53 protein-coding genes (2 of these 53 running past the window's edge) are annotated in these 55,840 nt (G+C 72.2%); 32 read left to right on the top strand and 21 right to left on the bottom strand.

Annotated elements, in window-relative coordinates:
* The 5 genes from ACWDRB_RS49485 to ACWDRB_RS49465 form a co-directional block, all read left to right on the top strand.
* A protein-coding gene (locus ACWDRB_RS49485) for a sulfatase family protein (protein WP_449906605.1) crosses the window boundary here: on the top strand, positions 1-893 show its 3' portion. Its footprint begins 499 nt before the window's first position; only the last 893 of its 1,392 coding nucleotides appear in the window; the start codon falls outside the window, past its left edge; its stop codon occupies positions 891-893.
* A gap of 211 nt (positions 894-1,104) precedes the next feature.
* Positions 1,105-2,070: a sugar kinase gene (locus ACWDRB_RS49480; RefSeq protein WP_350735793.1), complete on the top strand. Its 966-nt coding sequence runs from the start codon at positions 1,105-1,107 to the stop codon at positions 2,068-2,070.
* A complete protein-coding gene (locus ACWDRB_RS49475) occupies positions 2,042-2,803 on the top strand; it encodes an IclR family transcriptional regulator (protein ID WP_449906601.1) in 762 nt (253 codons plus the stop codon). The genes ACWDRB_RS49480 and ACWDRB_RS49475 overlap by 29 nt, the downstream gene beginning before the upstream one ends.
* On the top strand, positions 2,790-3,395 hold the full coding sequence (locus tag ACWDRB_RS49470; RefSeq protein ID WP_449906598.1) for a bifunctional 4-hydroxy-2-oxoglutarate aldolase/2-dehydro-3-deoxy-phosphogluconate aldolase: 606 nt from the start codon (positions 2,790-2,792) through the stop codon (positions 3,393-3,395). The genes ACWDRB_RS49475 and ACWDRB_RS49470 overlap by 14 nt, the downstream gene beginning before the upstream one ends.
* Positions 3,396-3,625: 230 nt before the next feature.
* Positions 3,626-4,027 (top strand): (R)-mandelonitrile lyase, encoded by a 402-nt coding sequence (locus ACWDRB_RS49465; RefSeq protein ID WP_449906595.1) that lies wholly within the window; start codon positions 3,626-3,628, stop codon positions 4,025-4,027.
* On the opposite strand, the gene ACWDRB_RS49460 is transcribed toward ACWDRB_RS49465, so the two are convergent.
* Complete coding sequence (locus tag ACWDRB_RS49460; RefSeq protein ID WP_449906592.1) at positions 4,024-4,740, bottom strand: NADPH-dependent F420 reductase; 717 nt, start codon at positions 4,738-4,740, stop codon at positions 4,024-4,026. The genes ACWDRB_RS49465 and ACWDRB_RS49460 overlap by 4 nt on opposite strands.
* A 112-nt stretch (positions 4,741-4,852) precedes the next feature.
* Between ACWDRB_RS49460 and ACWDRB_RS49455 the strand changes: the two genes are divergently transcribed.
* The 5 genes from ACWDRB_RS49455 (at position 4,853) to ACWDRB_RS49435 (ending at position 9,160) form a co-directional block, all read left to right on the top strand.
* Positions 4,853-5,446 (top strand): TetR/AcrR family transcriptional regulator, encoded by a 594-nt coding sequence (locus ACWDRB_RS49455; RefSeq protein WP_449906589.1) that lies wholly within the window; start codon positions 4,853-4,855, stop codon positions 5,444-5,446.
* A 126-nt stretch (positions 5,447-5,572) separates the two neighbouring features.
* On the top strand, positions 5,573-6,364 hold the full coding sequence (locus ACWDRB_RS49450; protein ID WP_449906587.1) for a 2-keto-4-pentenoate hydratase: 792 nt from the start codon (positions 5,573-5,575) through the stop codon (positions 6,362-6,364).
* Positions 6,361-7,251, top strand: a complete 891-nt coding sequence (locus ACWDRB_RS49445; RefSeq protein WP_449906584.1) for an acetaldehyde dehydrogenase (acetylating) — start codon at positions 6,361-6,363, stop codon at positions 7,249-7,251. The genes ACWDRB_RS49450 and ACWDRB_RS49445 overlap by 4 nt, the downstream gene beginning before the upstream one ends.
* On the top strand, positions 7,248-8,267 hold the full coding sequence (gene dmpG / locus ACWDRB_RS49440) for a 4-hydroxy-2-oxovalerate aldolase (protein WP_449906581.1): 1,020 nt from the start codon (positions 7,248-7,250) through the stop codon (positions 8,265-8,267). Before ACWDRB_RS49445 ends, dmpG begins: the two co-directional genes overlap by 4 nt.
* A gap of 128 nt (positions 8,268-8,395) precedes the next feature.
* Entirely contained in the window at positions 8,396-9,160 is a 765-nt protein-coding gene (locus ACWDRB_RS49435; protein WP_449906578.1) for an SDR family NAD(P)-dependent oxidoreductase, read from the top strand.
* 11 nt (positions 9,161-9,171) lie between these two features.
* Here the strand turns inward: ACWDRB_RS49435 and ACWDRB_RS49430 are convergent, their stop codons facing one another.
* Positions 9,172-10,434, bottom strand: coding sequence for a serine/threonine-protein kinase (locus tag ACWDRB_RS49430; RefSeq protein ID WP_449906575.1), 1,263 nt, complete (start codon positions 10,432-10,434; stop codon positions 9,172-9,174).
* Between the two features lie 63 nt (positions 10,435-10,497).
* Entirely contained in the window at positions 10,498-11,118 is a 621-nt protein-coding gene (locus tag ACWDRB_RS49425) for a TetR/AcrR family transcriptional regulator (protein ID WP_363974990.1), read from the bottom strand.
* Positions 11,119-11,211: 93 nt separating this feature from the next.
* Here ACWDRB_RS49425 and ACWDRB_RS49420 point away from each other — a divergent pair, with 93 nt between their 5' ends.
* From ACWDRB_RS49420 to ACWDRB_RS49405, 4 genes are read left to right on the top strand one after another with little or no spacing between them, the layout of a single operon-like run.
* Entirely contained in the window at positions 11,212-11,493 is a 282-nt protein-coding gene (locus ACWDRB_RS49420; RefSeq protein WP_449906572.1) for a hypothetical protein, read from the top strand.
* A 30-nt stretch (positions 11,494-11,523) separates the two neighbouring features.
* Entirely contained in the window at positions 11,524-12,672 is a 1,149-nt protein-coding gene (locus tag ACWDRB_RS49415; protein ID WP_449906569.1) for a zinc-dependent alcohol dehydrogenase, read from the top strand.
* Positions 12,673-12,714: 42 nt separating this feature from the next.
* Complete coding sequence (locus tag ACWDRB_RS49410; protein ID WP_449906566.1) at positions 12,715-12,876, top strand: hypothetical protein; 162 nt, start codon at positions 12,715-12,717, stop codon at positions 12,874-12,876.
* Between the two features lie 24 nt (positions 12,877-12,900).
* Entirely contained in the window at positions 12,901-13,371 is a 471-nt protein-coding gene (locus tag ACWDRB_RS49405; RefSeq protein WP_449906563.1) for a tautomerase family protein, read from the top strand.
* A gap of 8 nt (positions 13,372-13,379) precedes the next feature.
* On the opposite strand, the gene ACWDRB_RS49400 is transcribed toward ACWDRB_RS49405, so the two are convergent.
* Positions 13,380-14,567, bottom strand: a complete 1,188-nt coding sequence (locus ACWDRB_RS49400) for an ROK family protein (RefSeq protein WP_449906560.1) — start codon at positions 14,565-14,567, stop codon at positions 13,380-13,382.
* 107 nt (positions 14,568-14,674) lie between these two features.
* On the opposite strand from ACWDRB_RS49400, the gene ACWDRB_RS49395 reads away from it, so the two are divergent.
* Complete coding sequence (locus tag ACWDRB_RS49395) at positions 14,675-18,211, top strand: alpha-N-acetylglucosaminidase TIM-barrel domain-containing protein (RefSeq protein ID WP_449906557.1); 3,537 nt, start codon at positions 14,675-14,677, stop codon at positions 18,209-18,211.
* A 79-nt stretch (positions 18,212-18,290) separates the two neighbouring features.
* A complete protein-coding gene (locus ACWDRB_RS49390; protein WP_350735747.1) occupies positions 18,291-18,521 on the top strand; it encodes a hypothetical protein in 231 nt (76 codons plus the stop codon).
* Between the two features lie 78 nt (positions 18,522-18,599).
* On the opposite strand, the gene ACWDRB_RS49385 is transcribed toward ACWDRB_RS49390, so the two are convergent.
* The 4 genes from ACWDRB_RS49385 to ACWDRB_RS49370 form a co-directional block, all read right to left on the bottom strand.
* A complete protein-coding gene (locus tag ACWDRB_RS49385) occupies positions 18,600-18,992 on the bottom strand; it encodes a DUF3147 family protein (protein ID WP_449906554.1) in 393 nt (130 codons plus the stop codon).
* Positions 18,989-19,330 carry a DUF3147 family protein gene (locus ACWDRB_RS49380; RefSeq protein ID WP_397370671.1) on the bottom strand — a complete coding sequence of 114 codons (342 nt, stop codon included), beginning with the start codon at positions 19,328-19,330 and terminating at the stop codon, positions 18,989-18,991. Before ACWDRB_RS49380 ends, ACWDRB_RS49385 begins: the two co-directional genes overlap by 4 nt.
* Positions 19,331-19,399: 69 nt before the next feature.
* Positions 19,400-19,843 carry a glycoside hydrolase family 15 protein gene (locus tag ACWDRB_RS49375; RefSeq protein WP_449906550.1) on the bottom strand — a complete coding sequence of 148 codons (444 nt, stop codon included), beginning with the start codon at positions 19,841-19,843 and terminating at the stop codon, positions 19,400-19,402.
* A 79-nt stretch (positions 19,844-19,922) separates the two neighbouring features.
* Positions 19,923-20,090 (bottom strand): hypothetical protein, encoded by a 168-nt coding sequence (locus ACWDRB_RS49370; RefSeq protein ID WP_449906547.1) that lies wholly within the window; start codon positions 20,088-20,090, stop codon positions 19,923-19,925.
* 142 nt (positions 20,091-20,232) lie between these two features.
* On the opposite strand from ACWDRB_RS49370, the gene ACWDRB_RS49365 reads away from it, so the two are divergent.
* The 12 genes from ACWDRB_RS49365 to ACWDRB_RS49310 all read left to right on the top strand — a co-directional run bounded on the left by ACWDRB_RS49365 (position 20,233) and on the right by ACWDRB_RS49310 (position 26,551).
* Complete coding sequence (locus ACWDRB_RS49365; protein WP_449906544.1) at positions 20,233-20,787, top strand: SRPBCC family protein; 555 nt, start codon at positions 20,233-20,235, stop codon at positions 20,785-20,787.
* 109 nt (positions 20,788-20,896) lie between these two features.
* A complete protein-coding gene (locus ACWDRB_RS49360; RefSeq protein WP_449906541.1) occupies positions 20,897-21,217 on the top strand; it encodes a hypothetical protein in 321 nt (106 codons plus the stop codon).
* A 263-nt stretch (positions 21,218-21,480) separates the two neighbouring features.
* Complete coding sequence (locus tag ACWDRB_RS49355; protein ID WP_449906538.1) at positions 21,481-21,954, top strand: hypothetical protein; 474 nt, start codon at positions 21,481-21,483, stop codon at positions 21,952-21,954.
* A 74-nt stretch (positions 21,955-22,028) separates the two neighbouring features.
* Entirely contained in the window at positions 22,029-22,946 is a 918-nt protein-coding gene (locus ACWDRB_RS49350; protein WP_449906535.1) for an SRPBCC family protein, read from the top strand.
* A gap of 18 nt (positions 22,947-22,964) precedes the next feature.
* Positions 22,965-23,372: a gas vesicle protein GvpJ gene (gene gvpJ / locus ACWDRB_RS49345; protein ID WP_449906532.1), complete on the top strand. Its 408-nt coding sequence runs from the start codon at positions 22,965-22,967 to the stop codon at positions 23,370-23,372.
* 2 nt (positions 23,373-23,374) lie between these two features.
* The gene (locus tag ACWDRB_RS49340; protein ID WP_449906529.1) at positions 23,375-24,184 is read left to right on the top strand and encodes a GvpL/GvpF family gas vesicle protein; all 810 of its coding nucleotides are present in this window, start codon (positions 23,375-23,377) and stop codon (positions 24,182-24,184) included.
* Complete coding sequence (locus ACWDRB_RS49335; protein WP_449906526.1) at positions 24,184-24,444, top strand: gas vesicle protein GvpG; 261 nt, start codon at positions 24,184-24,186, stop codon at positions 24,442-24,444. Before ACWDRB_RS49340 ends, ACWDRB_RS49335 begins: the two co-directional genes overlap by 1 nt.
* A gap of 4 nt (positions 24,445-24,448) precedes the next feature.
* Complete coding sequence (gene gvpO, locus ACWDRB_RS49330; protein WP_449906524.1) at positions 24,449-24,820, top strand: gas vesicle protein GvpO; 372 nt, start codon at positions 24,449-24,451, stop codon at positions 24,818-24,820.
* On the top strand, positions 24,817-25,236 hold the full coding sequence (locus ACWDRB_RS49325) for a gas vesicle protein (protein WP_350735718.1): 420 nt from the start codon (positions 24,817-24,819) through the stop codon (positions 25,234-25,236). The genes gvpO and ACWDRB_RS49325 overlap by 4 nt, the downstream gene beginning before the upstream one ends.
* A complete protein-coding gene (locus ACWDRB_RS49320) occupies positions 25,229-26,005 on the top strand; it encodes a GvpL/GvpF family gas vesicle protein (RefSeq protein ID WP_449906522.1) in 777 nt (258 codons plus the stop codon). The genes ACWDRB_RS49325 and ACWDRB_RS49320 overlap by 8 nt, the downstream gene beginning before the upstream one ends.
* Entirely contained in the window at positions 26,002-26,241 is a 240-nt protein-coding gene (locus tag ACWDRB_RS49315; RefSeq protein WP_350735713.1) for a gas vesicle protein, read from the top strand. The genes ACWDRB_RS49320 and ACWDRB_RS49315 overlap by 4 nt, the downstream gene beginning before the upstream one ends.
* On the top strand, positions 26,222-26,551 hold the full coding sequence (locus tag ACWDRB_RS49310) for a gas vesicle protein K (protein WP_449906520.1): 330 nt from the start codon (positions 26,222-26,224) through the stop codon (positions 26,549-26,551). Before ACWDRB_RS49315 ends, ACWDRB_RS49310 begins: the two co-directional genes overlap by 20 nt.
* Before the next feature lie 72 nt (positions 26,552-26,623).
* Here the strand turns inward: ACWDRB_RS49310 and ACWDRB_RS49305 are convergent, their stop codons facing one another.
* The 3 genes from ACWDRB_RS49305 to ACWDRB_RS49295 form a co-directional block, all read right to left on the bottom strand.
* Positions 26,624-27,187: a hemerythrin domain-containing protein gene (locus ACWDRB_RS49305; protein WP_449906517.1), complete on the bottom strand. Its 564-nt coding sequence runs from the start codon at positions 27,185-27,187 to the stop codon at positions 26,624-26,626.
* A gap of 64 nt (positions 27,188-27,251) precedes the next feature.
* Positions 27,252-28,154 (bottom strand): glycoside hydrolase family 16 protein, encoded by a 903-nt coding sequence (locus ACWDRB_RS49300; RefSeq protein ID WP_449906514.1) that lies wholly within the window; start codon positions 28,152-28,154, stop codon positions 27,252-27,254.
* Positions 28,155-28,306: 152 nt separating this feature from the next.
* Positions 28,307-28,702, bottom strand: coding sequence for a hypothetical protein (locus ACWDRB_RS49295; RefSeq protein ID WP_350735705.1), 396 nt, complete (start codon positions 28,700-28,702; stop codon positions 28,307-28,309).
* Positions 28,703-28,868: 166 nt separating this feature from the next.
* Between ACWDRB_RS49295 and ACWDRB_RS49290 the strand changes: the two genes are divergently transcribed.
* Positions 28,869-30,989 (top strand): hypothetical protein, encoded by a 2,121-nt coding sequence (locus ACWDRB_RS49290; protein ID WP_449906511.1) that lies wholly within the window; start codon positions 28,869-28,871, stop codon positions 30,987-30,989.
* A gap of 2 nt (positions 30,990-30,991) precedes the next feature.
* Here the strand turns inward: ACWDRB_RS49290 and ACWDRB_RS49285 are convergent, their stop codons facing one another.
* Positions 30,992-32,320 carry a hypothetical protein gene (locus ACWDRB_RS49285; RefSeq protein ID WP_449906509.1) on the bottom strand — a complete coding sequence of 443 codons (1,329 nt, stop codon included), beginning with the start codon at positions 32,318-32,320 and terminating at the stop codon, positions 30,992-30,994.
* A gap of 17 nt (positions 32,321-32,337) precedes the next feature.
* Entirely contained in the window at positions 32,338-32,631 is a 294-nt protein-coding gene (locus ACWDRB_RS49280; protein WP_449906506.1) for a hypothetical protein, read from the bottom strand.
* A 172-nt stretch (positions 32,632-32,803) separates the two neighbouring features.
* Here ACWDRB_RS49280 and ACWDRB_RS49275 point away from each other — a divergent pair, with 172 nt between their 5' ends.
* Together ACWDRB_RS49275 and ACWDRB_RS49270 are read left to right on the top strand one after the other, a co-directional pair.
* Positions 32,804-34,588 carry a cellulase family glycosylhydrolase gene (locus tag ACWDRB_RS49275; RefSeq protein WP_449906503.1) on the top strand — a complete coding sequence of 595 codons (1,785 nt, stop codon included), beginning with the start codon at positions 32,804-32,806 and terminating at the stop codon, positions 34,586-34,588.
* Between the two features lie 376 nt (positions 34,589-34,964).
* Positions 34,965-36,077: a cellulose binding domain-containing protein gene (locus ACWDRB_RS49270; RefSeq protein ID WP_449906501.1), complete on the top strand. Its 1,113-nt coding sequence runs from the start codon at positions 34,965-34,967 to the stop codon at positions 36,075-36,077.
* On the opposite strand, the gene ACWDRB_RS49265 is transcribed toward ACWDRB_RS49270, so the two are convergent.
* The 7 genes from ACWDRB_RS49265 to ACWDRB_RS49235 form a co-directional block, all read right to left on the bottom strand.
* Complete coding sequence (locus ACWDRB_RS49265) at positions 36,070-36,279, bottom strand: MbtH family protein (protein ID WP_363975083.1); 210 nt, start codon at positions 36,277-36,279, stop codon at positions 36,070-36,072. The two genes, ACWDRB_RS49270 and ACWDRB_RS49265, sit on opposite strands and share 8 nt — an antisense overlap.
* Positions 36,280-36,297: 18 nt before the next feature.
* Positions 36,298-37,986: an ABC transporter transmembrane domain-containing protein gene (locus tag ACWDRB_RS49260; RefSeq protein ID WP_449906498.1), complete on the bottom strand. Its 1,689-nt coding sequence runs from the start codon at positions 37,984-37,986 to the stop codon at positions 36,298-36,300.
* Positions 37,973-48,847, bottom strand: a complete 10,875-nt coding sequence (locus ACWDRB_RS49255; RefSeq protein WP_449906495.1) for an amino acid adenylation domain-containing protein — start codon at positions 48,845-48,847, stop codon at positions 37,973-37,975. The genes ACWDRB_RS49260 and ACWDRB_RS49255 overlap by 14 nt, the downstream gene beginning before the upstream one ends.
* 7 nt (positions 48,848-48,854) lie before the next feature.
* The gene (locus ACWDRB_RS49250) at positions 48,855-50,672 is read right to left on the bottom strand and encodes an ABC transporter ATP-binding protein (protein ID WP_449906493.1); all 1,818 of its coding nucleotides are present in this window, start codon (positions 50,670-50,672) and stop codon (positions 48,855-48,857) included.
* 46 nt (positions 50,673-50,718) lie between these two features.
* Positions 50,719-51,741 (bottom strand): iron-siderophore ABC transporter substrate-binding protein, encoded by a 1,023-nt coding sequence (locus tag ACWDRB_RS49245; protein ID WP_449906490.1) that lies wholly within the window; start codon positions 51,739-51,741, stop codon positions 50,719-50,721.
* Positions 51,742-51,828: 87 nt separating this feature from the next.
* Positions 51,829-52,893, bottom strand: a complete 1,065-nt coding sequence (locus ACWDRB_RS49240) for a FecCD family ABC transporter permease (RefSeq protein ID WP_449906487.1) — start codon at positions 52,891-52,893, stop codon at positions 51,829-51,831.
* Complete coding sequence (locus tag ACWDRB_RS49235; protein WP_449906484.1) at positions 52,890-53,945, bottom strand: FecCD family ABC transporter permease; 1,056 nt, start codon at positions 53,943-53,945, stop codon at positions 52,890-52,892. The genes ACWDRB_RS49240 and ACWDRB_RS49235 overlap by 4 nt, the downstream gene beginning before the upstream one ends.
* A gap of 95 nt (positions 53,946-54,040) precedes the next feature.
* Between ACWDRB_RS49235 and ACWDRB_RS49230 the strand changes: the two genes are divergently transcribed.
* On the top strand, positions 54,041-55,117 hold the full coding sequence (locus ACWDRB_RS49230) for an alpha/beta hydrolase-fold protein (protein WP_449906482.1): 1,077 nt from the start codon (positions 54,041-54,043) through the stop codon (positions 55,115-55,117).
* A gap of 26 nt (positions 55,118-55,143) precedes the next feature.
* Here ACWDRB_RS49230 and ACWDRB_RS49225 read toward each other — a convergent pair whose 3' ends face one another.
* Positions 55,144-55,840, bottom strand: partial view of a lysine N(6)-hydroxylase/L-ornithine N(5)-oxygenase family protein gene (locus tag ACWDRB_RS49225; protein ID WP_449906479.1) — the 3' portion only. Its footprint extends 602 nt past the window's final position; the window shows 697 of its 1,299 coding nt (coding positions 603-1,299); its start codon lies beyond the right edge, outside the window; the stop codon is at positions 55,144-55,146.

The raw sequence follows: 55,840 nt of genomic DNA, 5'->3' as shown, positions 1-55,840 counted from the left end.
ACCGGTTCCCGGCCGAGGCCCGGGCCTCCTACCCGGCCCCGTCGAAGGTCTTCGGGCCCTCGGACGACGTCGGAGGCGTGCCCGGGTTCCTCCCCGACCTGCCGGAGGTGGCGCGGGAGTACCGCGAGTACCTGAGCTCGTCCCGCCGCTGCGACGACGTGGTCGCCGAGGTGCTGCGCGCGCTGGACGAGAGCGGCGCCGCGGGGGACACCCTGGTGGTGTTCCTGTCGGACAACGGGATCGCCGTGCCGTTCGCCAAGGCGAACTGCTACCTGCAGAGCAGCCGGACCCCGCTGATCGTCCGCTGGCCCGGGGTGACCCGCCCGGGCGGGCGCGAGAACACCGCGTTCGTGTCGATGATCGACCTGTTCCCCACGTTCTGCGCGGCGGCGGGCCTGCCCGGACCGGCCGGGCTGGACGGGCGGACCCTGCTCCCGTTGCTGCGCGGGGAGCCCCAGGACGGGCGGGACGCGGTGTTCACCGTGTTCCACGAGACGGCGGCGAAGGGCCGGTACGAGATGCGGTGCCGGCAGGACGACCGCTTCGGCTACATCTGGAACGAGTGGTCCGACGGCACCCGGGAGTACCGGGCCGAGAACATGACGGGACGCACCTGGCCCGCGATGCTCGCCGCCGCCTCCGGCGACGAGCGGCTCGCCGAGCGCGCCCGTTTCTACCGGCACCGGGCGCCCGAGGAGCTCTACGACCTGTACGCCGACCCGCATTCGCTGGCCGACCTGTCCGGCGACCCGGATCGCCGGAAGGACCTCGACGCGGCGCGGCAGGATCTGCTCGCGTGGATGGCCGGGACCGGCGACCCGCTGCTCGACACCTACCGGGCCTACCTCCAGGGGGCCGCCGTTAAGGCGCTCGACCACCCCGGCGCCGCTTGAGGGGTGTCAGGCCCGGCCGGCTCGAGAAGGGGGCCATCCGCTATATTGCAAATGCAGCATAGGCGTTGCGGTATTTGCAATGAAGGAGTGCTCTCATGCGCGTGGTCACGTGGGCGGCGGTGGATCGGATCGCTCAGCAGGACGGCCCGATCACGGAACCCTCGGACGGGCAGGTCCTCGGACGCCGGCGCCTGCGGAGGGTGAGCGGCCGATGAGACCCGCAGACGTGCTCGCGATCGGCGAGACCATGGTCATGGTCACCCCGACGGCGGGCGGCCGGCTCGACGCGGACAGCGCGTTCATCCTGCGCCCCGGCGGCGCGGAGTCGAACGTCGCCGCGCTGCTGGCCCGGCTCGGCCACGCCACGGCCTGGGCGAGCGCCGTCGGCCGCGACCCCCTCGGCGACCTGGTCCTCGACGCGCTGCGCGGCCACGGCGTGGACGTCGATCTGGTCCGCCGCGACGACGAGCGGCCCACCGCCGTGTACTTCAAGGACCCGACCGCCTCCGGCACCCGCGTCTACTACTACCGGCGCGGCTCGGCCGCCTCGGCCATGACCGTGGCCGAGGTCGCGGGCTGGGCCGCCCGGCCGTCCAGGATCACGCACATCTCCGGCATCACCGCGGCGATCTCCCCGCAGTGCCTGGAGCTGACCAGGCACATCGTGTTCGACCGGCCGCTCGGCCCGGCCACGGTCAGCTTCGACGTCAACCACCGGCCGAGCCTGTGGAAGGACGGCGACGCCCCGGCCGTGCTCCTGGAGCTCGCCCAGCGCGCCGACATCGTCTTCGTCGGGCGCGACGAGGCGGCGGCGCTGTGGGGGACCTCCGACGCCGAGAGCGTGCGCCGGCTCATCGACCGGCCCCCGTACCTGATCGTCAAGGACGCCGCGATCGAGGCGGTCGCCTTCACCCCGGAGGGCGTCCATCGAGCGCCGTCGACGCCGGTCGAGGTGCTCGACGCCGTCGGCGCGGGGGACGCCTTCGCGGCCGGCTGGCTGAGCGGGTTCCTCGACGGCCGGGACGAGCTCACCCGCCTGCGGCTGGGACACTACGCGGCTTCCCGTGTCCTGACGTCCCCGGCCGACATGGCCGATCTTCCTCCCGCCGGTGAGATCGTCTCGCTGCTCGGACAAGGAGCGCACCAGCATGTCGCAGACCGTCGCACGGGCCATTGACATCGTCGGGTTCGTCTCCGTACGTCACCGCACGCTCGGCGAGATCGCCGATCACCTCGGCGTGCACAAGTCAACCGCGCTGCGCCTGCTGCAGACGCTGGAGGAGGGCGGTTTCGTACGGCGCGTCCCCGGCGGCGTGTACGGCATGGGCTTCCAGCTCATCGCGCTCGGCCAGCTCGCGCTGGACCAGGTCGAGGCCCGCTCGCTCGCGCACCCGATCCTGCACGGCCTGAGCGAGCGCTACGGCCAGACGGTCCACCTGGGAGAGCTGGCCGGGGACCAGGTCATCTACGTGGACAAGATCGACGGCCGGGGCACCGTGGCCATGGGCTCGCGCATCGGGCTGCCCGCCCAGCCGCACACCGCCGCCGTCGCCAAGGTCATCTTCGCCTACCAGGACGCCACGACCTGGGCGCGGGTCATGGAGCGCATCACGTTCACCCGTTTCACCCCCACGACGATCACCACCGCCGAGGCGCTCGCGGCCGAGCTGGCCCTGACCAGGGAACGAGGCTGGGCCGAGGACGACGGCGAGCACGAGGACTACATCAACTGCGTGGCGCTGCCGGTCTTCGACGCCCGGGGCAAGGTCACGCACGCCATCTCGATCACCGCTCTGCGGGCGGTCGTACCACTGGAACAGCTGCGCGCGTACGTCGACGACCTGCGCGACGCGGCCCACGAGATCTCCAAGAGTCTGGGCTGGGGAGGAGACCGCTATGGACGCCGCTGACTTCTTCGACACACACCTCGGGAGATGCCCGATTCTGGGCATCTTCCGCCACCTCGACCCCGTGGCCACCGTGGCCATGTGCGAGCGCGCCTGGGCGTTCGGGGTCGAGCTCATCGAGGTGCCCGTGCAGACGCCGGACGCGCTGCCGTCCCTGCGCGCGGCGCTGGACGCCGCCCGGGCCAACGGCAAGAGCGTCGGAGCGGGTACGGTCACCACGGCCGAGCAGCTGACCGCCGTCAGTGACCTGGGCGCCGCCTTCACCGTCGCGCCCGGACTCCACCCCGAGGTCGTGGCGGAGACGCTGCGGCTCGGGCTGCCGCACCTGCCGGGCGTGGCCACCTCCACGGAGATCGCCACCGCCCTCGGTCACGGTTTCGCCTGGCTGAAGGCGTTCCCCGCCGCGCAGCTCGGGCCCGACTGGATAAAGGCGCAGCTCGCGCCGTTCCCCGGCGTCCGTTTCGTCGCCACGGGAGGTGTCGACGCGGGCAACGCGGCCGCCTTCCTGGCCGCGGGCTGCAGGGGAGTGGCCGTGGGATCGGCGCTGAGCGATCCGGACGCGCTGGAACAACTGCGCAAGGTCACGAATTCCTGACCTCTCGGCAGAGGGTGTTCTGCGGGTACGTGTCACACCAGGTCCTGTCACACGCGCTTGACCAGGTGTTTCATGGGCGATGAGCCGCTGCCGGGGCGCGTTCCCCGTCGGCGGCCACCCGCTGAGCCGCCGAAAGGACGACCACGCATGGCACAGGACAGGCAGCCGTCAGGCGCGCAGGCCATCGTCGACCCGGACGGCTGTCTGACACCTCGCGGACGGAGACATCCATGAAGATCGTGAAGCGGCCGCCGACCGCCAAGCTGCCCGCCGAGTGGTTCACCGGCGACGCCTGGGCCGACGTGATCTACCGCGGCGAGGACCCCTCCCGCGCGCGGGCGAACATGGTCAGGTTCGCCCCCGGCGCCCGTACCGCCTGGCACTCGCACGGCCTGGGCCAGACGCTCTACATCGTCGAGGGCGTCGCGCTGATCCAGTCGCGCGGCGGCGAGATCATCGAGGCCCATCCCGGCGACATCGTCCACACGCCGCCGGGCGAGGAGCACTGGCACGGCGCCGCCCCGGACCGGTTCATGATCCATCTCGCGATGTGGGAAGGCGACGACGCCGCCTGGCTGGACCACGTCACCGACGCCGAGTACAACGGGCCGCGCGTCAGCACGAAGCGCTAGAGGACGGCCTGGTCGGCCAGCTTCTTGACCTGGTCGGCGGGCACCGGAACTCCGGGGGTGTCCACGAACCAGCGGTACGACTCTTCGAAGTCCAGCCCCTCGGGCCGCTGCGACGGGAAGTACGGCTGGACGTAGACGGGGGTGCCGGGCTGGACGCGCCAGCTGTCGGCGATGCCGCCGATGTCCGCCGCGTCGTAGCCGAGCGCGTCCAGGAGCCCCGCCACCTGCGCCTTGGCGCCTTCGTCGTCACCCGCGATCGGCAGGGCGCTGCGGTCGGGGGCGCCGGCGGGGCGGGCGAGGGTGAGCAGGCGGTGGAAGTCGATGTTGTTGAACGCCTTGACCACGTGGGCGCCGGCCAGGTGCCGCTGCACCAGGGCGGTGGAGGTCAGCGTCCCGCCGCTCAGCTCCGGGATGTCGCCGTCGCGGTCGGGATAGTAGTTCATCGTGTCGATGACGGTCTTGCCGGCCAGGTCCGCGGCCGGGAGCCGGCCGTAGGCGTGCAAGGGGATGGTGGCCACCACCAGGTCGCCGGCGCGGGCGGCTTCGGCGGGCGTGGCCGCGGTCGCGTGCTCGCCGAGCTCGGCGACGAGGTCGGCGAGAGATTCCGGCCCGCGCGAGTTGCTGAGGACGACGTCGATGCCGGCGGCGACGGCGAGGCGGGCCACCGTGCCGCCGATCATGCCGCTGCCGATGAGGCCGAGAGTCTGAGTCACGGTGTCAGGTCTCCAGTGTTGAATCAGTGCGCCGAAGGTGAAACTGAGTGTCAGATTAGCTATGCAGTTCTGTCTCTGCAAGCCAGGTCCGAATAAGAGGTAGGATCGCGGGGTGACCGAAGCAGCACGTACGAGCACGCGAGACATCGCACGGGCCGCCGTACGGGCCGAGCTGGCCCAGGTGGCCTTCGACCTGTTCATGCGCGAGGGCTTCGAGAAGGTCACCATCAACGACCTGGCGGAGGCGGCCGGCGTCTCCCGCAGCACGTTCCTGCGCTACTTCGGCACCAAGGAGGACGCCGTCGTCAGCGCCCTCGACGCCCAGGGCGACAAGGTCGCCGCCGCCCTGCGCGCCCGGCCTGCCGGTGAGGACGACTGGACGGCGCTGCGGCGAGCGCTGGACGCCGTCATCGAGCTCTATCACCAGGACCCCGCCGGCACCCTCGCGACGACCCGCCTCATCAAGGACACCCCCGCGCTGTGTGCGCGCCACCGGGAGAAGCAGCACTGCTGGTGGCCCGAGCTGGCCCGGGCCCTCGCCGAGCGAACGGCCGCCCCTCGATCCACGGAGCTGGTCCTGTCGGTGCGGGTGGCCGCCGCTCTCGACTGCCTGAACATCGCCGTCGACCACTGGACCGCGTCCGACGGCCGGCTCGACCTCGTCGAACTCCTGGACGAAGCCTTCACCGCGCTCGCACCACGATAAGCCGCGACAAGCCGCGACAAGCCGCGCGGCCCGTTGTTCCCCCGGCCCGCCTGGCGGGACGGTTCGCTTGCCCGGCGTCGCCTTCGAGCAGCAAGGTCTGCCCGGGAGAACAACGGAAGGATCACGATGGACCCTCGTTCCACAGGTGACGCCGTGACCGGGCTGCTGGATGCGTACGCCACGCGGACCCCGATCGCGCCGCTCACCACGACATACGCGGACATGTCGGTTTCTGATGCGTACGAGATCCAGCTCGCGCAGGTGGAGGCGTGGCAGGCGGGCGGCGCCCGGATCGTGGGGCACAAGGTCGGCCTGACCTCGGCGGTGATGCGCCGCCAGCTCGGCGTGGACCAGCCCGACTACGGTCACCTGCTCGACGGCATGGCGTACATGGACGGCGCCCCCATCGACGCCGCGCGCTTCCTGCAGCCGCGCATCGAGCCGGAGATCGCCTTCGTCCTCAAGAGACCGCTGGCGGGCCCGGGCGTCACGGCCGCGACGGCGGCGGCCGCGGTGGACTTCGTGCTGCCCGCCCTGGAGATCATCGACTCGCGTATCGCGGACTGGAAGATCACGCTGGCGGACACCATCGCCGACAACGCCTCCAGCGGCGGGTTCGTGCTCGGCACCCGTCCGACGCCGCTCGCGGACGCCGATCTGGCGCTGACCGGCTGCCTGCTGCACCGCAACGGCGAGCTGGTCCAGACGGGCGCCGGCGGCGCCGTACTCGGATCTCCGCTGAACGCGCTGGTGTGGCTGGCGAACGTCCTCGGCGAGCGCAAGGTGGCGCTGGAGGCCGGGCACGTCGTGCTGCCCGGCTCGGTCACCGCGGCCATCCCCGTCGAGCGGGGGGACATCGTGAAGGCAACCTTCGCCGGGCTCGGCTCGGTCACCGCGAACTTCAGGCAGGCGTCGTGAGCAGACTGACGGCGGCCATCGTCGGCCCCGGCAACATCGGCACCGACCTGCTGGTCAAGCTGCTGCGCAGCCAGGCCGTCGAGGTCCACTCCATGGTGGGCGTGGATCCGGGCTCGGACGGCCTGGCCCGGGCCCGTTCGCTCGGCGTCGAGGCCTCGGCGGGCGGCGTGGACTGGCTGCTGGCCCAGGACACCCTGCCCGACCTGGTCTTCGAGGCCACCTCCGCCAAGGCGCACGCGGCCAACGCCCCCCGCTACGCCGAGGCGGGGATCACCGCGATCGACCTCACCCCCGCCGCCGTGGGCCCGTTCGTGTGCCCGCCGGTCAACCTGGACACGCTGTCGGACGCGCCCAATCTCAACATGATCACGTGCGGCGGGCAGGCGACGATCCCGATCGTGCACGCCGTCTCCCGCGTGGTCCCGGTGGCGTACGCCGAGATCGTCGCCTCCATCGCCTCCCGCTCGGCCGGCCCGGGCACGCGGGCCAACATCGACGAGTTCACCCAGACCACCGCGCGCGCCATCGAGACGGTCGGCGGCGCCGCCAAGGGCAAGGCGATCATCATCCTCAACCCCGTCACCCCGCCGATGATCATGCGGGACACGGTGTTCTGCGCGATCCCCGCCGACGCCGACACCGCCGCGATCGGCACGTCGGTCCGGGCGATGGCGGCCGAGGTGGCCGCGTACGTGCCGGGCTACACCCTGCGGGCCGAGCCGCAGTTCGACCCGCCGCGCGACATCTGGAACGGCATGGCCCGCGTCGCCGTCTTCCTTGAGGTCCGCGGCAACGGTGACTACCTGCCGCCGTGGGCCGGCAACCTCGACATCATGACCGCCGCGGCCGCCCGCGTCGGCGAGCGACTCGCGAAGGTGGGCGCATGACCGGCAAGATCAGGATCACCGACTCCACCCTGCGCGACGGCAGCCACGCGATGGCCCACCGCTTCACCGAGGAGCAGGTACGCGGCGTCGTGCACGCCCTGGACGACGCCGGGGTGGAGGTCATCGAGGTCACCCACGGCGACGGGCTGGGCGGCTCGTCGTTCAACTACGGGTTCTCGCTGGAGGACGACATCAAGCTCGTCGCCGCCGCCGTGGACGAGGCGGAGAGCGCGAAGATCGCCGTCCTGCTGCTGCCCGGCCTCGGCACGGTCGAGGACCTGCGCAAGGCCCACGGCGCGGGGGCGTCCGTGGCCCGGATCGCCACCCACTGCACCGAGGCCGACGTGTCGCTGCAGCACTTCGCCGCCGCCCGCGAGCTGGGCATGGAGACGGTGGGCTTCCTCATGCTGTCGCACCGCATCGGCCCGGCCGAGCTGGCCGCGCAGGCCCGGATCATGGTGGACGGCGGCGCGCAGTGCGTCTACGTGGTCGACTCGGCCGGAGCCCTCGTGCTCGGCGAGGCCCAGGCCCGCGTCAGCGCGCTGGTCAGCGAGATCGGCCACCAGGCGGAGGTCGGCTTCCACGGCCACCAGAACCTCTCGCTCGGCGTCGCCAACTCGGTGCTGGCCACCCAGAACGGCGCCCGCCAGATCGACGGCGCCCTGTGCGCGTTGGGGGCCGGGGCGGGCAACTCGCCCACCGAGGTGCTGGTCGCCACCTTCGAAAGGCTCGGCATCCCGACCGGGGTGAACGTGCAGGGCGCGCTGGCCGCCGCCGAGGACGTGGTCAAGCCGTTCCTTAACCGCCTGCCGTTCGCCGACCGCTCGGCGATCACCCAGGGGTACGCGGGGGTGTACTCCAGCTTCCTGCTGCACGCCGAGCGCGCCGCCGAGCGGTACGGCGTACCGGCCCACGAGATCCTGCAGCGGGTCGGCGAGGCCGGCTACGTCGGCGGCCAGGAGGACATGATCATCGACGTCGCCCTCCAGCTCGTCGAGGAGCGCGACCGGTCCTGACGGGTGTGAGGCCCTGCATCGTCTCAGGTCCGGGGCCTCACACGAGCCGCGCCGCCCCGAGATCGGGTCCGGCGGGCGGCGGAGTAATCTGCGAGGTGAATCACGAACGTGGCTGACGGAGGGCTTCCATGGCGGATCGGCTGAACGGCACCGTGGCGCTGATCACGGGAGCGTCGAGCGGCATCGGGGCCGCGACCGGGCTGGCGCTGGCCGCCCAGGGAGCCACCGTGGCGCTGGTGGCCAGGCGGGCCGATCGCCTGGAGGAGCTGGCCGACCAGATCCGCGGCAAGGGCGGGACCGCGCTGACGCTCGTGGCCGACGTCGGCGACGAACGGCAGGCCAAGGAGGTCGTGGAGCGCACCGCGACCGAGCTCGGACGGCTGGACACCCTGGTCAACAATGCCGGGGTGATGCTGCTCGGCCCGGCCGCCGACGCGCCGCTCGAAGAGTGGCAGCGCATGGTGCAGGTCAACGTGCTCGGCGTGCTCTACTGCGCGCACGCCGCGCTGCCCTACCTGGTACGGGCCGCCGCCGACGGCCCCCGCCAGGTGGCCGACATGGTGAACATCAGCTCGGTGGCCGGGCGGGTGGCACGCAGCGGCAGCGGGGTCTACAACCTCACCAAACACGGCGTTGGGGCATTCAGCGAGTCGCTGCGTCAGGAGTTCGCCGGGCGGCACGTCCGGGTGTCGCTGGTCGAGCCGGGAGCGGTGGAGACCGAGCTGACCGGCCACAACCGCCCGCAGATCCAGGAGCAGATCAAGCAGCGGTTCTCCTCGGTGGAGCGCATGCAGGCCGAGGACATCGCCGACGCGATCAGCTACATCGTGACCAGGCCCCGTCGCGTCGCGATCAACGAATTGCTGGTGCGCCCCACCGAGCAGGAGGGCTGAGCGCCCCCTGATCATCCGGCCGGCCAGGTGAACCTGTTCGACACGACTCGTTCCCCGTCCGGCCCTTCGGCGACGATCCACACCTTCTGGCCGGTCGCGTTGCACGGGAACCGGTCGTCCGTGTGCTGCTCGCCGTTCTCGTCGCTGGTGAGCGTCGCTCCAGGGTTGAACGCCCCCCAGTTGTCGGTGTACGGCCGGAAGACGTACTTCGTGTTCGGCTTGAGGCCGGTGGCCCGGAACTCGACGAAGGCGCAGTTCTTCCGGCAACTGCCATAGGTCGTCGAGGGGCCTTTGGACACGATGATCCCCGCCTTTTCGCGGGGCGAGCCGGGTGTCGAGACCGGCGGGGGAGGGGTGGGGCGATCGTCGCGGTCGGCGAGCCAGGCGGTCCCGGTCGCGGCCAGCGCCAGGGCGGCGGCCCCCGCGGTGATCGTCGGCCACCGGCGCCTGGCGACATCGCGGGTCCGCCGCCACAGCGAGGGCGGGTCGGCGATGTCGCGCAGCGCGTCGCGGGCTCCGGCCGCGGCCGGCCGCCGGCCCGGCTCGCTCTGGAGCATCGCCGTCAGCACCGGGCGCAGCGGCCCGATGTCCGCGCTCATCTCGATGACGCCGTGGTGCGCCGCCCATCCCACCGTTCGCCGGTCGTCGTCGGGTACGCCTTCGCCGTGGGCCCAGGGGCGAGGGGGATTCCCGGCGACCAGCGCGTAGACGGTGGCGCCGAGCGAGAACACGTCGGAGGCTGGGTCCGGGCGGCCGCCGATGAGCTCGGGTCCGGCGTAGTCGGGCGTGTAGGAGATCGGGCGCTCGGGCGAGATCGTCTCCACGCCGCCGATCCGCCGCGCGGCGTCGAAGTCGGTCAGTTTCGCCAACCCCTCGGCGTCCATGACGATGTTGGCGGGCTTCACGTCGCAATGGATCAGCCCTTTGCGGTGCAGCGCCGTCAGCGCGTCGGCGATCTGCGCGCCGATGCGGGCCGCCTCCTGGGGTGAGAACCTCCTGCCCGACAGGCTTCCGGCCGGCACCCGCTCCATGACCAGCCAGGTGCCGGCCCGAGGACCGTCGTCCACGGTCAGGACGTCGTGGACGGTGACGATGTGGGGATGGACGAGCTTGGCGAGAGCGCGGGCCTCACCCGAATGGGTGCGCTTGAGCACGACGGGGAGGTCCAGCTCCTCGTCATGGGCGAACAGCACCTCGGCCCTGCCCTCGGCGACGGTCGCCCCCCGCTCCACCCGGAATCGCGCGCCAAGTCCTTCGTCTCCGTTCAGCCGCAATGCGTCCGCCTCCACCGTGACCGCGACGTGCTCGTACCAGGGCGAAGCATCCCAGAACTATCGTCACTCGCGGTAGGTCGTTCGCTCGCCAGAGTGACAAGGGCCGCCGGTCGCGTGCCGGACCAGTGCTTCGAGCTGGGCGGTGACGTCGTCGAGGGGACGGATGTCGCGTTGGGCGCGGCACATCGCCACCGTGCCCTCCGTCGCCGCCACGATCAGGGTGGCCAGCTGGGCGGCCTGGGCCTGGCCGGCGCCGTGGTCGCGCAGTGACGCGGCGAGCATCCGTTCCCACGTGCCGAACACCTCGGCGGCCGCGTCGATCGCCTCGGGAGGGCCGTCAGCGGGGGGCTCTTCGACCGCGACGGCCAGGACGGGGCAGCCGGCGCGGAAGTCGCTGTCGAGGACGGTCTGCCGCCACAAGGTCAGGAACGCGCGCAGACCGGCCGCCGGGCCGGCCCGAAGCTCCCGCTCCAGGACCCGCGTGACCAGGTCGCCGGCGAAGCGGACCGCCTCGGCGGCCAGCTGCTGCTTGCCGCGCGGGAAGTAGTGGTAGGTGGAGCCGAGGGGCGCGCCGGAGTGCGCGGCCAGATCCCGGACCGTGCTCCCGGCCAGGCCGCGCCGCCGGATCAGGTCGGCCGCGCCGAAGATGATCCGCTCCCGTGACCGCGGTTCCCGCTGTGCCATGTAGTACCCCAGGTTGATTATGACGTGCGTTATAGCCTACCGTGAGCAGCGGTTATAACGACCGTCATAACTTCTCCTCCCAGGAGGTGTCTCATGCCGATGATCCAGCTCACCGCCCCGTCCGGGGCGCTGACCGACCAGGGCCGGGCAGAGGTTCAGCGGGAGCTCGCGCGGGCGCTGCTGCGCTGGGAGGGTGCCCCGGACACGGCGTTCTTCCGCGCCCAGGCGTGGAGCTACCTGATCGAGCTGCCCGCGCGGGCGCAGACCACCGCCGAGGACGACCTGCCGCGCTTCCGCGTCGACGTCACCGTCCCGGAGGGGGCGCTGTCGGACCGGCGCAAGAGCGGCCTGGCCAAGGACGCCACGGATGCGTGAGGCCGCGGCGGTCGGTCCGCGAGCGCGGCGATGACCCCCGGCAGCGTGCGCGAACTCGTCTTCCTGCGCAGCGGCCGCCTCGCCTGGCGCGAACGTGCCACCCCTCGACCGGCCGAGCCGGGCGACGCCGTCGTCCGCCCGTTCCTGGCCGGCCGCTGCGACGGCGACACTCTCCCGATCCACCGGCCGGTCTCACGAGCGCTGCAGGCGGGGATGGCGCTCGGCCTGGTGGACCCGATCGTGGCTTCCATCTGCGGGAAGATCCCCTTCCAGGGGCCCTTCCCGATCGGTCACGAGTGCGTCGCCGAAGTCGTCGCCGTCGGGCCCGGGGTGCGGCGGATCCGGATCGGCCAGACCGTCGTCGTCCCCTGGGCGGTCTCCTGCGGCACCTGCCCCCGCTGCCTGGCCGGGCTCACCTCCAAATGCGCCACCACCACCCGAGGCACCCGCGGCACCCTCGCCGCCTATGGCTTCGGCCCCGCCAGCGGCCCGTGGGGCGGCATGGTCACCGACCGGATCCGCGTCCCCCACGCCGACCACATGCTCGTCCCCGTCCCGGACGGCGTTCCGCCGCTCCGCGTCGCCGCGGCCAGCGACAACCTCGCCGACGCCTGGCGGACGGTCGTCCCGCCGCTCGCCCGCCGCGAAGGCGCGAAGGTGCTCATCCTCGGCGGCGGCGCCAAGAGCATCGGTCTGTACGCCGCCGGGCTCGCCGTCGCCCACGGCGCCGCGACCGTCCACTACCTCGACGACGCCCCCGGGCGGCGCCAGATCGCCGAATCCTTCGGCGCCGAGGCCCGTCCACTGTCCGGCCCCGTCCGCGGCACGTACGACATCGTCGTCGAGGCCACCTCACGAGCCCCGGGCCTGCGCCGGGCGCTCGCCGCGACGGCTCCCGGCGGCGTGTGCACCGCGGTGGGCTACTACCTGGCGACCGGCACCCGCGTCCCCCTCATGCGCATGTACGCCACCGACACCACCCTCCGGGTAGGCGTCTCCCACGCCCGCGCCTCTCTCCCCGACCTCCTGGAGTTCGTCCACCGCACCGGCTTCCCCGCCGAACGCGTCATCACCCTGCTCGCGGACTGGGACGACGCCCCCACGGCCTATGCCGCCCGTACCACCAAACTCGTCCTGGCCCGCGACCCGCTCCCGACCGGAAACGGGCCCACACCATGATCAACCTGCACCACGCCCACCACCGACGAGCGGGAAACCGTCGTGGGACGGCTGCGCGCCATGGGCGTCTCGGTCACCGGCATCCGCCGCGAACCCACCGCCCGCTACGCCATGGCCGAGGGCCCCGACCGGCTCCTGCTGGAGATCTTCCAACCCGACCCCGCGACCCTGCCCCCGGAGCTGCGGGCCTATTTCGCCCTTTGAGGACGACCGTCACAGGAGGAAACGATGACAGTGATCACGGTGACCGCGCCGCAGGGACGGCTCAGCGTCGAGCAGCGGCGCGCGCTGGCCCGGACGCTGACCGACGCGGTCCTGGTGCCGGAGGTCGGGCAGCTCGCGCCGGCCGCCAGGGTGGGCTTCCAGGTCCACTTCGTGGAGCGCGCACCCGACATGATGGCGATCGGCGGCACCCTGCTCGCCGACGCCGAGCAGGACGTGATGGTCGTCGACGTGGCGGTCATGGACGCCGACTGGCGGCGCGAGGTGCGCGCCGAGGCCATCGAACGCATCCTGGCGGCGCTGGCCGAGGCGTGCGGCCTGCCGGCCCCGTCCCCGGCGTGGTGGGTGAACTTCCGGGTGATCGAGGACGGCAGCTGGGCCTCGGGCGGGCGCGTCCTGTCGATCCTCGACCTGCTCGACACCGGGGTCTTCACCGAGGAACGCGCCAAGGCGGTGCGCGCGGCGCTGTCGTCCTGACGGCGAGGTCAGCAGCCGGCCAGGGTGTCGCGCCACACCTCGTCCAGAGCCAGCTGGATCGCGCCCGTGAGCACGGTGCCCTCGGCCAGCTCCGACAGCTCCACGCTCGGTGGGGTGAGGGTCAGGTCCGCAAGGTGCCGTGCGATGGCGTCCAGTAGGACCGCGCCGGCGCGGGCGATGCCGCCGCCGATCACGATCGCGTGCGGCGACAGCACGAGGACGGCGGGGGCGATCGCCTCGGCGAAGACGGCGGCGACCCGGTCGACGACCTCCACGGCCATCGGGTCGCCGTCGGCGGCGGCCGCGAAGACGGCGGCCGCGTCCGTCGCGCGGGCGAGCCCGGACTCCGGATGGCCCGCGGCGCGGCGGCGGGCGAGATCGACGATCGCCTCGGCGCCGATCGCGCGCTCCAGCGGCCCGCGGCCGTCCCCGGCCGGGTCGGGGAGGTCGCCGATCGGACGGATGAAGCCGATCTCGCCGGCCTGGCCCGCGCCCCGGTGCAGCCGCCCGTCGATGACGACCCCGGCTCCGAGCCGCTCGCCCCACTGAACCGCGAGCAGGGTGCCCGCGCCGGTGTGCTGCCGGACGGCCGCCAGCGCGGCCAGGTTCGCGTCGTTCTCCACCGTGACCGCGCACCTGAAACGAGCGCGCAGGCGGCCGGCGAGGTCGATCTCCGGCCAGCCCGGCACACTCGGGGCGAACAGCACCCGGCCGGTGGCCACCTCGACGATGCCCGGGGTCGCCGCGGTGACCGCCGCGATCTGCTCGGCGGCCAGGCCGGCCGCCGCCAGAGCCGCACCCGTCGCCTCGTCGACCGCCTCGAGCAGGTGCCGAGCACCACGACGGCCGACCGGCCGGCGGATCAGCGCGAGGCGCTCACCGGCCAGGTCGGCGATCCCCGCCGTCACGGTGTGCGGGCCGACGTCCAGGGCGAGCACGGGCGCCGCCCGGCCGTTCAGCGAGAACCGGGTCGCCGGTCTGCCCACCGTGGCCTGCTGCGGTGCGACCTGCCGCAACCAGCCGGCGGCCAGCAGATCCTCCACCGCCTGGGCGACCGTCGGGCGGGTGAGCTCGGTCAGCCGGGCGAGTTCGGCCACCCGTACGGGCTCCGGCGCGCGCCGCCGGACCGCGTTGAGCACCGCCGCCCGGTTCATCCTCCGCAGGACCGGTGTGCCCGCCGGCCGCTCCTCCGTCATCAACGCCCCTCTTGACCTTCTGTCGTCTCCGGCTGACTATATTTCGCAGAGACTTTACGAAAAGTCTTTACATAATAGGTTCGCCCTCCCGGAGGTGGCCGCCCCCCATGACACCGCAGATCTCCGCCGCCCCGTTACCGCGCCGACGGCGACCGCTCCTGGCGGCGCTCGCCGTCCTGCTCACGATGCTCGCCGCCCCGTTCGCCGCCCAGCCCCCAGCGGCGGCCGGCACCCCCGCGCAGGAGGCGTCCGCCCGGCTCGACGCCCCGGCGGCGCAGGCCCTGGAACGGCTGATCGGGACCTCGCGCGCCAGGCAGGTCACTCTGCGCGCGATCGACAAGGGCACGGGCCGGGACCGGTTCGAGGTGTACGCCGAGAACGGCCGCCTCGTCGTCGCCGGCACGACGCCCGCGGTGCAGCTGACCGGCTTCGGCCACTACCTGCGCCAGGTGGCGCACGCCGACGTCTCGATCAACGGCTCCCAGGTGGACCTGCCCCAGCGCCTCCCGCTGCCCGCGGCCCCCATCGCCAAGGACTCCTCGGTGGACCATCGCTTCGCCCTCAACGACACCAACCAGGGCTATGCGGGGGCGTATCTGAGCTGGCCGGAGTGGCAGCGGCGGATCGACGTCCTCGCGCTGCACGGCATCAACGAAGTGCTCGTCTACGAGGGCCAGGAGGCGGTCTACCAGCGCACCTTCATGGAGTTCGGCTACTCCGACCAGCAGATGCGCGAGTGGATCCCGCAGCCGGGTCACCAGTCCTGGTGGCTGCTGCAGAACATGTGCTGCACCGACAGCCCGATCTCCCAGCAACTCATCGACCGGCGGATCGAACTCGGCCGCAAGATGGCCGACCGCCTGCGTTCCCTGGGCATGGTCCCCGTGCTGCCCGGCTATTTCGGCACCGTGCCGACCGACTTCAAGGTCCGCAACCCGGGCGCCAACACCGTCCCGCAGGGCACCTGGAACCAGCTCGAACGCCCCCACTGGCTCGACCCGACCGATCCGGTCTTCGCGCGCGTCGCCGCCACGTTCTACCGGGTGCAGACCGAGCTGTTCGGGCCCAGCACGATGTACAAGATGGACCTGCTGCACGAGGGCGGCACGGCCGGCACGGTCAACGTCGCGCAGGCGTCGCAGGCGGTGCAGCGGGCACTGAACGACGCCCACCCCGACGCGCTCTGGACGATCCTGGGCTGGCAGAGCAACCCGCTCCCGGCGACGCTCCAGGCCATCGACCGGACCAAGATGTTCATCGTCGACGGCATCAGCGAGGAATCCGGCATCACCGACCGGGACAAGGACTTCCTCGGCACCGGGTACGCGTTCGGCACCATCTGGAACTTCGGCGGCCACTTCAACCTCGGCGCCCGCCTGACGCTGTGGAACCAGAAGTTCCACGCCTGGCGCGGCAAGTCCGGCACGGCCATGAACGGCATCGCGCTGATGCCGGAGGCCATCGACAACAACCCGGCCGCGGTCGCGTTCTTCACCGACCTGCCGTGGCAGGACGGCCCGGTCGACATGCGGCAGTGGTTCGACGACTACGCCACCGCCCGGTACGGCGGCGACGATCCGCACGCCAAGGCGGCCTGGCGGATCCTCCTCGACACCGTCTACAGCTGGCCCGCCGGCGCCGACAGCCGGCACGTCACCGGCCTGTACGACGACGAGCCCGGCCTGGCCAACACCGGCTACCCGCTGCAGTACGACATCGCCGCCTTCGACAAGGCACTCGACGAGCTGCTCCAGGTCGACCGGCGCCTGCGCGGCTCCGGCGCCTACCGCTACGACCTCGTCGACGTCGCCCGGCAGGTGCTGGCCAACCACAGCCGACTGCAGCTCCCCAAGATCCGCGCCGCCTACCGCGCCAAGGATCTCGACCGTTTCGAGCGCCTCACCGGCCAGTGGATGGACCGGATGCGGCTGATGGACCGGCTGCTCGGCACCGACGAGAACTTCCTGCTCGGCACGTGGCAGAAGGAGGCCCGACGGCAGGCCGCCACCCCGGCCGAGGCGGCGACCCTCGACTACAACCTCAAGTCGCTGGTCACGCTCTGGGCCTCCGGCGCCCGCCTGCAGGACTACGCCCGCAGGGAGATGAACGGTCTCGTCGGGCAGTACTACGCCAAGCGGTGGCAGCTGTTCTTCGACAGCCTGAAGACCGCGCTGCGCTCGGGCAAGGACTATCCCGAGCCGATCGACTGGATGGCCGTCGCCCAGGACTGGGCCAAGGCCGGCACCAAGCTCGCCTCCGAGCCGCGCGGCGACGCCTATGCCGAGGCGAGCCGGGTGGCCGCGCTGCCCGACGGCGCGGTGATCGTCGGGGCCGACCGCAAGGGCGTCAAGCCGGGCGGGACCGTGCAGGTCACCGCCGTGTTCACCAACGACAACACGCTGCGGCCCACCGACCGGGTGACGCTCCAGCTCAGCGCCCCGCGCGGATACCAGGTGCGGGCGACCTCGCCGACCCGCGCGGACCACGTCGCACCGCGCGACAAGCTCACCGCGACGTGGACGGTGACCGTTCCCGCCGGCGAGGCCCCGGGCGGTACCCCGGCGCTGGACGTCACCGCCTCCTGGCGCTCCGACGACGCCGAACAGCGGGACACGGCCTCGACCCGCCTGCTGGTCGCCGGAGCCGCGCCCGCGTCGTACCGGACGATGAGCAACACGCAGGCCGAGTTCGCTCCCACCGGCGACGGGATCGCGATCGCGGCGGGCGGCGCGGACCTGTGGCGGGAGACCAACGAGCTGGCCACCGCCTACCGCGCGGACGCGCTGGCCGACGGGCAGCAGCTCGTCAGCACGGTGCTGCGCCAGGACGGCGCGTCGGACTGGACCCGGTCCGGGCTGGTGGTGAGCGACGACCTGGCCACCCCCGGCTCCACCGGCTACGCGAACATCGCCGTCACTCCAGGCCACGGCTGCGTGTTCAGCTGGGATTCCGACGGCAACGGGCAGCTCGACTCGTACGCGGAGGTGGGCGGGTTCGCGCCGCCCGTACACGTGCGCGTCGGCAGGTCCGGCGACCGGCTCACCGGCTCCTGCAGCGGCGACGGCAGGAACTGGGCGGTGATCGGGGCGGCCCGCGTCCCGGGCGCCGGCGCCACGCTCGACGCCGGGCTGTTCACCAGCGCGGCCAACCGGGACACCGGTCAGCAGGCCATCGCCGTGCTGACCGATCCCGCGCCGGCCCCGTCGACCGCCCGCGACGGCGCGCAGGACACCCTGCAGAGCCTCCGCAAGCCGGTCACGGCGCTGAGGTGGGAGCCGAACCGGGGCCCCGAGCACGCGAACGACGGCAGCCGGGCCAACTCGCCGTACTTCGCCGGCCAGATGACCTGGGACACGACCTGGTGGCAGGTCGATCTCGGGACGGTCGACGACGTCTCGCGCGTCAACGTGCGCAACTACGTCGGGGGCGGGCGCTACTACGAGTACCGGCTGGAGGGCAGCCTCGACGGCGTCACCTGGTACACCCTCGGCGGACGCCGCGGCCCCCGGGCCGCGACCGACGCCGGGGACACGATGACCACCGAGGCGAAGGCCCGGTACGTACGGGTGATCGGCACGCACAACACCGCCAACCTGTCGTTCCACCTCACCGAGGTCAGCGTGTACGGGACGCCGGCGCAATGATATTGACAGGGCACGTGATCCGGAGAGAATAAAGTTCGGTCGCGTTGCTTGAAGTTCACGTGCTCCTGGAGGGACCTTCGTGAGAGTTAAGCAGGGGATTGTCGCGGCGACGATGATCGCCGCCATGCTCGCCGTCGGCTCGACGCCGGCTCATGCCATTCCGCCACCTCCGCCGGGAGGCGACAACCTCACGGTCCTCAGTTACTACGCCGGGGACACGCTCGTCGGACAGCGCTGGTTCGGGTGCAGTCAGTCGGGCCAGTGGGGGTCGCTGGAGGGCCAGCTGAAAGTCACCTGGACACCCTGCTGAACACCCGCTGAACACCCGCTGAACATGGAGCGGCCTGGCCGGCGTACGGCCAGGCCGCTCCCACGTCCGGCTGACGGCTCATCGGCCGCGGCGGGCGCCGAACGCCAGGTACAGCAGACCCGCGACGACCGCCCAGGCCACGGTGGCCACCGCCAGGACAAGCGGCGCGGGCAGCCAGGTCGCCAGCGCCCACACGCACGCGGCGAAGGCGATCATGCCCGTCGCGCCCAGCACCGCGCCGCGGGCGTCCTGGGCGGCCGGGTCGCGCCGATGCTCCTCCTCCTCGATGAGGGTCAGCGTGGCCGCGAGGATGGCGGGGAAGGCCAGGAACACTCCCCCCGCCACAGGTCCCCAGCGCAGCCCGACCAGGCCGGCGGCCACGGAGACGATCGCCCCGAAGGCGAAGCGCACCACCATCCCGCCTACCGGCGTGTCCCGCAGCTTGGCCGGCTGCAGCCGGATCGCGTTCATGTGATCAGCGCCCAGCCCGCGCCGGCGACGGCCGCCCACACCACGAGCGCCGTCAGCGAGCCCGCGAAGGCGCCCAGACGGCGTACGAGCGGCACGGCCGCCGCGCAGTAGGCCACCAGCGCGACAGATCCGGCGATCATGCCGAGCGCGGACTCGTCGAGCTGGTGTTCGCCCTCGTGCAGCACGGTGATGGTCATCCCGGCCAGGGCCACGGCGGGGGCGGCGGCGAAGATGCCGGCGAACCGCTTGGGCGTCAGCATCTCGCCGATCACCGCGAAGACCATCACGAGCAGGCCGCCGAGCAACCCGCGTCCTACGATCCACCACACCTCGCTCATCAGCGGCCCCTCTCGCCGTTCCGCTGCCCGCCGGCCGATCCGGTAACCCCCGATGAGGTAAAGGCCGTCTCACTCGTTCGGGCGGGCGGCGCATTCGAGGAGCAGCGCGTGGACGAAGGCCTGCGGGAGGTTGCCGCGCATCTGCCGCTGCGTCACGTCGTACTCCTCGGCCAGCAGGCCCGCCGGGCCGCACGCGGCGCGGTTGCGCTCGAACCAGCGCAGCGCGGTCGGCAGGTCGCCCTGCTGGTAGGCGGCGAGCGCGACGAGGAATCCGCAGAGCAGGAACGCGCCTTCGGTCTCCCCGAGCGGCCGGTCGTCGTGCCGGAACCGGTAGGCGTACCCGTCTTCGGTGAGGGCGGCCAGGTACGCGTTCAGCGTGCGCTTGCTGCGCGGGTCCTCGGCGGGGACGGCGCCGCGGATCGCGGGCAGCAGCAGCGCGCCGTCGATGCGGGGGTCGTCGGGCGCCCGCTGCCAGCGCCCCGAGGGTGACGCCGACGCGATCGGCGTGGTCAAGAAGGGGCTCAAGACCAAGGCCCAGGAACTGTTCACCCGCGGCAAGGGCTGAGCCGCCCGGCCGGCGCGCGTTCTGCGGTCAGAACCAATATCGTCGGCCGCCGACCGGACGGCCGATGGAGCCCAGGACGAGCAGGATCACGCCGATGACGAGCAGGATGGCGCCGATCGTGTAGAGCAGCGAGATGCCGAGCAGCCATCCCAGGAGCAGCAGGATGATGCCGATGATGATCATAATTTCACCCATCCCGATACGTTGATTTTGTCGAAAACTCGGCTACCCGAGGTGTACGCGGTAAACGTTCACGGTGCCGAGGGGCGCATGGCCGAACGGTGACCGTCGAACGGTTGACGTTAACCGTGATCCAGGGCGGGCAGGGGGCGGGGCCATGAGCACGATCGAGTACTCCCTAGACGTCAAGGTCCCGATCCGCGTCGCCTACAACCAGTGGACGCAGTTCGAGACGTTCCCCGAATTCATGGAAGGGGTGGAGTCGGTCAAGCAGCACACCGACACCCGCGCCACCTGGCTGGCCGAGATCGCCGGGGTGAAGCGCGAGTTCGAGACGGAGATCACCGAGCAGCACCCCGACGAGCGCGTCGCCTGGCACACGCTCGACAAGCCCCACCACGCCGGCGTCGTCACCTTCCACCGCCTCGACGACACCACCACCCGCGTCACCCTCCAGATGGAGTACGACCCCGAGGGCTTCGTCGAGACCGCCGGAGACTGGCTCCAGATCGTCCGCATGCGCGTACAGGGCGACCTGCGCCGCTTCAAGGACTACATCGAGACCCGCGGCAGCGAGACCGGCGCCTGGCGCGGCAGCGTGCCGCCCCAGCACGCCGGCGACGCGGTCCCCCGGCCCGATGCGCCGCTGCCGGGGACCGGCACGCCGTCGCCGCGCCCCGGCTATCCGCCGCCCACGCGGCCCGGCCTGTAACCCACGCGGCCGCGCGTCCCGCCCGGGAGGCGCGGCCTGTTCGTTTCGTGGCTTTCAGCTGGGTAGATGGCGAACACGCCAACCGCGAACATCGGGCAAAGGGGGAAACATGCCTCGCGGATCAAGCCGGAAACGGGAACGACAGTACGAGCACATCAAGAACAGCGCCAAGAAGCGGGGCGAAAGCACCATGCGGGCCAAGGAGATCGCCGCCCGGACCGTGAACAAGGAACGCGCCAGGGCCGGTGAGTCTCGGACCGCCAGCCGTACCTCGACTCAGGACATCTCCTCGAGCCGGCGCGGAGGGCTGCGCTCGCATTCCGGAGCGGGCGGCCGTACGCGGGATCAGCTCTACGAGGAGGCCAGGCGCCGCAACATCAAGGGCCGCTCCAAGATGAGCAAGGCACAGTTGGAGAAGGCTCTCGGTTAGCCGGACGCCCTGCCGGGGAGTTGCGGCCCCCCGCAGTGTTCCGGCAGGGCGTCAACCGTGCCGCTCCAGGCGCCGAAGCCGGTCGGCACCCGTCCCTCCACCCTGATCGTGATCGCGTGATGCGTCCGCGTATGGCCATGTTCACGTAGGGCAATCGTTGCTCGCTGAACGAAGGTATGTCCATTTGTGGGGTTTATGTGTTTCCGTATCCCCTTCACGGACAGGGTGGGACCGATCGGGCAGCCGAGTGAGGGGGGCTGGTCATGAAGCACAGGTGCCGAGTGGCGCTGGCTCTGGCCGCAGGTTACTACCTTGGCCGGCGTCGCAAACTGCGCTGGGCGGCCGCCTTGGCGGCGGCCGGGGTGGCCGGCGCGTTGCGGCAGAGCAATGGCGGGGGCAGTCTCCTGGGGCAGGGGCTGAAGATTCTCGGCTCGTCTCCGGAGATCGAACAGCTCACCGGCAGGCTGCGCGGAGAACTGCTTGAGGTCGGCAAGGCGGCCGCCGTCGCCGCGACGAGCAGGCAGATCGACTCCCTGACCGAGAAGCTGCACGGGCGAGCCGAGTCGATCCGGCAGGCGGGACGCCCGCGTGCCGCGGAGGAAGAGCCGGAAGGCGAGGAAGAGTACGGCGAGGATTCGTACGACGAGGAGCCTCCGGAGGAGGAGAAGCCCCGCGTACGGCGGCCGAGAGCCGGGCGGGTCCCGTCCGTCCCGCCTGTGAGCAGAGGGCGGAGGTGAGATCCATGGCGCAGGAGAGCAAGGCCGGGCCGGTCCAGAAGGTCGCCCAGGAGGTGCTGCCGAAGGCTCTCCTCATGGAGGGCGCGCAGAAGCTGGTCCAGGCTCTGGTGGAGCGGGCGCTGTCGTCTCTCACCGATCGGCTCGAAGGCATGACCGGCAGGCTCAGCGAATACGTGGAGGGCGGCGGAACCGGGCTGTTGAGAGCCGTCACCGGATCGGAGGGCGGTCCCGGGAAAATCATCGGGAAATCGCTGCTGGCCGGGGCGGGAGAAGCCGTCAAGGAGACGATTCGAGGACTGGGGAAGAAGGGGAAAAAGGGCGGGAAAGAGCGCGTCGTCAATATCGTCGAATGGATGGACGTGGGTGCCCCGATCCGGGTCGTCTACAACACGTGGACCCAGTTCGAGAATTTCCCGGGCTACATGAAAAAAGTGGAGCACGTCGACCAGGAATCCGATCAGAAGGTCAACTGGAAGGCGCAGGTCCTCTGGTCTCACCGGGCCTGGGAGTCGCACATCGTCGAGCAGGTGCCCGACCGGCGGATCATCTGGCGGTCGAAGGGGCCCAAGGGCTACGTCGACGGCGCGGTGACCTTCCACGCCATCACCCCCGATCTCACCCGCATCCTGATCGTCCTGGAGTATCACCCGCAGGGCGTGGTCGAGCACGTCGGCAACATCTGGCGGGCGCAGGGCAGGCGGGCGCGCCTGGAGTTCAAGCTCTTCCAGCGGCACGTGATGACGCAGACCCTGCTGCATCCGGAAGAGGCGGAGGACGGCGGCTGGCGTGGCGTGATCCACGACGGAAAGGTGGTCAAGACGCACGAGGAGGAGCCGGAAGAGGAGGAAGCGGAAAAGGAAGAGAGAACCCGTCGCTGCGCCGAGACCGGCAGGGGCCAGGGCGCCCGGCGTCCGGTGCGACGGCGTCCCGCGGAAGAGGAGGAAGAGCCCCGGCGGCCGGTTCGCCGCAGGGTGGCGACCCGACGCGGGTGACGCTCGAGGAGCGAGGAAATGACTGTACAACCCGCGGCGGGCGGAATGGCGGAACGTCCGACCCCGACGGGTCTGGCGGACGTGATCGACACGATCCTCGACAAGGGACTGGTGATCGACGCCTACGTCCGGGTCTCACTGATCGGCATCGAGATTCTGACCGTCGACGCGCGCATCGTGATCGCCAGCGTCGACACGTACCTGCGCTTCGCCGAGGCCGTGAACCGGCTGGATCTCGCCGAACAGAGCCAGGGGCTGCCGGAGGTCATGCAGGAGATGAAGGGCGGCCAGATCGGCGACAGGACCAAGGACATCACGCAAGGGGTGCTGGAGGCCGCAGGGGACAAGCTGCACGAGCTGGTCGGCGACCTCACCGAGGACTCCGAACGCCGGCCCGCCCGGCGTAGCCGGAGGGAGGAAGGCTGACCATGGCCGAGTCTGTCGGCACCGTTCCCTCCTCGGCCGAGGAGGAGCGCACACCCCTGGATCGGGACCTCAGCACTTACGTCTACGGGATCGTTCCTGAGGACGTCCAGGTCTCCGACGAGGCGCGCGGCGTGGGCGCCGCCCCCGTGCGCCTCGTACGGCACGGCAAGATCGGCGCCCTGGTGAGCGAGGTGGCGGTCACCGGCCCGCTGGGCACGCCCGACGACCTCGTGGCGCACCAGCAGCTGCTGGACGCCACCGCGGCCGAGGTCCCCGTGCTTCCCCTCCGGTTCGGCGCGGTGCTGACGAACCGGGAAGCGGTGGTGGACGAGCTGCTGGTCCCGCATCACGACGAGTTCCTCGCCGCCCTCGACGAGTTGGAGGGACGGGCCGAGTTCGTCGTCAAGGGACGCTACGACGAGCGGGCGGTGCTCATGGAGGTGCTGAACGAGAACGTCGAGGCGGCCCAGCTGCGCGACGAGTTCCGGGGCAAGCCCGAGGCCGCGACCAGGGAGGCGCGCATCCGGCTGGGTGAGGTCGTCAACCAGGCGGTCAGCGCCAAACGGGAGGCCGACACCGAGGCCGTCCTCGACCGGCTCGCCCCGCTCAGCGTCTTCACCGTCGTACGCGAGCCGTCCCACGAGCGGGACGCCGTCCACCTGGCGCTCCTGGTCGAGAGCGACCGCCGGGGCGCGCTGGAGGAGGCCGTGGAGGAGTACTCCCGGCTGTGGGCGGGACGGATCGAGCTGCAGTTGCACGGCCCGCTGGCGCCGTACGACTTCGTGGTGAGCGCCGGGGAGGGCGGCGGCTGATGGGCCTGCTCAGCCTCGTCTTCGGCTGGCCGCTGGCGCCGCTGCGCGGCGTGATCCGGCTCGGTGAGCTGATCCAGGAAGAGGTCGAGCGCGAGCTGCGCGATCCGACGGTGGTCAGGCACCGGCTGGAGGAGATCGAGGAGTCCCGGGCCGCCGGCCTGATCTCCGAGGAGGAGGCCCTGGAGACGCAGGAGGTCCTGCAGGGGATGATGGGCGGCCCCGGTCCGGTCGAGCCGGCGCGGCGGGACGAGGGGAGGTGATCCTGTGCCTGAGAGGCGAAGGTCTCGCGAGGAGGGGGTTCCGCCGCTGGCGCGTTCGAGAGACCCCGCCCGCGACACCGCCGAACGGCCGAAGCGCCGCCCTCGTGGCCTGTCCGCCGTGACCGCGGGCGGGTTCGGGTTGCAGCACATCGCGGACCTGACCGGCAGGGAGACGGAGGGCGTGACCCGGGTGAAACCCGAGGACGACGGGTGGCTGGTCAACGTCGAGGTCGTCGAGGACCGCCGCGTCCCTTCCTCCGGCGACATCCTCGCACTCTACGAGGCCGAGCTGGACACGGAGGGCGATCTGCTCTCCTACCGGAGGCTGCGGCGTTACCGGCGTGGCAGCGGCGACTACGTGGAGGAGTCGCGATGACCGAGCAGTACCGGCCGGGGGTCGTGGGACGCCAGTCCTACCCGTCCTCGGTGTCCTCGGGTCGCGAACCGGCCAACCTGGGCGACATCCTCGAACGGGTCCTCGACCGGGGCGTGGTGATCGCCGGGGACATCCGCGTGAACCTGCTGGACATCGAGCTGCTCACGATCAAGCTGCGGCTGATCATCGCCTCGGTCGACACCGCCAGGGAGATGGGCATCGACTGGTGGGAGCACGATCCCTGGCTCACCGGCAAGGACAAGGCCCTCGTCGAGGAGAACCGCCGGCTGCGCGACCGGATCGCGGCCCTGGAGGAGGGCCGGCCGCGGCGCCGTGCCATCGAGCCGATCGAGGGCGAGATCGAGGTCGAGGAGGTCGAGGAGCGGCCGGTCAGAAGGGGACAGCGCGGTGGATGACGCCGGTACGTATCTCTACGCCGTGGCGAGCGACGTGGCCGTCCCCTGCCCGGAGGGCCTGAAGGGGGTGGCCGGCCGGGACGTGCGGGCCATCGCCGAGTCCGGCCTGGTCGCGTACGTGAGCACCGTCCCGCTGGACCAGTTCGGCGAGGAGCCGCTGCGGCGATCCATGGAGGACCTCGACTGGCTGGGCGCGACCGCCCACGCCCACCACCGCGTGGTGGAGGCGGTGGCGCGGCTGGGGCCGGTCGCGCCGGTGCGCCTCGTCACGGTCTACAGCGGCGAGGAGCAGGTCCGCCGCCTGCTGGAGGAACGGCACGACGACTTCGCCGACACGCTCACCCGCGTCGCGGGCCGGCAGGAATGGGGGGTGAAGGCGTACGTGGTGAAGACCGCGACCGCCCCGGTGGCGCCCGAGACGAGCGACCAGGAGCCGGCCAGTCCCGGCACCGCCTACCTCAAGCGGCGCCAGGCGAGCCTGCGCACCCGCGAGGAGTCGTGGCGGGACGCGGGGGCGCGGGCCGAGCGCATCCACGACGTCCTCAGGTGCGTCGCGGTCGCGAGCCGGCGGCATCGGGCGCAGGACCCGCAGCTTTCCGGCAGGGACGAGTGGATGGTCCTCAACGGCGCCTACCTGGTCGACGAGGAGCGCGCCGAGGAGTTCGCGCGGACCCTGGACGACCTGCGCGGGCAGGGGATCGAGCTGGAGCTCACCGGCCCCTGGGCGCCCTACTCGTTCACGGTTCTGGAGGAGGGAGGCCCGCGATGACCCACGACGCGCCACCGCGCGGCGCCGTCCTGGCCGCGGAGGAGCGCCTGCCGGCGGAGCGGGTGGCGCTGGTCGACCTGCTGGACCGGCTGCTGGCCGGCGGCGTTGTGGTGAGCGGAGATCTCGTCCTGTCCATCGCGGACATCGACCTGGTACGCATCTCCGTCCGCGCGCTGATCATGTCGGTGCGCGAATCCGACACTTTCGGGGGCGTCGATGGCGAGCTCTGGAGATGAGCCGGCCACCCGGGTTCGGGAGGCGCGATCCAGCCGCCTGCGCATCGAAGCCGACCGGGAAGCGGTCGAACGTGACCTGTCGTGCCTCGTCCTCACCCTGGTCGAGCTCGTGCGCCAGCTGGTGGAGCGGCAGTGCGTGCGGCGGATGGAGCAGGGCGACCTGTCGGACGAGCAGGTCGAGGTGCTGGGCGTGACGTTGATGCGGCTCGAGGAGGCCATGACGGAGCTGTGCGAGCGCTTCGACCTGTCTCCGGCCGACCTGAACCTCGACCTCGGGCCGCTCGGCACACTCCTCCCCGAGGACCGCTGACCCGGCTCAGGGGACGCTCTCCCGCCGGCGAGATACCGTCCCCAGGCCGACGGGCCTGGGGACGGATTCACTTCAGGAGCGGCCCCGGCCGGTGAGGGCGTCGCGGATGCGATCCACCAGCCCCGTCCCCGCCGCCGGCAGCTTGTTGGCCGGAGGGGTGTCGGGCGCCGACGGATGCGGCCGGGTGGGAGCCGTCTTCTTGGCCCGCTGCACCTTGGCCCCGAGTTCCCTCAGCTCCTCGGGCGCGCAGGCCTCGCGCAACCGCGGGAACAGATCGTTCTCCTCTTCGCGGACGTGGGCGCGGATCTGGCTCATCAGCAGGTCCGTGGTGGGCCAGAACTCGGCGTCGCCCGGCTCCAGCCCTTCGAGCCGCTTCATGGTCTCCTCGGCGTCGGCGTGCTCGGAGATCTCCTGATCGGCCAGCTTGGCGCCGCCTGAGACGTGCTCGCGGACGGCCGGGTACAGGTATTGCTCCTCGGCGACCGAGTGCCGTACCAGTTCGATGACCACCTGCTCGGTCAGAGTCTTGGGCTCCTCGCCGATCGCACCCCTCATGTGGTCGAGCTCGGAGAACATCCGCTCGACCTCACGGTGGTCGGTGACCAGGACCTCGATCACATCTTGCTGCGTGTTCATGCGAGCCTCCTCTCGCGGCCCACATTCCCGCTGACAGCGGCCGAAACCTGTGACGGCCCGGCTGTCACCAGGCGCGCGTCCGCCCGAACCACACGTTGCGGGCGCGGAAGAAGGTGTCGCCGTCGGGACCGGGCCGCTGGTCGGCCCAGCCGGCGTCGCCCTCCTCGATGTTGGAGGCGTAGGAGCCCATCTGCAGGTTGATGATGAGCGTCTGCGCGACACCGGCCCAGCCGTAGCCGGTGTGGGTGTCCACGTAATTTCCGTCGAAGTAGTAGTCGAGCTTGACGTCGTCGCCGCTCTTGTACATCCAGACCCGATATTTGTGAAACCCGTCGGGGTTGTCGACGGGCATCTCGGAACGCTGGTAGGTCGCTCCGCCGGCTGTCTTGTAGTACGTGTTGAAGAAGTTGACGGCCTTGCCCTGCTCGTTGACGCCGACGTATTCCAGGATGTCGGTCTCCGGCGGCCATTCCGGCCAGGTGCCGGTGGTCCAGAAAGCCGGCCAGATGCCCGGCCCGGTCTGCGTCCGGAACTCGCCCTCGATGTCGTACTCGGGGAACTGGTCGTTGACGATGATCTGCTGCTTGGCGTGGATGGCCCCGGAGCGGTACCACAGGGGGGCGTGCGGGGGCTGCGGGCTCGTCCCGGGCGAGGTGGACAGCCTGGTCGCCGTCAAGGTCAGTACGCCTTGGCTGAGGGAGACCTGGGCGGCCTCCATGCGCGCGGCGCCATTGTGGGTGTCGGGGTCGCTGTCCCAGGGATAAAGGTAATTCCACGCCGCGTTGAAGGCCGTTTGACTGTTGAAGGAGGTTTTCTCGACGAGATTCTCCCAGGTGGCCGCGCTACGGCCGGCGCGGGTAGCGGCTGCCTGGGCGTCGGCGGGGATGAGTGAAAGCCCCAGGCCCATGCCGCCGGCTGCCGCCGCCGAGGTCAAGAATGTACGCCGATTGATTTCCTGATCGGACATTTCTTCCTTACGCGGGGATGAGAAGTGCGGGAATGCCGGATCGGCCCTTAATCGGGTTAATGATCATGGTCGGGCGGACTCAGTATGCCCCATGGGCCGCCACGTCCGCCACCGCCCCGCGGGCCTGAGGCCTCGCCTCTGCCCCTACGTCCTCACCGCCGGTCGGGCGGACCTGGCGTGCCGATGTTGATGGAGCCGGAGATGTCACCGGCCTGGATGACCGTGCCGGTGATGCGCGCGTCGCCGCCGATGGTGTTGCTGACGTCGTGCTTGTACTGAAGGAGCCGGGCCGTCTCACCGGCCCAGTCAGCCAGCGATCGCTGGAACTCGGCGTCCGCGTGCGCGTGGTCCACCAGGACCCGCGTCGTCTCCTCCGGTGACCTCGTGTCAGCCTGCTCCAAGGCGGCCGTGACGGCGGCATCCGTGCCGAACCGCCGCCGCACGAGGGCCGTCAGCGAGCCCCACGCGCTCTTGCCGGCCTCGCCCGCGGCGCCTCCGACGATGGCGGAGACCACCGCCGTCAGGGTGGCGATGACACTCGGATCCATCGCTCCTCTTTCGCGTGTGAGAGGTGTCCTTCGAGCGTAGATCCACACCGGGGCCGAGCGCGCACGGCACGGGCACTCATGCCGATCGGTTATGGCTTCCCTGTGCGTATCCGAGAGTCCCGGCCGACGGGGAACACTCCTGAATCGTGACCGGCGAAGAGCGTTCATGGGCGAGGCGGGCGTGGTGAGCGCCGAAGGGGGCGGAATTGTCCGCAATGAGCTCTCCGGGCAGGTGACCGGTGCGGTGGTGCAGGCCGCGGACGTCGGTGTCATCAACATCGCCGCAGCGCCCGCCATGCCCGCCGCTCCCGTCCGGGTCCCCCGGCAGGTGCCCGCGGAGCCGCCCGGCTTCGTCAACAGGACGCTCGAGCTGTCGTTGCTCGACCGGCACCTCGCCGACGGGCCCGCCGTGGCGGTCGTCTGCGGGCTGAAGGGAGTCGGCACGAGCGCCGTCGGGCGGCGCTGGGCCCACCAGGCGCGGGAGCGCTTCGGCGACGGCCAGCTCTACGTGGATCTCGGAGCGTTGCGGCACGGCGGGGCGACCGGGGTGAGCGACGCCCTCGCCGCCTTCCTGCGGGCGCTCGGCGTCCACGAGAGCTGGATCCCGGAGGGGCTGCCGGAGCGGGCGGCGATGTTCCGCTCGATGACGGCGGGGTCGCGGCTGCTCGTGCTGGTGGACGGCGCGGAGCACGCCGCGGAGGTGACGCCGCTGTGCCCGGCCTCGCCCGGCAGCGCCGTGGTGGTGACCAGCCACCGTCAGCTGCGCGGGCTGCTCGCCGAGGGCGCGGTGCCCGTCACGGTCGGCCCGCTGGATGCCGAGCAGGGGCTGCGGCTGCTGACCGGGATGCTCGGGGAGGAACGAGTCGGCGGGCAGCGTACGCACGCCGTCGAGCTGGTGCGGCTGTGCGGCGGGCTGCCGATCGCCCTGCGGATGGCCGGCGCGCAGCTGCTGCGGCACCCGGCGTGGTCGGTCGAGCGGCTGATCCGCGACCTGGCCGAGGCCGGACGGCGTCTCGACCGGGCGGCCACGGAGGGCGGGGTGTCCATGGACGCGTTCTTCGAGGCTGTCTATGAGGGATTGCCGGAAGGCGCCGCCCGGCTCTACCGGCTGCTCGGCGTGCTGCCCGGCAGCGCGTTCAGCCCGGGGCTGGCCGCCGCCGTGCTGGACGACGAGCCGGATCAGGCGCTGGACCTGCTGCTCGACGCGCATCTGGTGGAGGAGTTCGCGCAGGACCGTTACCGGATGCACGACCTCGTCCGCCTGCACGCGGCCCGTCGTGCGCGCAGCGCGGAGCCGCCCGAGGCGCGGGAGTCGGCGCTGCGGCGGGCGGCGGAGTGGTATCTGGCCGGGGCGGCCGCCGCCGACGCCGCGATGGGCAGGCGGTTGCGGCTGGCCGACCATAGCGAGCGCGCGGGGTGGTCGTTCGCCTCGCGCGGTGAAGCCCTCGACTGGCTCGACGCCGAACGCGCCGACCTGCTGGCGGTGCTGCGCGCCGCCGCCGCGCGCGAGTGGGACGAGATCGTCTGGCAGCTGGCCGAAGCGCTCTGGCCGCTGCACCACGATCGCGGCTATCACGCCGACTGCGCCGAGGCCAACGCTCTGGGGGTGGAAGCCGCGCTCCGCCTGGAGGCTCCCGCCGTGGAGGCCAGGATGCGCAACCAGTTGGCGCGTGCCCAGCTGATGCTCGGTGAGCTCGACCAGGCTCGGGATCAGCTCGTACGGGCCCGGCGAGCGGCCCGCGCGTCCGGCGACCCGAGGATGGAGGCGGTGATCCTGGAGTCGCTGGGCCGGGCCGCCCTCGTCCAGGCGGAGCCCGACGCCGCCGCCGAGAGCTTCGCCGCGGCCTCGGTCATCCACGAGCGGGCGGGCAACGGCCGAGGGGTCGGCATGCAGCAGTACCACCTCGGGCTCGCTCACCTGGACGCCGGCCGGCACGGGGAAGCGGCGGCCGCCCTCGGCCGCGCCCTGCCCCTCATGGTCGCCGCCGGAGACGCGCTCAGCCAGGGGCGGATCCACCTGGAGCTGGCCAGGGCCCAACGCGGGCTCGGACGCCGTGCCGACGCGATCCGGTCGGCGCGGACCGCCGCGGAGATCACGCGCGAGTGCCGGGTGCCGGTGAAGGAGACCCAGGCGTGGGAGCTCCTGGCGGAGCTGGCCGAGGACGGCGGCGACCGCGAGGAGGCGGCGGACTGCCTGCGGCGGGCCCTGACGGTCTGCCTGGCCTCGGGCAACCTGCCCAGGGCCGAGACGTTGCGCGCCCGCCTGGCCGCCGTGGACCGACCCTGATCTCAGGCGTCACAGTTGACGACCACCTGCCGGTCGCCCACCCGGACGGTGATCCCGGAGCGGAGATCCTCCTGGCTCCGGCCCCGCACGAGCCAGCCGTACACCGCGGACGGCAGGCAGCGGAGGTCAGGATCGCCGCCGCTGGCCGGCGTGGTGCCGACCCGTAGCCGTTCTCCGTCCCTCAACGTCAGGTCGACCGACCGGTCGCCGACGATCTCGGCCGCCATGAAGCAGCCGGGGTAGCGTCGCAGCGTCTCCTGAGCCCAGCCCGGCCGCGTTTCCCGGCCGACCACGATCGCGGCGTTCTCCAGCAGCCGCGGGTTCACCTCCTCGGCGTCCACGACCAGATGCGGGTCACGCACCTGGTCGCCGGGTCGGCGCTCCAGGACGGCGGGATATCGGCGGACGGTCACGCAGTCGCCGCCGACCACCGCCTCCACCTCGAAGGAGAGCACCTCGCCGCGCTCGGGCAGCGGCTCGGCGAGTGGCCGGGCGGTCGCGGGCGCGGCGGGCTCGGGCAGCTCCATCATCCGGTACGCCAGGCGCCGCAGCAGGCCGTCCGCCTGGCCGGGCATGCCGAGGGTACGTCTAGTCACGTCGTCGTGCGGACCGTGGGCCGCCATGACCTGCTCGATCTGCGGCAGGACGGCTCCGGCCGGGTCCAGCCGGGGCAGGGTCCCGGACAGCAGGGCCGTGGGGGAGCCGGGGTCGAGCTCCTCGGCCTCGCGTCCGGAGGAGGCCAGGAGCGCCGGGCGGCCCAGGGCGGCGCCGTAGAAGGTGACGGAGCCGTGATCGCCCACGATGACGTCCGACGCCACGAGCGCGGCCTGCCAGCCCTGCTGCGGCGGGAGCACCAGCAGGCCGCCGTCGCGGGCGTCGGCCAGCCACAGGCGTAGCTGCAGGCCGCCGTGGCCGAACCAGGCGTTGGGGTGTGCCGCCAGCACGACCTGGTATTCGTCGACGGGGAGCTCGGCCACCAGCCGGGCCGCGAGGTCGCCGTTCGCGCCGAGCAGGGAATGCGCGCCCCACGTCGAGCTGACCAGCACCAGCTTGCGGTGCGGGCCCACCCCCAGAGCCCGCCGGTAGCGGTCACGCCGGGCGAGATTGGCCCGGATCCGGTCGAACACCAGGTCACCGACCACCACGGCCCGCGCGACCGCCTCCGGGCAGTCCCGCTCCAGCCGTGACAGTTGCTCGTGATGCGACAGGGCGATGGCCGCCGGCACGATCCTGCCCTCGTGGACGAGCTGGCGCCGCGCCAGCCCCGAGACCCCGCTCTCGGGGCCGTCCGCCGGGCTGAGGAGCCGGTTGTACCCGGCACCGTGCGGCACCACCCACAGCGGGGGCTTCAGCCCGGGGCGGCGAGGTGGAACGGCGTCTCCACGGCCTGCGACCAGGGCACGGTCCGCGCCTGGACGCCGCGCAGGTAGTCACCGCGCCGTCGTCGAAGGCCGAGCCGGCCGCGACCGTGAACACCACCCGCACGCGAGGGTCGGACCGGAACAACCGGCAGGATCTCCAGCAGCCGGCCGGCCGAGGTCACCGTACGCGCCACCGGGAGGACGGTGCGGCAAGAGCCGACCGTGCGCCACCGGGCAGCCTCGTCCCCGACCGGCACGCGCAGCCAACGCTCGCCGCTCATGAGATCACACTGTATCCCCACCGGTCAGGATGAAAGTTTCAGCAGCGTTCGCCGCCTTATTCAAGGTCGGCGCGGCTGCCCTGTCCCCGGCACCGGGCGCGTTCTTGCGCAGCGGACTCGTCGGGAAGAACGTTTGGGAGCGCTCCCATTCATAAAGTCACGGAGAACCCCCATGTCCATTCACCGGAACTCGTGGCGCAGAGCCTTGTCGGCCGCGGCCGCCGTGCTGCTCGCCGGATTCGGTCTCGCCGCCGCGCAGACCGCTGCCGAGGCCGCCGCGTCGTGTTCGGCCACCTACTCCAAGGTCTGGGACAACGGCAGCGCCTTCGGCGCCAACATCAACGTCACCAACACCGGTGACCCGTTGACCAAGTGGTCGTTGAGCTTCGACTTCCCCGACAACCAGGTGATCACCCAGATGTGGGAGGGCGTGCCGACCCCGGCCACACCCACCCCGGCGGGTGCGGCCGTCACCGTCAACCCGACCACCTACAACGCCGCCAAGCCCACCGGGGCGACGTGGACCGTCGGCTTCAACGGCACGTACACCGGCGCCAACAACCCGCCGCCCAGCGTCTCGTGCGTCGGCAACGGCAACGGAGGCCCGCAGCAGCAGGCTCTGGTGGTCTCCTCGACCAGCGTGAGCGTGCCCGAGGGCGGGACCGCGAGCTACACGGTCCGCCTGCAGTCCCAGCCGACCGGCAACGTGACGGTCACCAGCACCGCGGGCACCGGCGACAGCGACATCACCGTGAGCGCCGGCGCCTCCCTGACCTTCACCACGGCCAACTGGAGCACCCCGCAGACCGTGACGCTCCGCGCGGCACAGGACACCGACCGGCTCAACGGCACCCGGCCCATCAGCGTCGCCTCCTCCGGCCTGACCACGGTCACGGTCAACGCCACCGAGGCCGATGACGACGACGGCACCAACCTCCCGGCGCCGATCCTGCGCGTCTCCGGGAACAAGCTGGTCGCCGGCAACGGCAACACCTACCGGCTGCTCGGCGTCAACCGGGCCAGCGGCGAGTTCGCCTGCGTGCAGGGCAAGGGCATGTGGGACAGCGGCCCGGTGGACAAGGCCTCGATCGACGCCATGAAGGCGTGGAACATCCACGCGGTCCGGATCCCGCTGAACGAGGAGTGCTGGATCGGCACCAACGGTTCGCCCAGCGGCGCCGCGTACCAGCAGAACGTCAAGGACTACGTGAACCTGCTGGTGAACAACGGCGTCACGCCGATCGTGGAGATGCACTGGAACTACGGCCAGTACACCGGTCAGGGCGCCGGCTGCTCCGACACCGCGGCGACCTGCCAGAAGCCGATGCCCGACGCGCAGTACGCGCCCACGTTCTGGACCGGCGTGGCCAACGCGTTCAAGGGCAACAACGCGGTCGTCTTCGACCTGTTCAACGAGCCCTACCCGGACGCCGCGGCGAACTGGAACGCGACCGCCGGCTGGACCTGCTGGCGCGACGGCGGCACCTGCACCGGCATCAGCTACCAGGTGGCCGGCATGCAGTCGCTGGTCAACGCCGTACGCGCCACCGGCGCCACCAACGTGATCATGCTCGGCGGCCTGGCCTGGTCCAACGACCTGAGCCAGTGGCTGACCTACAAGCCGACCGACCCGGCCGGCAACCTCATGGCCGCCTGGCACACGTACAACTTCAACACCTGCTCCAACGTCTCCTGCTGGAACAGCCAGGTCGGCGCCGTGGCCGCGCAGGTGCCCGTGCACGCCGGCGAGATCGGGCAGAACTCCTGCGCCCACGACTACATCGACCAGGTGATGGCCTGGGCCGACGCGCACGGCGTCGGATACACCGCCTGGACCTGGAACCCGTGGGGCTGCAGCCAGGGCAACGTCCTCATCACCGACTACAACGGCACCCCGACCAGCACGTACGGCGAGGGCTTCAAGGCACACCTGCTCACCCAGAACCCCTACTCTTGAACTCCTCTCCACCGTTAACAGTGGAGATTCTTCCCGTCACCCTCAAGTGCGGGGGTTCGCGCTTCACCGACCTGGGCAACCCCGAGTCTCCACGCGCTGTCACCGCCGTTCCGGCGGCCTAGCTGTACCGACAAGGACACGATCTCCCGATGGGCTTGGCTATCGCCTTCCCGTTCGATCACTCGAACCATACCCACAGTGGCCGAGAGGGTGCAAGAAGTTACGGTCAAAGGCACGCTCGCGACCCAGGGGGCACTCACGCGTAGGCCTTCACCTCCCGCCTCAAGGCGGGAGCACTGGCCCGCATCCCGGTAGAAACCCCCGGCCCGGCCCGCTGCCAGGCGGGCTGGGCCGCCCGCACACGGGGAGTCACTCGATGCTTCGCCGATCCCACCTGTACGCCCTGCTCGCCGCGCTCCTGCTGGCGATCATCCTCGGGGCCGCCCTGCCCGCCACGTCGGCGGCGGCGCCCGTGCGCATCATGCCGCTCGGCGACTCCATCACCGCCGGACCCGGCTGCTGGCGCGCCATGCTCTGGCACCGCCTGCAGACGACCGGGTACACCGGCATCGACTTCGTCGGCAGCGACCCCGACGGCGGCTGCAACTACGGCTACACCTACGACGGCGACCACGAGGGCCACGGCGGCTACTCCGCCACCGGCATCGCCGACCAGAACCAGTTGCCGCCGTGGCTGGCCGCGGTCAGGCCCGACATCGTCCTCATGCACCTGGGCACCAACGACATGTGGGGCGGCTTCATCCCGACCAGCACCGTTCTGGCCGCGTACACGAAGCTGGTCGGTCAGATGCGCGCGAGCAACCCCACCATGAAGATCATTGTGGCGCAGATCATCCCCATGAACCCGTCCGGCTGCCCCACCTGCGCGTCCGGCGTGACGGCGCTCGACAACGCGATCCCGGGCTGGGCCGCCGGCCTCACGACCGCGCAGTCGCCCATCGTCGTCGTGGACCAGTGGACCGGCTTCAACACGGCCACGGACACCGGCGACGGGGTGCACCCCAACGACGCCGGCTTCCAGAAGATGGCCGACCGCTGGTACCCGGCCCTCGCGCGGGTGCTCGACGGCGTGATCCCGCCGACCACGCCCACCCCGACCCCGACCCCAACGCCGACCCCAACGCCGACCCCAACGCCGACCCCGACCCCGACGCCCGGTGACGGCCGGTGCACCGCCGCCTACCGGGTGATCTCCCAGTGGGGCGGCGCCTTCCAGGCCGAGGTCACCGTGAAGAACACCTCCACGCGCGCGGCCTCCGCCTGGACGACGACCCTCACCTTCGCCGACGGGCAGCAGGTCCGCGAATCGTGGAACGCCGCAATCACGCAGAACGGCGCCACCGTCACGGCGCGGAACGCCGCCTACAACGGCAGCCTGCCGGTCGGCGCGTCCACCGCGTTCGGCTTCAACGCGACCTGGAACAACGCGACCAACACGCCGCCCCAGGTCAGCTGCGTGCTCAGCTGAGCCTCTCGGCCAGCGAACGCGGGCGCAGGTCGGTCCAGTGCCGCTCGATGTAGTCCAGGCAGGCGGCGCGGCTGCTCTCGGGGAGGACGACGGTCCAGCCGGCGGGGACCTCGGCGAAGGAGGGCCACAGGGAGTGCTGGTTCTCGGCGTTGACCAGGACCAGGAAGCGGCCGTCGGCGTCGTCGAACGGGTTGGTGGTCATGTTTGATCCCTTCTGGGTTCACCGGGCCACGGCCAGGCGGTAGTTCTCGTCGGTGGTGAGCAGGTTGCGATGGGTGTCCTCCGCCGTGATGACGCCGTCGTCCAGGACGAGGACCCGGTCGGCGGCGTCGAGGAGGGCCGGGCTGCTGGTGATCACGACGGTGGTGCGGCCCCGGCGCAGCTCCGCGACGTTGCGCGCGATGAGCTGCTCGGTGACCGCGTCGACGGCCGTCGTCGGGTCGTGCAGGACGAGGATGTCGGCGTCGGCGGCCAGTGCGCGGGCCAGCGACAGCCGTTGGCGCTGCCCGCCGGAGAGGTTGGCGCCGCGGTCGCGGACGCCGTAGTCGAGCCCTTCGGGGTGGAGGGCCACGACGTCGACCAGCATGGACGCCTCGACGGCTTCGGGGACCATGCGGCCGGTGCCCGCCGGGTCGATGTTCGTGCGGAGGGTGCCCGCGAAGATCTCCCCGTCGTACGGGTTCACCAGCATGCGCTCGCGGACCGCCTCGATCGCCAGGTCCGCCGCCTCCCGCCCGCTGACCCGCACCACGCCCTCGTACGCGCCGGGCGGGACGTTCACGGCCAGGATCGACACGAGATCGGCCGCCGCGCGCGCCTGGTAGGCGGCGATCGCCACGAACTCCCCGGCCGACACGTGGAACTTCAGCTCGCGCAGCGCCCCGTACCGGACGCCGTCGACCTCCAGGTCCCCGCCCGCGGACGGGCGCTCCGGCCCCGGGGTCATCACCGCGGGCGCGGCCAGCACCAGCGCCATCCGCTCGGCCGACGCGCGCGCGATCATCACGTACTTCGGCATCTCCGAGAACAGCTTGAGCGGTTCCATGATGAACTGCGCCAGCCCCACGGCCATGACGAGCTGCCCGATGGTGATCCGGCCGTCGAACGCCAGCCACCCCGCCGCCAGGGTCACCGCGGTGGCGAGGATGGCGTTGAGGGTCTGCGCGGCGCCGGCGTACGCGCCGTTCACCTTGGCGACGGTGACGGCCTGGCTCTTCGCCTCCGTGCTGACCTTCCGGTAGGACAGGAACGCCGCGTGGGTGCCGCCGAAGCCGTGCAGCGGCCGCAGCCCGGTGATCAGGTCGGCGACCTTCGCGCCCGCCCGCGCCACCCTGGCCTGCTGCTCGCGGGTACTGGCGCCGATCCGCCTGGACAGCACGCTCAGGATCGACAGGATGGCGACGGTTCCCACGATCACGAGCAGGCCGAGCCACACGTTGGCCGTGCCCAGGGCGACCGCCGTGATCAGCACCGCGACCAGTGAGCTGACCAGCAGCGGCACCACCTCGATGATGTCGGCGGTCTGGTCGGCGTCCTCGGTGGCGATGGTCAGGACCTCGCCGGACTTGAGGTCGACGTCCCTGGCCACGGGCTGGAGCCCGCAGGCCGCGACCCGCACCCGCCAGCGGTGCGCCTCGGTCGTGTTGGCCTTCTGCAGGATGCGCATCCCGAACCGCCACGACAGCGACACGGTCGTGATGATCACGGCCAGCGCGGCGATCGACACCGCGAGCGAGCCGAGGCCGCGCTCGCGCATCGTGTGCTCGACGATCAGGCCGAGCGCGATGGGGAAGGCGGTCTCGCCGGCCTGGTACATGCCCATGAGGACGGTGCCCCAGGCCATGGCGCCCGCGTTGCGTCGCAGTGCGGTCCGCAGGATGCCGGACCCCGTACGGTCAGGAGTTGTCATCGAGGTGCCGGGCAATCGCTTCGGGGGTCCGCAGGGCGAACAGGTCACGAATGGTGATCACGGGGCCGTACTCGCGGCGGAGCAGCCCGATCAGCCGCACCGCCAGCATGGAGTGCCCGCCGAGGGACATGAAGTCGCTCACCGCGCTCACCTCGTCGTCGTCCAGGTCCAGCGCCTCGGCGAAGAACTCGCACACCACGCTCTCGGTCCCGGTCGCCGGGCCGCGCTCGCCCGCCGTGGTCAGCGCGCCCAGCGGCCTGGCCTCCGGCAGCGCCTTGGCGTCGGCCTTCCCGTTCACGGTCAGCGGGATGGCGTCGACCTGGGCGTAGTGCGTGGGGCGCAGGAAGTCCGGCAGCCCGGCGCCCACCTCGGCGGCGACGGTCGCGAGGTCGGAATCGCTTAGCACGAGGTAGGCGGCCAGCCGGTACGCGCCGTCGACCTGCGGGTCCGGCTGGGCGACCGCGGCGGCGAACCGCACCGCCGGGTGCGCCTCGAACGCGGCCTCGACCTCGCCCGGCTCGACCCTGTGCCCGCGGATCTTGACCTGCTGGTCGGTGCGGCCCAGGTACATCAGGTTCCCGTCGGGCCGCCGGACCACGAGGTCCCCGGTGCGGTACATGCGCTCGCCGGGCTCGCCGTACGGGCAGGCGACGAACCGGTGCGCGGTCTGGGCGGGCTGCCCGAGGTAGCCGCGCGCGATGCCGACGCCCGACACGTACAGCTCGCCGGGCACGCCGTCCGGCACGGGCCGCAGCCACGGATCCAGCACGTACACGTCGGTGTTGTCGATCGCCACGCCGACCACCGGGTCCTGGCACTCGAAGGTGCCGACGCCGAGGGTGTTGATGGTGTACTCGGTGGGTCCGTACAGGTTGTAGCCGACCGTCCCCTCGGTTTCGGCGAGCCGGCGCCACAGCGCCGGGGTGACCGCCTCGCCGCCCAGCAGCACCAGCGCGGGCCGCCGTACGGGGTCGTCGAGCAGCCCTTCGGCCACCAGTTGCTGCGCGTAGGTGGGGGTCACGTTGATGACGTCGATCCCGTGCTCGAGGCAGTACTCGACCAGGCGGGGCGCGTCGCGCCGCAGCTCCTCGTCGCAGATGTGCACCTCGTGGCCGTCGGCGAGCCACAGCAGCTCCTCCCACGACATGTCGAACGCGAACGACACGGTGTGCGCGATCCGGAAGACCCGGTGCCCGTGCCGCGCCAGCACCGGCTCGAAGATCCGGCGCTGGTGGTTGATCAGCATGTTGGTCAGCCCGGCGTACCCGGTCACCACGCCCTTGGGCTTCCCGGTCGATCCGGAGGTGTAGATGGTGTACGCCGGGTGCCGCAGGCGGTCCGGGTCGCCCGGCGCGAACGTCGTGAACGGCTCGGCCTCGGGCAGAGGGCGGTCCAGCTCGATCAGGTCGCCGGTCAGCCGGGGAGCGACCGCGCTCACGGTGAGGATCACGTCCGGGCGGGCGTCCGCGACGATCGCGGCGATCCGCTCGTCCGGGTGGTCCAGCTCCAGCGGCACGTACGCGGCGCCGACGCGCAGCACGGCGAACAGCGCCACGATCGAGTCGAGGGAGCGCGGGATCGCCAGGCCCACGGTCGTCTCGGGGCCGATGCCGCGCCGGGCGAGCACCCCCGCCACCGCGCGGCTGCGGTCCCTGAGCTGGGCGAAGGTCATGGTCCGGCCGTGGGCGACGAGCGCGACCCGCTGCGGGCCGCCGTCCGCCGCCTGGTCGAACCGGTCGACCACGGTGTCCGTGCCGACGTCCGTGCGTACGGCCGGCTCGGGCTCCGGCCCCAGCCCCCGCAGCGCGCCCACCGGCCCGGTCGAGCGGGCCAGCCCCTCGAGCACGCGCACGTAGTCGTCCAGGAGACGGCGGGCGCGCTCCCCGTCGTCGTCGCGGTGCTCCAGCTTGATCGTGAGCCGGTCGCCCGGCGTGACGACCCAGGTGAACGGGTAGTGGGTGGAGTCCTCGGCGCGCACCTCGGTGATGCCGTGCCGGGCGTTCATCGTGGCGAGCGCGTCCAGGTCCAGGAAGTTCTGGAGCACGAACAGGTTGTCGAACAGGGTGTCGTGCCCGCTGGCCCGCTGGATCTCGCCGAGTCCCAGGTGCTCGTGCTCCATCGCCGCGACCCTGGCCGCCTGCACGGCGGACAGATACTCCCGTACCGTGTCGTCCGGCCGGGCCCGCGTCCACATGGGGACGGTGTTGAGCAGCACGCCGACGATGTCGGACAGGCCTTCACCCTCCCGGCCGGAGACGGTCACGCCGAACACGGCGTCGCTCCGGCCCGTGTGCGTGCCAAGCAGCAGGCCGAACGCGCCGGTCAGCACCGAGTTCAGCGTGACGCCGTGGGTCCTGGCCGCCTCCCGCAGCAGGTCCGACTGCCCGGGGGAGAGCGTGCGTACGAGGGCGCTCGGCAGTTCGTCCGGCAGCGACGGCGACGGCCCGGCGAGCAGCGTCGGGCCGGGGAGACCGGTCAGGTGCCCGGCCCAGAAGCGTTCCGACGCGGCGAGGTCCCTGGCGGCGAGCGCCCGGGCGTGGCTCTCGAAGCTCGGCGTGGCCGGGACCGGGTCCAGTGGCTGTCCCGCGAGGACGGCCTGATAGGCGTCGAACAGGTCCCGCAGCACGATCTCGCGGGACCAGCCGTCCCACAGCAGCAGGTGGTAGCTCAGCAGCAGGCCGTCGCGGCCGCCGGGCAGGCGCACCACGGTCAGCCGGATCAGCGGCGGCTCACCCGGGTCGAAGCCCGTGTCGCGGTCCCGGGCGCGCAGGGCCTCGACCGCTGAGTCCGTTTCAGTGTCCGTCGACAGCGCGACCGTGCGGACGTCGACCCGCCGACCGGCCGCGAGGACCTGGACCGGGTCGCCGGCGGCGTCGGTGGTGAAGCCGGCGCCCACGACCGGGTGCCGCGCGATCACGTACGCCATCGCCTCGGCCAGGGCGCCGGTGTCCAGCCGCCGGTCGAAGGTGAAGTAGTTCTGGGCGACATAGTGCCCGGCCGGGCCCGCCAGCTGGGCCTGGAAGAACAGGCCTCTCTGGAGCGGGGTGACCGGCGCCGTCCACTCGGCGGTCGCGGCGGCGTCCGCGATCCGCTCCACGGCGCGCCGCCAGTGCTCCGTGAGCTCGTCGGGGACGCCTTCGGCGAGGGTGAAGACCGCGCGCAGGCTACCGGTGGCGGCGTCGATCCACGCGTTCACCTCGACGGCGTACGGGCTGCCCTGGTCGCCGCCGGTGATGTGCAGCGCCTGGGACTCGCTGCCCCGGCCGAGATAGTTGAACAGCACCTGCGGGCGCGCGTTCAGCAGCGGAGCCGTCTGCGGGTTGAGGTATCTGAGCTGACCGTAGGCGACGTGCCCGCGCTCGTCCGGCTGCCGTTCGGCGAGCTCGCGCGCCGCCGCGACGGGGTCGGTGTGCGCGGTGAGCCGTACGGGGGCGATGGAGGTGAACCAGCCGACCGTACGGGTGTAGTCGTGGTGTTCGAGCACCGGGACCCGGCCGTGGCGCTCCAGCTCGATCGCGAGGTCGGTGGGCGAGGGCTGGACGTGCGTCAGCGCGGTCCGCAGCGCGCCGCACAGCAGCTCGGTGACACCGACGCCGAGCGTGGCGGGCGCGGAACGCGTCACGCGGGCGGTCACCTCGGGCGCGACCTCCACCACGGTCTCGCGCAGCCGCTCGACCACGGGCAGCAGCGGGGGCGCTTCGAGCGTGGTGACCCAGTGCCCGAGGTCGTCGATCGCCTGGGCGGACCCCGCCGCCAGCGCGCCGGCGTACTCGGCGTAGGACGTGGTCGGCGCTGCCAGGGCCGCCCCGCGCAGGGCCGCGGCCAGGTCGTCCAGCAGGACCAGCCAGGACACCGCGTCGACGGCGAGGTGGTGCACGGTGACCACGAGAGTCCGGCTCGCCGCCAGCCAGGAGAACGCGATCATCTCCCCGGCCTCGGGATCGAGCCGTCCGGCGGCCTCGTTCGCGACGGCCGTGGCGTCGGTCGCGTCCGTGCGGGCGACGGAGACCTGCCGGGCGGGTTCGGTGCGCAGCGCCCACACCCCGTGCTCGACGCGCAGCCGCAGCCGGAGGGCCGGGTGCGCGGCCACGACGGCCTCGGCGGCGCGTCCGACGTCCGCGAACCCGGTCCCCTCGGGCGCCACCAGCGTCCTGGCCTGGGCGAACCGGGTGAGAGAGCCGCCCAGCCCTCGCTGTCGCAGGATGATCGGCGTCGGCGTCAGCGGACCGTCCTCATGAGAGGCGGGCACCGGCTCCGTGGCCCGGGGCGCTCCCAGGTGTCCGGCGAGCGCGCGCGGCGTCCTGAGCAGGAACACGTCCCGTGGGGTGATCGGCAGGCCGAGCGCCCTGGCCCGGTTGACCACGGTGATGATGACGATGCTGTCGCCGCCGGCCCTGAAGAAGTCGGTGTCGGCGTCCACCTCGCAGCCGGGCAGCGCGTCGGCGAAGATGCCCACCAGCGCCGCGAGCTCGGAATCGCCCGCGGGCACCGGAGCGTCGTCCCGCCCGGCGCGCTCGCTCAGGGCCTTGCGGTCCAGCTTGCCGTTGACGGTCAGCGGCAGCGCCTCGACGCGAAGCACCCGGCGCGGCACCATGTGCGCGGGCAGCTTCGCCGACAGCAGGCCGGCGACGTCGCCGGGCACCCGGCCCACGACGTGCGCGACCAGGTGGTCCCCGCTGCCCGCAACGGTGACGGCCACGTCGACCACGCCGTCGAGCTCCCTGATCGCCGACTCCACCTCGCCGAGCTCGATGCGGAAGCCCTTGAGCTGCACCTGGTCGTCGGCGCGGCCGGCGAACTCCAGCTCGCCGTCGAGCGTGCGGCGGGCGAGGTCGCCCGTGTGGTACATGCGGGAGCCGTCGCCCGCGAACGGGTCGGCCACGAACCGGCTCGCGGTGAGCCCCGGCCTGCCCAGGTAGCCGAGCGACACCTGGTCGCCGGCGACGTAGATGGCGCCCACCCGGCCCGGCGGCACCGGCCGGAGCCGGTCGTCGAGGAGGTAGGTGACCAGGCCGGGGATCGGGCCGCCGATCGGGCTGGCGCCGTCGCCGGCGGCGAAGTCCTCGTCGGTCAGCACCCGGTGGGTGACGTGGACGGTGGTCTCGGTGATGCCGTACATGTTGACCAGCTCGGGCGAGCGCGTGCCGTGCCGCTCGACCCAGCCGCGCAGCCGCCCGAGGTCCAGCGCCTCGCCGCCGAAGACGATCCGGCGCAGCGCGGTGACCGGCTCGCCGGCGTGCCGGTCGGCCTCCATGAACTGGTAGAACGCCGACGGGGTCTGGTTGAGCACGGTCACTCCGCGCTCGCGGACCAGCCGGTGGAAGTCGACCGGGGAGCGGGTCAGCCCGTACTCCGGCACCAGCAGCTCACCGCCGTGCGCCAGCGCGCCCCACAGCTCCCACACCGCGAAGTCGAAGGAGTAGGAGTGGAACTGCACCCACACGTCGTCCGGGCCGAAGTCCATGTCCGGCCGGGTGTTCGCGAGCAGCGTCACCACGCTGGAGTGCGGGACGACGACCCCCTTGGGCCTGCCGGTCGATCCGGACGTGTAGATCACGTACGCCGGGTCGTGCCAGGTCACCTCGGTCGCGGTGGTGTCCGGCGGCAGCTCGTCCCCCTGGACGAGCACGCGGGCCGGCACGCCTGCCCTGGCCGCCAGCTCCGTGAAGCGGTCCCGCTGGTCCCGGTCCACGAGCACGACCTGCGGGGCGGCGTCGGCGAGGACGTACTCCAGCCGTTCGTCCGGGTACGCCAGATCCAGCGGCACGTACGCGCCGCCCGCGCTGACGATCGCGACCAGGGCGACGACCTGCTCGACGGAGCGCGGGACGGCGACGGCGACCCGTTCACCCGGCCCGACCCCGGCCGCCCGCAGCGCCGCGGCCAGCTCGTTCTTCGCCTCCGCCAGCTCGCCGTAGGTCAGCGACCGGGTGCCGCCGTCGAGACCGCACTGGGTGACGGCGGTGGCGGCCGGGTCGCGCTCGGCGGCGGCGTCGAACAGCTCGCCCAAGGTCGCCGGGGTGACCCGCGCGGGCTGCCCGGCGCCGTCCGGCACCAGGTCGTCCGGCCGGGTGAGCAGGCTGGTCAGCGCCTGGGTGAACGCGCGCAGGATCGCCTGGGCGCGTGCCTCCCGCAGCAGCTCGCCGTCGTAGATCAGGTTGAAGCGCGGGCGGCCGTCGCGTGCGCGCTCCACCACCAGCGTCAGCGGGTAGTGCGGGGCGCCCTCGTTCACGATGCCGGTGATGGCGAACTCGTCGCCGGGCCTGCGCAGACCGTCCACGTCGGCCGCGACGTCGAACACCACCAGGGTGTCGAACAGGGGCCCGCCGCCGGCCTGGCGGCCGATCCTGGTCAGGGAGACGTGCTGGTGCGGCAGCACCGCGCTCTGGTGGTCCCGCACCGAGGCGAGCAGCTCGCCCGCCGTGGTGGCGCCGTCCCACCGGACGCGTACGGGGATCGTGTTGATGAGCAGGCCCACCATGTCCTTGATGCCCGGCACGTCCGCGTCGCGCCCGGACACCGTGGAGCCGAACACCACATCCTTGCCCGGCAGGATGCCGCCCAGCGTCACCGCCCACGCGCTGTGCACGGCGACGCTCAGCGGCACACCCGCCGACCGGGCGGCCGCGTCGACGTCGTCGTCCGGCTCCACCGCGGTCTCGGCGTACCGGCCGGACGGGGTGTGCCCCTCGGCGACCAGCGAGGGGCCGGGCAGGTCGGCGAGCTGATCGCGCCACACCCGGTCGCTCTCGTCGTCGTCGCGCGCGGCCAGCGCGCGCACGTGGTCGGCGAAGCCGCCCTGCGGGTACGCGGTCCACGGCGCGTGATACTCGGCCAGCAGCGCGCGCAGCATCGGGGGCACCGACCAGCCGTCGGCGAGGATGTGGTGCACGGTCTGCACCAGCACGTTCCCACCGGCACCCGTACGGATGAGGGTGAAGCGCATCAGCGGACCGGTGGCCAGGTCGAACCCGGCGCGGCGGTCCCGTTCGGCGTGGTCGCGGATCTCGTCCTCGGTGACGCCGGGGCGCTCCAGCGTGGTGAACGGCGCCTCCACCCCGCTCTCCAGCACCGAGACCACGCGGCCGTCGGCGAGGGCCACGAAACGCGCGGCCAGGTTCGGGAACAGGTCGAACAGCCGGGTGGCCGCCGCCGCGAGCCGGTCGGCGTCCACGTCGCCGTCCAGCGTCATGATCTGCTGCTCGACGTAGCTGCCCGCCGAGTCGTCGTCGAAGACCGAGTGGAAGTACAGGCCCTCCTGCAACGGGGTCAGCGGCAGGATGTCCCGCAGCGCCGGGCCGTCCAGGGCGTCGACGTCGGCCTGCGTGAGGGCCACCGCGGCGAAGTCGCTGGGGGAGTGGCCGCCCTGGTCGAGCGCGGCCAGCCCGGTCAGGGCCGCCCGGAAGTACTCGCCGATCGTCGCGATGTCCTCCTCGGCGAACATCCCGTCCGGCCAGGAGATGGTGGTGAGCAGCTCGTACGCGCCGCTCGCGCCGGGCTCGGCGATCGCGTTGAACTCCAGGGCACGCGGCAGCCGCATCCCCGGGTCGCGCTTCTCGCCCAGCTGCCCTGTGGCGCCCGCCAGCCGCCAGTCCCCGGACACGCCCGCGTCGTAGCGGCCCAGGTAGTTGAACAGCACCTGCGGGGCGGGCGCGGCGAACCCGGTGCCGGTCAGGTAGCGCAGGGCGCCGTAGGAGACGCCGTTGCTCGGCACCCGGGCGAGGTCCTCCTTGACCGCCTTGAGCGCCGCGGACAAATAGTCGGGGGCGGTGAGATCGGCCGCCGCGCCGGGGTCCACGGTCACCGGGAACAGCGTGGTGAACCAGCCCACCGTTCGCGACAGGTCCGGCTCGTAGCCGGCCGCGTCCGCCACGAACCGTCCCTCGCGGCCGTGGCCCTCGAGTTCGATGTGCGCGTACGTCTGGTCCTGCCCGAGGTCGCGCCGCCACCGGGCGAGGGCGACGGCGAGCGCGGTCAGCAGCACGTCGTTGACGCCCGCGTGGAACCTCGCCGGGATCTCGCCCAGCAGCGCGGCGGTGACCTCGGGGCCGACCGGGACGACCTGGGTCCGCTCGCGCGCGACGGTGTCGAACGCGGACGGCGGACGCCTGCCCAGCGGTCCGTCCGCTCCCGGCAGGGGCCGCTGGAAGTGGTCGCGGTCCGCGTCGAACGCCGCCTGCTCCAGCAACTGAGTCCAGCGCCGGAACGACGTGCCCACCGGGGGCAGCTGGATCGGCGTCCCCGAGGTGAGCTGCCGCCACGCCGTGGCCAGGTCCTCCATCAGGATCCGCCAGGACACGCCGTCGATCACCACGTGATGCGCGACCAGGACGAGCTGCCGCGCCTCGCGCCGCCAGACGGCACGGAGCATCACGCCGTGGTCGGGGGCCAGCCCGGCGGTGGCGAGCCGGACGCACTCGTCGAGCGGCCGGTCGCTCTCCTCCCACCCGGCGACGGCCCCGTCCGCCTCGGGGATGTCGAAGCCCCAGCGCTCGCCGCGCACCAGCCTGGCGCGCAGCATGTCGTGCCGCCTGACCAGGGCGGCGAGCAGCTCGCCGAGGGCGCCGGCGGTCAGGTGGGCCGGGGTGTTCAGCACCACCGACTGCACGAAGCCGTCGATCGCCTCCGTGTGCTCGCCGAGCCACTGCACGATGGGCGCCCCCGCGACGGGGCCGGTCGCGACGTCCCCGCGATCCACGGTGGAGACCTCGTCACGGGTGGCCGCCGCCGCGAGCGCTCCCACGTTGCGGCTCGCGAAGATCTGCGTCGCCGTGAGGTGGAGGCCCGCGTCGCGCAGCGCGCTCAGCAGCGAGATCGCCAGGATGCTGTCGCCGCCGAGCCTGAAGAAGTTCTGGTCGACACCGACCTCGTCCAGCCGCAGCACCGACGCGACCGCCGCGCACACCAGGCGCTCGTTCTCGGTGGCCGGCGCGACGATCGCGCCCGTCCCGATCGCCGGCTCCGGCAACGCGCCCCGGTCCAGCTTGCCGTTGGCGGTGAGCGGGAACTCCTTCATCACGACGACGTGCGCGGGCACCATGTACTCGACCATGTGCTCGGCGGCCCACGCCTTGACCTCGTCCGCCCGCAGGTGGCCGCTCCCGGCCGCCGGGATCACGTACCCGACCAGGTAGGTGCCGCCCGCCGCGTTCTTCTTGGCGACGACGCAGGTGTGCCGGACCCGGGGGTGCTCCGCGAGGCCGACCTCGACGTCCTCGATCTCCAGCCGCATGCCGCGGATCTTGATCTGGTTGTCGGCCCGGCCGAGGAAGTCCAGCGACCCGTCGGGGGCGAAGCGCGCGAGGTCGCCGGTGCGGTACAGCCGGGAACCGTCCCCGGCGAAGGGGTTCGCCACGAACCGGGACGCCGTCAGGCCGGGCGCGTTGACGTACCCGCGGCCCAGGAGGAAGCCGCCCACGTACAGCTCGCCGCCGACGCCGACCGGGACCGGGCGCAGCTCCTCGTCCAGCACGTACAGCTCGGTGTTGGGGTTGGCCTTGCCGATCGACGTCGACAGGCGCTCGGCCGCGCCCCGGTAGATGACGTGCGAGACGCCGATCGTCGTCTCGGCGGGGCCGTAGCCGTGGTACATGGGGATGTCGAGCCGGGTGCGGAAGCGCTCGTACAGCTCCGGGGTCAGCACCTCGCCGCCGCACCACACGTGCCGCAGGCTGTCCAGCCGCCCGGAGTCGCCCGCGATCTCCAGCAGCACGTCCAGCATGGACGACACCAGGTACGTGAAGGTGACGCGCTGCTCGGCGATCACGCTCAGCAGGTGGTGCGGGTCGCGCTCGCCGCCGGGCCGCAGGACCACCAGCCGGCCGCCGCACACCAGCGGCAGGAAGATCTCGTTGATGGAGATGTCGAACGACAGCGGCGCCTTGAACAGCGACGCGTCGTCGTGGCCGAAGCCCAGGATCTCGCGGGACTGCCACAGCAGGCGCTCGCTGATCGCCTCGTGCCGGATCATCGCACCCTTGGGCCGCCCGGTCGAACCGGACGTGAAGATCACGTACGCCAGCGCGGGACCGGGGACGGCGATGTCGGTGTCCTCGGTGGGATACGAGCCGAACCGCCAGTCGCCGAGATCGACGGCCACGGCCTCCGGCTCGCCCGCGCCGTGCTCGCCGGAGTCGTTGAGCTGCGCCACGACCCCGGCGTCCTCGATGACGACCGCCCGGCGCGCGGCGGGCCACTGCGGATCGAGCGGCACGAACGCGCCCCCCGCCTGGAGCACGCCCAGCAGGCCGATCACCATCTCGGCGGAGCGGCCCAGCGAGATGCCGACGATCTGTTCGGCGGTGAGCCCGCGGTCGATCAGGTGGTGGGCGAGCTGGTTGGACAGCTCGGCCGCCTCGCGGTAGGTCAGCGACCGGTGCCCGTCCACGATGGCGACGGCGTCCGGCCTGGTCCGAGCCTGCTCGCGGAACATCTCCACGATGGTCGGGCGGACCCGGTCCACGTCGTTGTCGTTCCACTCGGCCAGGGCCGCGAGCCGGGCCGGCACGCTGGACGGGCCGATGGTGCCGATGGGCCGATCCGGGAAGTCGGCCAGGTCGTCCAGCGCGAGCTGCGCGTCGGCCGGCGCGACGCCCTCGGGGACGGTGATGCTCCGGCCGTCCGCGCCGACCTCCCAGCCGGCGACCCCGTCCCCGCCGTTGTCGGCCCATCCGAGGACGTCGGCGAACAGGGTGGCGGAGGTGAGGTCGAGACTGCCGGGGCTCTGGCCGGTCGCCCAGTAGGCCAGCCCGATGGCGCACGCCTTGGTGATGGTCCTGTCGGAGTAGCCGCCGGTCCGCCGGCGCACGTCGGCCAGGCGCGCGGGAGAGAGCAGTGCGAGACGAGTGCTCGGTTCCGTCATCGAAGACTCAGCCGTCCCTTTCGAAGGATGAAGGTTCTTGCCACGCGCGCCACAGCCGCGCGTACCTGCCGCCCAGAGCCACCAGCTCCTCGTGGGTTCCCTGCTCCACGACGCGTCCCGCGTCCAGCACGGCGATGCGGTCGGCCGCCATCGCCTGGGTCAGCCGGTGCGCCACGAACAGCGTCGTACGGCCCTGGCACGCGGCGGCCACGGCCCGCTCCAGCTCGGCGGCGCCCTGGCTGCCCGCCTCCGCGGTCGACTCGTCCAGCACCACCACCGGCGACCGGCCCAGCACGAGCCGGGCCAGCGCGATCTGGGCGACCTTGGTGCCGTCCAGCCGCTCACCGCCCTCGCCGACCACGGTGTCCAGCCCGTCGGGCAGCGCCGTGACCCACGTGTCGGCGCCGACCCTGCGCAACGCGTCCATCAGCTCGGCGTCGGCCGCCTCCGGCGCGGCCAGCCGCAGGTCGCCGGCGAGCGGGCCGGAGAACACGTGCGTCTCCTGCGTCAGGATGCTCACCAGGGCCCGCGCGCCGGCCTCGTCCAGCCCGGCGAGATCGGTCGTTCCGATGCGCACCGACCCGGCCTGCGGGGTCCCGATCCCCGCGATCAGCGCCGCCAGGGTCGACTTGCCCGCGCCCGTCGCCCCCACCAGCGCCAGCGACCCGCCGGCCGGGATCACGAGGTCGACGTCCCGCAGGACCGGCCGCTCCGAGCCGGGATGGCTGCCGGGGTAGCTGAACGTCAGCCCTTCGACCACCACCGGGTACGGCCCGGCGTCCGCGGGGGCGGCGGCCACCCGGCCCACCAGCCGCTCCTCCGTGGCCTCGCCCAGCACGCCGACCAGCCGGGTCAGGCTCGCGCCCGACTTCTGCGCCTCGTCGAAGGTGAACAGGATGGCGCCCAGCGGGTTGAACAGCCGGTGGAACAGCAGCGGCGCCACCGACGCCTCGCCCAGGGTGACGGCGCCGGCCTCCAGCAGGACGTACCCCACCACGAGGATCAGGACCAGCCCGATGAACTCGGCGCGGTTCTCCCTGCCGACGAACCGGCCGAAGAACCGGAAGACCTCGACGCCGAGATCGCGCACCCGCCACGACTCGCGGGTGACCTGCTCGCGGAAGGTCTCCTCCAGGCGGTAGGCCCGGACGGTGTCGATCCCGTTCAGGCCGCTGATCAGCGCCTGCGCGCGATCGGCCTGGGCCTCCCGCTGCCGCTGGTAGAGCGGCGCGGACCGGGGGAGATACCAGCGCAGGGCCAGCGCGTACGCGGGCAGCGCGCCGGCGCCCGCCAGGCCGAGCCGCCAGTCCAGCCCGAACATGCCCGCCGTGGCGATGACGACCAGCACCCCCGACGAGAACACCGTGGGGACCGCCGTCCGGATGCCCTTGGACACCACGGCCACGTCGTCACCGACCCTGGACAGCACGTCGCCCCGGCCGACCTGCTCGATCCGCGCGCTCGGCATGCCCAGCACCGCCCGTACGGCGCCTTCCCGCAGCCGCGCGAGCAGGTCCGCGCCCAGCCGCCCGATCAGGTACGTGGACGCCGTGGTGGCCGCCGAGCCGAGCAGCGCGGCGGTCACCATCAGCACCCCGACGGTGACCAGGACCGACCGCGACTGACCTTCGACCACCCCGTCGACCACCCGGCCGAGCAGGAGCAACGGCAGCACCTGGAGCGCCGCCGCGGCCACCGCGGTGAGCACGGTGGCGCCCGTCAGCCAGGGCACCTCGCGGCAGTACGCCGCGACCCATCGGGTGGCCTCGCGTCCGGTCGCCGTGCGCAGGATCGCCGGGGCGACGCGGGTGCCGGTGGTGCTCACACCCGGCCCACGGCAGGCCGGGGACAGGACACGTTCACCGGCATCACTAGGCGGCCGACTTGACGAGCTCGTCGATCGCGTACGGCAGGGACAGCAGCGTGCCCTGCGACATGGCCGCGCCGATCGCCGGGCCCTCGCTGTCCAGCAGGTACGACACCTTGCCGCCCTTGACCGCGGGCAGGTTGGCGAACAGCTTGAAGTTCTTCAGCGCGTTCTGGTCCGCCTGGTCGGCGATGACGAAGATGTGGTCGACGTCGATCAGGTCGATGCGCTCGGGGGACAGCACGGTGTAGAAGCTGCCGCCCGCGATCTTGTCGATCTCCGTCGCGCCCTTGAAGCCGATGCCCGACACCAGCCGTCCGCGCACGTCGGTGGTGGTGAACGGGGCGACCGAGTTCTTGTACCAGGACACCGCGACGGCGGTGCGCTCCGCGAACTCCGGGTGCGTCTTGCGGGCGGTGTCGAGCTTGTCCTGGATGCCCTGCACCAGCTTGGCGCCCTCGTCGGCCTTGCCGAGCGCCTTGGCGATGTGCAGCGCGTTGTCCTGCCACGGCGCGCTGAACGGCTCCTTCTCGGTCTTGGTGCGGCCCACCGTAGGAGCGATCTTGGAGAGCCGGTCATAGGCGGCCTGGTCGATCTCGGAGTAGACCGCGATGATCAGGTCGGGTCGCAGGGCGGCGATCTTCTCGTAGTTGGGGCCGGAGTCCCCGTTGTTCATGATGACCTCGGGGCGGGTGTCGCCCCACCGGTCCTTCACCCAGGGCCACTGGGTGTTGATGTCGGGGGTCTTGCCCGGCGGGTTCGGGTACTGGTCGACCATGCCGACCGGCTTGATGCCGAAGGCCAGGATGGCCTGGTCGTCGGTGTAGCCGACGGAGACGACCCGCTGGGGGGCCTTGGTGATCTGCGTGGACCCGAACGCGTGCTCCACGGTCAACGGGAACACGCCACCACCCGTGGCCGCCGCGGTGGTGTCGGCGCTCGGCTTGTCCGCCGAGCCGGAACCGCATCCCGCGATCAATGTCGCAGCGGACAACACCACTGCGATGCCCCGCAAGGTCTTCGTCACTGTTCTTCGCTGGAGGAGCATCCGGAATCCCTTGCTTTCGTGCGATCCACTGGAACCGTAACATGCGCAGATTAGGTTAGCCTAACCTTACTTCTTCAGGTTCGCCCGCACCAGCAGGTAGACGAGGAAAGGGCCGCCGATCGCGGCGGTGACCACGCCGACCGGGAGGCTGACCGGCAGCGCCGTACGCGCCACCAGGTCCGCGCCGATCAGCAGCAGCGCGCCCACCAGCCCGGATGCCACCAGCGGCGGCGTCGGACACCGTGACAGCCGCATCGCCACCTGCGGCGCCACCAGCGCCACGAACGGGACCGGGCCCGCCGCGCTCACCGCCACGCCGGCCAGCAGCACCGCGCACAGCAGCAGGACCGCCCGCACCATCGAGTAGCGGACACCCAGGCCCGCAGCGACCTCGTCACCGAAGTGCAGCGGCCTGAGCTGGAACGCCACACACGACACGACGGCCATGAGAGCGAGCGCGCACCACAGCGCCACCCAGACCTCGCCCCACGTCCGGTTGTCCAGCGAGCCGACCAGCCACGCCTGGGCCCGGGCCACGTCCCGGATGTCGGCCGTGACCAGCAGCCAGATCGTGATCGCCTCCGCCACGGCGCTCACCGAGATGCCGATGAGGATGAGCCGGAGGCCGTCGATCCCACGCCGCCACGCCAGGAAGTACACCAGCAGCCCGGTGCCGAGACCGCCCGCGAGAGCCGCCGCGGACAGGCCCACGGAGTCGACGACGGCCGCGGCGACCCCGCCCGACACCGTCACCAGGAACACCGCGACCGCGCTCGCGCCTCCGGTGATGCCCAGCACGTCCGGGCTGGCCAGCGGGTTGCGCGCGATGGACTGCGTGATCGCCCCGGACACCCCGAGCGCGATCCCCACGACGAGCCCGGCCAGGGCGCGCGGCAGGCGCAGATCCATGATCACGAACTCGTCGACCCGCTCGCCCTGGCCGAAGAGCGTGGCGATCACCTGGGGCAGGCCGATGGGGAAGTCCCCGGTGCCGATGGACAGGCAGAACACCAGGAAGGCCGCCGCCGCCAGCAGCAGCGTGACCAGCGCCATCCAGGGCCGCCACACGAACGACGCGTGGCCGAACCGCACGCCCGGTGTCACCGGCCGCTTCACCGCCGTCTCGTTCATACCGTCTTGAACTTTCCGCGCCAGACCAGCGCCGCGAAGAACGGGGCGCCGACGACGGCGACGACGACGCCTGCCTGCAACTCACCCGGCCGGGTCACCACGCGTCCCACGATGTCGCAGGTCAGCAGGATGACGGCGCCGAGCAGACCCGCGCACGGCACCAGCCAGCGATAGTCCGGCCCGGTGAGATACCGGGCCACGTGGGCCACCATGAGTCCGAGGAACGCGATGGGCCCGCACGCCGCCGTCGTCGCGCCCGCCAGCAGGGTGATGGCGACGATGCCGACGGTCCGGGTGCGCGTGATGTTCACGCCCAGCCCGCGCGCGACGTCGTCACCCAGGTTGAGCAGGTTGACGGCGGGCAGCGTGGTGAGCCCCAGCACCAGCCCGGCCACGACGAACGCGGCCACCGGCCGGATGACGTCGAATCCGACCCCGGCGACGGTGCCCGCGTTCCAGAACCGCAGGGCGTTCAGCGACGCCTGGTCCGATAACGCGACCGCCGTGGTCATCGCCGCCAGGAACACCGCGACCCCCTGCCCGGCCAGCGCGAGCGTCAGCGGGCTGCCCGCGCCCCGGCCGATGCTGGCCAGCCCGAACACGACGGCGCCGGCGGCCGCCGCCCCCAGGAAGGCGAACCAGACGTACTGGTACGGATTGGCGAGCCCAAACAGGAGGATCACCGACACGACGGCGAACGAGGCGCCGGAGTTCACGCCCAGCAACCCCGTGTCGGCGATCGGGTTGCGCGTGTACCCCTGGATCAACGCCCCGCTGACCCCGAGGGCGACGCCCGCCACGATAGCGAGCACGGTCCTGGGCACCCGTACGGTCTGCACGATCAGCGCGATCTCGGTGAGCCGCTGGTCGGAGCCCGGCTCCGGGAACAGCCCCTGCCACACCTGCGCGAGGCTCAGCCCGCGCGCGCCGACGGCCAGCGACACCGCCGCCGCGACCAGGAGAACCACCGCGAGCGCGCCCAAGCCCACCACCCGCCGCCGGCGGACCCCTGTGACCTCGGACGTGGGACGTTTCTCCAGAGTCGTACTCATCGACCTACAATCCACGGGGGCACGTCTCGATCATGAAACTTAGGTAAGTCTATCCTTAGTTTCTGGCCGACGGTAGGGACGGAGTGCGACCGCGCATGGACAACACTTTCGCCACGTTCGGGCTCCCTGGTGAGCCCGGTTCCGACGAGTTCTGGGCGGCGGCGGGAGCGCCCGCGTCGGTGCCCGCCGGCGACGGCTGGGCGACCCTGTTCCTGTGGCGCGGGTCCCCGGCGAGCGTCGGCTTCGAGAGCTGGTCGGAGCCGGTGCCCCTGCGCCGGTGGGGCGACACGGACTGCTGGTACGCCGAGGTGGCCATGCCCGCGCGGCTGCGGGTGACGTACCGGTTCGTCACGGACGACGGGGCCTGCGCCGACCCGTTCAACCCGGCCGGTGCGGGAGGTGACCGGTCCATCGCCGCGACCCCGGACGCCCCCGCCCAGCCGCACTGGCCCGCCGTCGGCGCTCAGGACGTCCTGCCTCTCCCGCGCACCCGGATCCGCTGGAGCAGTGAGCGGCTCGGCGGGCGGCGCACCGTGCGGGTCCACCCGGCGGGCGGCGGCGGGCCGGTGGTCCTGCTGCTCGACGGGGACGACTGGCTGTACCTGCACCCGGCCATGACCGCGTTCGACTCGGCCGTCGCCCACGGCGAGATGCCCGCCGTCACGCTCGTCTTCCTGCCCGCCCAGGCCAGGGAGGCCGAGTTCGGGTGCGTGGCCGAGCTGTGGGAGGCGATCCGGGACGAACTGCTGCCGCTGGTCGCCGAGAGCGGCGTGCCCGCCGACCTGGACCGGCTGGTGGTCGCCGGGCAGAGCCTCGGCGGGCTGAGCGCGATGTACGCGGCCCTGGAGTTCCCGGAGCTGGTGTCGGCCGTCGCCTGCCAGTCGGGGTCGTTCTGGTGGACGCCCGGAGCTGCCGGCCTGGCCGACCCCATGGGTGGCCCGGTCGGCGGCGCCGTCGCCGCGCGCCTGCGGGAGCGCCCCGACCTGTCCGGACTGCGGGTCGCGTTCGACGTGGGGGAGCACGAGGCGCGGATGCTGCCGCACTGCGAGCTGGTCGAGACCCTGGCCGAACAGGCCGATGCGACCGTGCGGGTCTCCCGGTCGGCCTCGGGCCACGATCGGGCGGGCTGGCGGCACGCCCTGCTCAGGGATGTGGCCTGGGCGCTGCGGTGACGGCCGGGCCGTCACCGCAGCGGCTGTCAGCGCGAGAACGCGTAGGAGGTGCGCAGCCGCCCGGCCACCGCGTCGACGATCTCCCCGGCCCGCACGGCGGTGTTCGACAGCAGCGTCGAGGTCAGGCCGTGGGTGTGCTCGGTGGCTCCCTGCACGTAGATGCCGCAGCGCAGGTGCGTGGAGGTGGCGATCCGGTAGTCGCGCTCGATGCGCAGGGCGCCCGAGGGCAGCCGCTCACAGTGCTCGCCGACGGCGCCCAGCAGGGTCAGCGGGTCGCCGGGCCGGTAGCCGGTGGCGTAGACGAGCGCGTCGGCGTCCAGGACGGTCCGCTCCCCGGTGGGCAGGAACTCGACGGTGGCGCGCACGCCCTCGGCGTCCCGGGCGACCTCGACGAGCCTGGAGGCGTTGAGGATGCGCAGCCGCTGGCTGCCCCGCACCTTCTCCTGGTAGTGCCTGCGGTACAGCTCGTCGATGAGGTCGAGGTCGACCACCGAGTAGTTGGTGGAGGCGTGGTAGGCGCGCAGGCTGTCCTTGACCGCCTCGGGCGCGTCGAAGTAGTGGTCGACCGCGCCGGAGTCGAAGATGCGGTTGGCGAAGGAGCTGTCGTCGGCGGGGGTGTAGCCGTACTTGGAGAAGACCGCGCACACCTCGGCGCCGGGGAAACGGCCGTGCAGGTGGTCGGTCACCTCGGCGGCGCTCTGGCCGGCGCCGACCACCACCAAC

It is taken from the genome of Nonomuraea sp. NPDC003707 (assembly GCF_053587055.1).
The sequence above is the reverse complement of the archived record's forward strand: the minus strand, read 5'-3'. Positions and strand labels throughout refer to the sequence as shown.

What these genes read in the sequence shown, in the direction of transcription:
- ACWDRB_RS49295 (WP_350735705.1), bottom strand. Translation starts at nt 28,702, where the DNA reads ATGGATCCGAGTGTCATCGCCACCCTGACGGCGGTGGTCTCCGCCATC.
- ACWDRB_RS49385 (WP_449906554.1), bottom strand. Translation starts at nt 18,992, where the DNA reads ATGAACGCGATCCGGCTGCAGCCGGCCAAGCTGCGGGACACGCCGGTA.
- ACWDRB_RS49340 (WP_449906529.1), top strand. Translation starts at nt 23,375, where the DNA reads ATGGCCGAGTCTGTCGGCACCGTTCCCTCCTCGGCCGAGGAGGAGCGC.
- ACWDRB_RS49310 (WP_449906520.1), top strand. Translation starts at nt 26,222, where the DNA reads ATGGCGAGCTCTGGAGATGAGCCGGCCACCCGGGTTCGGGAGGCGCGA.
- ACWDRB_RS49480 (WP_350735793.1), top strand. Translation starts at nt 1,105, where the DNA reads ATGAGACCCGCAGACGTGCTCGCGATCGGCGAGACCATGGTCATGGTC.
- ACWDRB_RS49230 (WP_449906482.1), top strand. Translation starts at nt 54,041, where the DNA reads ATGGACAACACTTTCGCCACGTTCGGGCTCCCTGGTGAGCCCGGTTCC.
- dmpG (WP_449906581.1), top strand. Translation starts at nt 7,248, where the DNA reads ATGACCGGCAAGATCAGGATCACCGACTCCACCCTGCGCGACGGCAGC.
- ACWDRB_RS49355 (WP_449906538.1), top strand. Translation starts at nt 21,481, where the DNA reads ATGAAGCACAGGTGCCGAGTGGCGCTGGCTCTGGCCGCAGGTTACTAC.
- ACWDRB_RS49315 (WP_350735713.1), top strand. Translation starts at nt 26,002, where the DNA reads ATGACCCACGACGCGCCACCGCGCGGCGCCGTCCTGGCCGCGGAGGAG.
- ACWDRB_RS49300 (WP_449906514.1), bottom strand. Translation starts at nt 28,154, where the DNA reads ATGTCCGATCAGGAAATCAATCGGCGTACATTCTTGACCTCGGCGGCG.
- ACWDRB_RS49380 (WP_397370671.1), bottom strand. Translation starts at nt 19,330, where the DNA reads ATGAGCGAGGTGTGGTGGATCGTAGGACGCGGGTTGCTCGGCGGCCTG.
- ACWDRB_RS49425 (WP_363974990.1), bottom strand. Translation starts at nt 11,118, where the DNA reads ATGGCACAGCGGGAACCGCGGTCACGGGAGCGGATCATCTTCGGCGCG.
- ACWDRB_RS49305 (WP_449906517.1), bottom strand. Translation starts at nt 27,187, where the DNA reads ATGAACACGCAGCAAGATGTGATCGAGGTCCTGGTCACCGACCACCGT.
- ACWDRB_RS49290 (WP_449906511.1), top strand. Translation starts at nt 28,869, where the DNA reads ATGGGCGAGGCGGGCGTGGTGAGCGCCGAAGGGGGCGGAATTGTCCGC.
- ACWDRB_RS49265 (WP_363975083.1), bottom strand. Translation starts at nt 36,279, where the DNA reads ATGACCACCAACCCGTTCGACGACGCCGACGGCCGCTTCCTGGTCCTG.
- ACWDRB_RS49450 (WP_449906587.1), top strand. Translation starts at nt 5,573, where the DNA reads ATGGACCCTCGTTCCACAGGTGACGCCGTGACCGGGCTGCTGGATGCG.
- gvpJ (WP_449906532.1), top strand. Translation starts at nt 22,965, where the DNA reads ATGACTGTACAACCCGCGGCGGGCGGAATGGCGGAACGTCCGACCCCG.
- ACWDRB_RS49475 (WP_449906601.1), top strand. Translation starts at nt 2,042, where the DNA reads ATGTCGCAGACCGTCGCACGGGCCATTGACATCGTCGGGTTCGTCTCC.
- ACWDRB_RS49235 (WP_449906484.1), bottom strand. Translation starts at nt 53,945, where the DNA reads ATGAGTACGACTCTGGAGAAACGTCCCACGTCCGAGGTCACAGGGGTC.
- ACWDRB_RS49260 (WP_449906498.1), bottom strand. Translation starts at nt 37,986, where the DNA reads ATGACAACTCCTGACCGTACGGGGTCCGGCATCCTGCGGACCGCACTG.
- ACWDRB_RS49255 (WP_449906495.1), bottom strand. Translation starts at nt 48,847, where the DNA reads ATGACGGAACCGAGCACTCGTCTCGCACTGCTCTCTCCCGCGCGCCTG.
- ACWDRB_RS49435 (WP_449906578.1), top strand. Translation starts at nt 8,396, where the DNA reads ATGGCGGATCGGCTGAACGGCACCGTGGCGCTGATCACGGGAGCGTCG.
- ACWDRB_RS49280 (WP_449906506.1), bottom strand. Translation starts at nt 32,631, where the DNA reads ATGAGCGGCGAGCGTTGGCTGCGCGTGCCGGTCGGGGACGAGGCTGCC.
- ACWDRB_RS49270 (WP_449906501.1), top strand. Translation starts at nt 34,965, where the DNA reads ATGCTTCGCCGATCCCACCTGTACGCCCTGCTCGCCGCGCTCCTGCTG.
- ACWDRB_RS49325 (WP_350735718.1), top strand. Translation starts at nt 24,817, where the DNA reads ATGACCGAGCAGTACCGGCCGGGGGTCGTGGGACGCCAGTCCTACCCG.
- ACWDRB_RS49360 (WP_449906541.1), top strand. Translation starts at nt 20,897, where the DNA reads ATGCCTCGCGGATCAAGCCGGAAACGGGAACGACAGTACGAGCACATC.
- ACWDRB_RS49405 (WP_449906563.1), top strand. Translation starts at nt 12,901, where the DNA reads ATGACAGTGATCACGGTGACCGCGCCGCAGGGACGGCTCAGCGTCGAG.
- ACWDRB_RS49465 (WP_449906595.1), top strand. Translation starts at nt 3,626, where the DNA reads ATGAAGATCGTGAAGCGGCCGCCGACCGCCAAGCTGCCCGCCGAGTGG.
- ACWDRB_RS49370 (WP_449906547.1), bottom strand. Translation starts at nt 20,090, where the DNA reads ATGGGTGAAATTATGATCATCATCGGCATCATCCTGCTGCTCCTGGGA.
- ACWDRB_RS49365 (WP_449906544.1), top strand. Translation starts at nt 20,233, where the DNA reads ATGAGCACGATCGAGTACTCCCTAGACGTCAAGGTCCCGATCCGCGTC.
- ACWDRB_RS49400 (WP_449906560.1), bottom strand. Translation starts at nt 14,567, where the DNA reads ATGACGGAGGAGCGGCCGGCGGGCACACCGGTCCTGCGGAGGATGAAC.
- ACWDRB_RS49395 (WP_449906557.1), top strand. Translation starts at nt 14,675, where the DNA reads ATGACACCGCAGATCTCCGCCGCCCCGTTACCGCGCCGACGGCGACCG.
- ACWDRB_RS49415 (WP_449906569.1), top strand. Translation starts at nt 11,524, where the DNA reads ATGACCCCCGGCAGCGTGCGCGAACTCGTCTTCCTGCGCAGCGGCCGC.
- ACWDRB_RS49350 (WP_449906535.1), top strand. Translation starts at nt 22,029, where the DNA reads ATGGAGGGCGCGCAGAAGCTGGTCCAGGCTCTGGTGGAGCGGGCGCTG.
- ACWDRB_RS49240 (WP_449906487.1), bottom strand. Translation starts at nt 52,893, where the DNA reads ATGAACGAGACGGCGGTGAAGCGGCCGGTGACACCGGGCGTGCGGTTC.
- ACWDRB_RS49335 (WP_449906526.1), top strand. Translation starts at nt 24,184, where the DNA reads ATGGGCCTGCTCAGCCTCGTCTTCGGCTGGCCGCTGGCGCCGCTGCGC.
- ACWDRB_RS49470 (WP_449906598.1), top strand. Translation starts at nt 2,790, where the DNA reads ATGGACGCCGCTGACTTCTTCGACACACACCTCGGGAGATGCCCGATT.
- ACWDRB_RS49275 (WP_449906503.1), top strand. Translation starts at nt 32,804, where the DNA reads ATGTCCATTCACCGGAACTCGTGGCGCAGAGCCTTGTCGGCCGCGGCC.
- ACWDRB_RS49420 (WP_449906572.1), top strand. Translation starts at nt 11,212, where the DNA reads ATGCCGATGATCCAGCTCACCGCCCCGTCCGGGGCGCTGACCGACCAG.